The sequence below is a fragment of the Pseudoalteromonas sp. SG41-2 genome, from assembly GCF_014164535.1.
Taxonomy (GTDB): domain Bacteria; phylum Pseudomonadota; class Gammaproteobacteria; order Enterobacterales; family Alteromonadaceae; genus Pseudoalteromonas; species Pseudoalteromonas rhizosphaerae.
In genome coordinates this window covers 1-48,826 of record NZ_JACJFK010000033.1, presented here as the reverse complement: position 1 = coordinate 48,826, position 48,826 = coordinate 1, and the positions used below count along the sequence as shown (strand labels likewise).

Genomic DNA, 48,826 nt, shown 5'->3' with positions numbered 1-48,826 from the left:
ATGCCGAACTCAGTAGTGAAACGAAACAGCGCCGATGATAGTGTAGCATTTGCTATGTGAAAGTAGGACATTGCCAGGCTCCAAATTGAGAAAGCCGCTTCAGAAATGAAGCGGCTTTTTTACGTCTGCAGGAAAGCTATTGGCTTCGAGCCGTCAGCGTTAACCTTTGACATGCGTGTACTGCCACTTTTTAATCTTAAAAAACTCGCGCTCCCCATAAGAAAATATAAACTCGTAAACCTAACTATTGACTGCCTTTATAGTTACTGTAACTATAAACATTGCTAATTTGCTGTAGTAAAGGAATTAATTGCATGACAACTGCGCAGGTTGTGATCATTGAAGATGAGAAAGCGATCGCTGATACACTGATCCATACTCTAGAAATAGATGGCTTTGCTGTGCAGTGGTTTGCTACAGCGGGTGAGGGGCTTGAATATATTAAAAACAATATGCCTGCCTTGGTGATTTTGGATGTTGGTTTGCCTGATGCCAATGGTTTTGAGTTGTGCAAACAGATAAGAAAGTTCTCAGCGGTTCCAATTATTTTTCTTACCGCCCGAAATGATGAAATTGATCGTGTTGTGGGATTAGAAATAGGCGCCGATGATTATGTTACTAAGCCATTTAGCCCGCGAGAAGTGCTTGCAAGGGTTAAACTTAGAATTAGACATAGCGAAGCTGCGAGTAAAGTATCCATCTCTTCAGAACAAGCCTCAGGCCTTTATGCCGAAAATTTTGATTATCATTTCCAAAACCAAGCATTGGCTCTCACAGCATTGGAATTTAAATTGCTGGATAAGTTAATTAGCCATCCTCGCCAAGTATTCTCCCGTGAGCAATTATTGTTGTCGGCGCAAAATCACCAAGATGCTATCTATGCTCGTAATGTAGATAGTCACATCAAGGCTATTCGCAATAAATTACGCGCAGTATCGGCTCCGGAATGTATTCATACTAAACGTGGTTTTGGTTATTACTATGAATCTACCTAAGCCAACAAATACGGTATTTGCTCGTCTTAAAAGATGGCCTAAGATCCCGCTTGGACTGAGGCTGTTTTTACTCTACTTTGTATTAGTGATTTTAACCGCTTACTTGGTTAGCTCAACAGTTATGAGAGAGATCAAGCCAACGGTACGCCAAGCGAGTGAAGAAACACTGGTCGATATGGCAAACATGCTGGCTGTAATAGCAAGCAACCCAATGGCGAACGGCGATATTGCACAGAGCGCTTTTGCTAAGCAAATCAACTTTTATGGTTTGCGTGATCCCGGTGCTGCTATTTGGGGTGTTGAAAAAAAATCAGTTAATCATCGAGTTTATATAACCGATCAACAAGGGATTGTAGTGCTGGATTCATGGCAGCAGGATGTTGGTAATGATTTCTCTAAATGGAATGACGTTTACCTCACCTTACGTGGTGAGTACGGGGCACGTTCAACTGCATTAGACCCTAATGATCCGCTATCAACAGTAATGCATTTTGCTGCACCAATCATGTATAACGATGAGATAATTGGCAGTGTCACAGTTGCTAAAGCGAACCGTTCTGTACAGCCATTTATTGATATTTCTAGGTATCGGGTATTAACTTGGTTAGCGTTAATGAGTGTACTCGCACTTATCATTGGTGCGTTAATCGCGTGGCGTATAAATACTGCGTTATATAAGCTTGCAGACTATGCTGATAAAATGGGGCGCGGTGAAAAAACCAGTAAACCCACCTTTAGAGTTTTTTATGAATATAGCTTACTCAGTGATGCCCTTGAAAATATGCGTCGTCAGCTTGATGGTAAGCGTTACGTAGAAAATTATGTGCAAACTCTAACGCATGAGTTAAAAAGCCCATTGTCAGCGATCAAAGGAGCCAGTGAAATATTACAAACCCCTACCACGGTAGATAAACAACAGTTGTTTGCTCAGAATATTGAAACCGAAGCTACGCGCATGCAGCAATTGATTGATAAGTTGTTAGCTCTAACAAAGCTTGAGCAACTCCCAGAACTTGAACAGCGGCAATTAATTGATTTACCTGCTTTATTAGCGCAGATAAAAGCCTCTTGTATCAGCAGGCTAATGACCAAACAAGTAGAGTTAAGTGTTGTATGCGATAACAAAGTTGCCTTTGTAGGGGATCAATTTTTAATACAGCAAGGCTTGTATAATTTGTTTGAAAACGCGTTGGATTTTGTATGTGAGCAGGGGAAAATCAATATTACGGTCACACAAACCGCAGGAGAGCTTTGTATTAATGTCGAAAATACTGGCCCGAAGATACCTGATTATGCGTTAAAGAGAGTAACCGAACGTTTTTATTCGCTTGCCAGAAGTAATGGACAAAAAAGTACCGGCCTTGGGCTTAACTTTGTAGAACAAGTGGTTAAGTTGCATAAAGGAAAATTAGACATCCATAATACCCCGCAGGGCGTATCCGTTAAGCTGTTTTTACCAACTCCATAAAGACTCCATATAAGCACCATTTAAAATCCACTTTTGTCGATTACTCTAGTTCCTATATTAAATAGGGAGTAAAGATAATAATGAAACAAAAAATTGAAACGAAGTTGGTGATCATCATAGGCCTAATTGTACTGTTATTAGTGCCTATCTTTATGATCCAAAACCTAATTGATGAACGTGCAGAACTTCAGCAACAAGTGCAAGCTGATATTGCTAAAAGCAGCAGCGGCGAGCAACAAGTCATTGGGCCGTTTATTCAAGTGCAATTTATAGAAACTCACACCGTGGAAGGCAACACCACTGAACAGTTAAAAACGCAGTTGTTGCTACCTGAAACATTAACAATAAACAGTGAATTATCCTCTTTTGAGAAATATCGAGGTATTTATAAGGCGTTGCTATATCGCTCCGCGAATCACTTTGCAGGCCAATTTAATACCAAGGCTTTAAATGAATTAGCCGGTAAAAAGATAAAACAGGTGCATATGGTGATGGCGATTAAAGATATTCGCGGTATTGGTCAGGGTAGTACTATGCGCATAAATAACCAAGAATATGCGTTGCAGCCTGGCACTAAACTGGCGCAATTGCCCGAAGGCGTTAATATTGAACTCGATTTTAGTGCTTTACTAGAGCAACAGATGTTGGATTATCAAATTGATTTAAATCTACAAGGAATGCGTAAACTAGCTATTGCTCCTATCGGCAAAGAAACCAGTCTTAGCATGCAAGCCGATTGGCCACATCCAAGTTTCGTTGGCGATTACTTACCTATCGACTCAAGTATTTCAGAGCAAGGCTTTACTGCCAACTGGCAAACAAATTACTTTGCTACCAACTTAAAAGAGCTGTTTCAGCATTGCGTTTTTCAAAATCAGTGCGAGCAATTTAAGCAACGTAGCATGGGAGTTAATCTTGTTGATGGTGTTGATCATTATTTAAAAAGCTATCGTGCCAGTAACTACGCAATTTTAGTGCTGATATTGGTATTTGCCAGCTTCTTTTTACTCGAAGTGCTTCGCAGCGAACCTGTTCATCCGGTGCAATATGGCTTTGTCGGTTTAGCATTGGCCGTTTTTTACTTATTGTTAATATCACTTGGTGAACACCTAGGATTTAACCTTGCTTACTTATTATCAGCATTAGCTTCTTCATTATTACTAAGTATTTATGTGGCCGGAATGTTGAAAAATACTAAGCATGGTGGGTTGTTTCTGATTGCTATTCTGTTTTTATACAGCTTACTTTACGGACTATTAAGCGCAGAAGATTACGCATTGTTGATGGGTAGTTTACTGGTGTTTGTAGTGCTAAGTTTGATTATGATGCTGACCCGCACAGTAAATTGGTACCACACTAAATCACAAGCTGATGATTAATCACTGTTTACAAAGGGCTGCATGATTGCAGCCCTTTAATTATTCAGGCCTAACACAGTTAGCATTGCATATAGCCGCTGAAGATAGGCTTATTATCCAGCGTTCATGTTATTAACTTGCTGATAAAAATACGGTTAGCTTATCGCCTATTTTTAAGCGATCGCTTGAAAGGCTGTTCCATTGTTTTAGCTTAGTGATGCTGACTTTGTAATGGTTGGCTATTTTCCACAAGCTTTCGCCAGATTTAACCTTATGCTCTATTTGCGTATCGGCTAACTGCGGTAGCACTAATTTTTGACCAATACGTATGGTACTATTTTTCAAATTATTAAATGCTTTTAGTTGGCTTACAGTTACTTTGTAGCGCTTAGCGATCACGCTCAAACTATCGCCACGCTTAACTGTATAATGTTGCCATTGGCTGTAGTCGTTAGAATCTTGATCAGCAATCATAGTCTCAAATTGCTTTTGCTCACTAGCAGGAACGACGAGATGCGGTGCATCAATAATCGCCGGAAAGCGAATGACCCCGTAGTTTAAGGGCTCTAACTGTTGCCATTGGGCTTTATTATCTAAAATAACTGAGCCAGAAATGGCTATTTTGGCAATTGCATCTTTATTTGCTATTGCAGGGAACGCCATTTTTTGGCTTTTTAATAATTGTGCCGCAGCAAGTAGTTTAGGTACATACTGACTGGTTTGCTGAGGGAGTTTTAAACTGAAAAAGTCAGTTGGTTTACCTTGCTTTTTATTGTTGCTGATCGCTCTAAGTACACGGCCTTCACCTAAGTTATAGGCTGCTATAGCGTGATACCAATCACCATCAAAGCGTTTGTATAAGTACTCCATAAAATCCAGAGCAGCGCGGGTACTGTCGATCACATCTTGGCGGCCATCGAACCAAGGACTAATTTTTACCTTAAAGTACTTAGCAATGGCAGGCGTTAATTGCCAAAGTCCAGATGCATGCTTGTGCGAATAGGCACTGGCATCAAAGTCACTTTCAATTAGCGGCATTAACGCTAATTCTATGGGTAAGTTCCGCTTTTCAACCTCTGTGACTATATAATAAAGGTAAGGCTCAGCACGGCGACTAATTTCATCCATATAGTTTGGGTGAGATAAATACCATGCAATGCGTTGTTGCACATCTGGGTGGCTAGAATTGGAAAATGTAAGCTGCGCTCGGATGCGTTGCCACACATCATCGAGTTCCTGAGGACTTAAGGGAGCTATTTGCTCAATATTTTCGTTTTGTTCTTTAACAACAATATTTGGGTTAGCCTTAATATCAGGTTGTGAAGATGGTTGTTCGGGTGTGGTTTCACAACCGGATAAAATAACAATCAATGGCAGAATGCGGATAAATCGATTTAAAGACACGTACTAAACTACTCCGAAAATATAAATGCGGTTAACCTAAATCAGGCTAGCTTAACATAGCGTGAGTTAAGAATGACTTGTAGTTGAATTTAACTGTCCCTTAAATTGCTCTTTATAGCGACGCGATAAGTTAAGTACTTTGCCGGTTGTAAGTTTTACTTCACTGTCTCCGCTCGGTAGTGGCGTGATTGATTCAATCGCATCTAACCGAACGCCATGGGAGCGATGAATACGGCAAAACCCTTGCGGTTCTAACTGAGTTATAAGTTGGCTCATAGTTGCACGTAACGGGTAAATTCTTGCATCAATATGTAGATTTACATAATTACCGCTAGATTCAAGCCAGTCTATTTGTGCTACGCGGACAATAAATTCTTTTCCCAGTTTTTTTACCAGTAGTCTATCGAAATTTAAATTTTCAGGCGTATCTTCGCCTTGTCTGATCGGTGCTGCTTCACCACTTAATTGGCTCACTACATATTGATAGGTTTTAATAACAGCAATTAAAAATAAGAACCCCCACAAGTCTTTGCGGTATTCATAAAGTAATTCAAACCAGACCAAACCAAAGTCATAATACATGCCTTGTACGGTGTAAATGAGCTTGCGAATGGTGACCATAATGCCAATATGCAATAACGAAAAAGCAATGCTTGCCAGCAGATATAGCAGTAATGAGCGGGGGATTTTTTGCCAATTAAAAGGCTGGGTTTTTAATAGCCAAACTAAAGCGGGAAACAACAACAAGGTGCCAATAGCGCTGGAATATTCCCATACAAACGGCTCCCAGATCATAAATGGGAGTACGCCATCGCGCTGGGCTTCCATAATGTTTGAGCTGGCATTAATGGTGTTGTTTATAAAAATATAACTAGATAAAAATAATGCCGCATACCATCTCTGGTAGCGCTGAAAATGCGTTAAGGAGATCATTATTATTGTTACTCTTTAAAAGACCATCATTAGACTAGCAAGATAGTGATAGATCACCAAACTTATCATCCCTGATATCCACCGTTTATCCCTACTGACTGTTTTATCAGCCTTTTCTGATTGCTTAACGCAGATAGTTGTTCATATTTGTTATTAATTAGTCGTAAGCTAAATCTACCATGAAACTTAAAATAGTAATTAAAAACACAACACGTACGCTATTACAGCCATGGCTAAATGTGTTTAATCAAGCCGTTGAATTACCACCGCGCCGCTATGATTTAGATTGGCTACGGGTGATTGCGTTTGGTTTATTAATTTTTTATCACACCGGCATGTTATACAGCCAAAACTGGGGATTTCATTTTAAAAGCCAGTATTTGTCTAGCAGTGTTGAAAATGTCATGTTGTTACTGTCACCGTGGCGCATGGGACTAATCTGGTTTATTTCAGGAGTAGCGCTGCGCTTTATTATTGCGCGCTTTAGTTTAGGCATGTTTTTAACTACGCGCAGTGTAAAAATATTACTGCCTTTATTGTTTGGCATTTGGTTTATAGTGCCTATTCAGCTTTATGCGCAAATGAGCCAAGAGGTTGGTTTAGCTATGAGCTTTTGGCAGTTCTACCAGCAGTTCTTTAATTTAACTAACCCTTTATTTAATCACTATCAAGCAGGGATTTGGCCTCATGTCGATGTAAACCATCTTTGGTACTTGCGTTCGTTATGGCAATTTACTTTATTGCTAGTGCTAGCGATGCCGCTGCTTCATCACGCTACTGTGCATACAATAATCACGCGTTTATGTGGGCGCTCGTTATTTACTATTTTTATTGTATTGCTATTGCCGCTGTGTATTTTAAAGCTAAGCTGGCCGAGTGATACATTCCGATACCCCATGGGCGCGTTGTTTTTACTTTACGGTTACTTGCTTGCTTGGCAGCCTGCATTTTACAGCCAACTGCTACGTCACTGGCAGGCGTTATTAGTGGTATTCATTTTAGGTTATTTAGTTGTCGTGCTGGGTTATCACATGATTTGGCAAAATCCTGCCGCCAGCCAATGGCAAATTACCAGCATGGATATGCTGTATACCGCGCAACGATTAGTCGGTGTATTATTTATGTTGGCACTTGCACAACGTTTTTTGAATCACGATCACCCTAAACTGGCTTTACTAAACTGTGCAGTATTCCCTTTTTATTTATTACATCAAAGTGTGATTATTGGCTTAGCCTTTTATTTGTCTGAACTGCAATTAGGTGGTTTGGTGGAGCCATTATTTATACTCAGCCTCACTTTCATTATTTGTTGGTTGGTGTTTATTGGTGCGCGTCGTATCGATCTATTAAGCCCATTTATAGGGATTAAAGTCACAGGTAAATATAAAGCATGGCAAGTTAAAGCGGGCTTTTGCTACGGGCTTATATTGGTAAGCCCACTGATCTTTAAGTTAATTTAACCAAACACACATCTAAAGCATGCGCCTTGTGGTTTTGGTACATAAATTAAATCACCGCCGTGGTTGAGCATAATTTGCCTTGATAGGCTCAAGCCAATACCTGATCCTTGTTGTTTAGTGGTAAAAAATGGTACGAAGATCATATCCACCACATGTTCGCTGATGCCTGGGCCATTATCGCTCACTTCAACATAGAGTTGTTGGCTGGCGTTTTGTGCCAAGCTGAGCTTGATGTTTGGCTGAGCGGGGCTTTGCGCGTTATATTTTTTGTTGCTGCTTAGCACTTCAAATGCGTTCTTTATAAGATTTACTAATACTTGCTCTATTTGACTACTGTCTAGCATCACTAATTGCTGGCTTTTAATTGTAAGTTCTATATTGATTTGCAGCTCACGCGACTGTTGTTGATGCAAGGTGACAATACGCGCTAGCATATCGGCTAAATTTTCAGGCGCTAAATTAGGTTTAGGTAAGCTGCTAACTTGGCGAAAACGAGCAATAAAGTCGCCTAAATGTGCCGTTCTTGATGCTAAGGTGCTTAGTGCAAGCTGTAAGTCTTGTTTATCTTCAATATCAATAAAACACAGTTCTTGTGGCAGTAAATTGCTGCACGTATCAGCTAACGATGAAAGCGGGGTAATAGAGTTGGCAATTTCGTGCGTAAGTACTTTAGTTAGGCGTTTATACGCTTGTTGTTCTTTGAGTTGTAGTTGGTCATGAATTGATTGTAGGCTTACTACGCGACGCACTTTGCCTTGTATTTCGGCGATACTGAGTTGGATAGAAAGCGTGTCGTGCTGCTCGCCATTTTGCCAATAGGTGGTGCTGCGCATATTGTTCTTGGCGTTCAAAATTAGTTCACCAACAGCGCCTAATTCTCGTAGATGCTGGAAGCTTTTACCCAGTAGTTTGCTGACTGCTGGGTTTGATTCAATCACTTTGCCGTTGTCGTCACATACCATAACCGCTAAATCAACATGAATAAGCAGTGCTTGCAAAAACTGCGCTTGTTGTTCGGCATTAAAGCGTGCTGTTTGCATTTGCGTTTTTACTTGCTCAAATTGCTTAAGCATTGGATGTTGTTGGCCAAGACCTAAGGTGCTGTCGCCATTGGCTAAAGCGCGGATCACCATTTCAGCTTGTTTTTGTTGGCGCTTAAATAGCGTAAAAATATGCGCTATTAACGCCACGGCGACTAAAATTATTAATAATGTCGTCGCTGAAAAACCATGCTTTTGTAATGCATAACTAAGCAATGCACTTGCACTTATAAGTGCGATAATATTAAACGAAAGCAATAAATTAGCACGCATGATTATAGCCTATACTTTTCAAGGCGACGATACATCGCGCCGCGAGTTAAACCAAGCGCTTTGGCTGCATGACTAACATTACCTTGATGGTGCTTCAGTGCTGCGCGAACTGTGCGTTGCTCGAGAATATCTAAATCAAAGGTATCGTATTCAGTCTCACTTTTTAGCGCCTGACCACTATTGCCAGTGCTAAGTGCGGTTGTATTACCAACCACTGAGCTTATATCTAGTGTATCTCCTTCAGTTAAAATAACAGCACGTTCTATAGCATGAGCCAATTCACGTACATTACCTGGCCACGCGTATTGGCAAAGTGCATTCATATCATCATCGCTAATGGTTAAGTCGCGTTTATATTTTTGCGCAAAGTGTTTTAGATAGTAATTAGCTAATAATGGAATGTCATCACTGCGCTCTCTCAGTGCCGGTAGCCGAATTTCAACGGTGTTTATCCGGTATAGCAAATCTTGGCGAAAGCGCCCGTCAATAACTGCTTGCTCAAGGTTATCGTTAGTGGCACAAATAAGACGAATATCAATATCAATCGCTTTACTGCCGCCAACTGGTGTTATTTGCCTATTTTGTAGTGCAGCCAGTAATTTAGCTTGGTGTTCAAGTGGTAAATTACCCAGCTCATCTAAAAATAAGCTACCGTCTTGGGCAAGTTCAAATTTACCAATTCGATCGCTTTTGGCATCGGTAAATGCGCCTTTTTTATGGCCGAATAGCTCACTTTCAAATAGGTTTTGTGCCACAGCACCCATGTCTAAACTCATAAAGGTTTGATTATGGCGCATACTTGCTTGATGAATGGCATGCGCGGTGAGTTCTTTACCTGTGCCGCTTTCGCCGGTGATCAGTATATTGGCATCAGTTTGTGCGGCTTTTTCAATGGTGGTGAATACCTGCTGCATAGCGGCGCTTTGACCTAAAAACTCAAATGGCTGATTATTGAGTACTTGATTAAGGCCGTCCTTCTGAAGAGTTAGTTGACCTACTTGCTGTTTGTCTTTGGCATGTGAAAAAGCCGCCGCCACAGCGCCAAGTAATTGCTCGTTTTGCCAAGGCTTGGCAATAAAATCAGAGGCCCCCGCTTTAATTGCATCTACTGCAAGTTGAATATCGCCGTAGGCAGTCATTAGTAATACAACAATATTTGCATCTTGCTCGATGATTTTTTTCAGCCAATAAAAGCCTTCTTTGCCGCTGATGGAGTCTTGGGTAAAGTTCATATCGAGTAAGATCACATCGATTGGCTGATCAACTTTGCGTTGCTCGTTAATGATGTCTGCAATATCAAATGGGTTGTCAGTGGTTTTAACGCTTTGGTAATGCTGTTTTAGCAACAGCCGTGCGGCGATGAGAATATCGGGGTTGTCATCAACAATTAAAATTGAGCCTGTGTGTTTCATGATTTTTATTTTTATAGAGTTTTATTTAGCCTAAAACAAAAAAGGAACAGTGTCCATAAATGGACGTTTATAAAATAAAAAAGTGTTCTATTAACGGACACTACAAACATAATAATAATTTCATTTAATTATAAGGTATTGAATTTTAATATTAAATAAAGTTGGCACAGCGTTTGTAATAACTATCGGTAATTAGTTTATTAAACCTGTATCAAGGTGGCCAACATGGATAAGAAAATAGAACGCTCATTTACTCAAAAGTATTTAAAGAAATTCACCTTTGCAGCATTGGCATTGGGTGTTGCTGCCGCTGCGTATGGGTTTACACAAACAGGTAATACAGGTCGTAGCCAGAATATTGAGCGCAGTAGCTTAACCGTTAGCACGGTGAAACAAGGTGCATTTAAAGATGCCTTAAGCTTACGCGGTCAAGTGGTACCAAAAACCAGTATTTACCTTGATACCATCGCCGGTGGGCAAGTTGAGGAGCGTTTAGTTGAGCAAGGCGAATATGTTGAGAAAGGCCAACCCTTGGTGCGCTTAAGCAATACTAACTTGCAACTTGATGTAATGAGCCGCGAAGCACAAGTAACTGAACAGCTTAATTTTTTACGTAATACGCAAATGACCATGGAAACCAGCCGGTTAAACCTACGCCGTGACTTATTGGAAGTCGAACTAAAGATCACAAACCTTACCCGTCGTTTAAAGCAAACTAAACCTTTAGTTAAAAGTGGCGTATTAGCGCAGGATCAACTTGCAGAGCTAGAAGAAGATTTAGATTATTACCGAGCTCGTAAAGAGCTCTCTATTGAGCGCCAAAAGCAAGAAAACTCAATCCGTGAGGTGCAAGTCGCACAGTTATCAGACAGCGCTAAAATGCTTGAAAAAAACCTGCAGTTTGCGCGTCGAAATCTCGACAATTTATTAATCAAAGCACCTGTTTCAGGCTACCTAAGCGAGCTTGATGTGGAAATTGGTGAATCTAAAAACAGTGGCGCGCGATTAGGCCAAATTGATATTCCAAATGAATATAAATTAGTGATACGCCTTGATGAGTTTTATTTAAACCAAGTACAGCGTGATATGACCGTGATGATTGAACTTGAAAGCGGCACAGTGAACGCCAAGGTGAGCAAAATTGATAGCCGCGTACAGCAGTCGCAATTTCAAATTGAAGTGGATTTACCAAATAACACCAAAAGCATTAAGCGCGGGCAAAGCATTGATATTGAGTTAATGCTAGGGGACGACAAAAACAATGCCTTACTGCTTAAACGTGGCGCCTTTTTCACCAACTCGGGCGGTAACTGGGTTTATGTTATTGAGCAAGGCGGTGATAAAGCAGTGCGTCGTGATATTCGCTTAGGCAAAAAGAATCAAAACTATTTTGAAGTGCTTGAAGGGCTCAATGCTGGGGATCAAGTGATTACCTCAAGCTACAGTAACTTTGATAAAGCACAGCAACTACAATTTTAAGGAAAATAACAATGATCAAACTAACTAATTTAAGCCGCGTATTTCGTACTCAAGATGTTGAAACTACAGCGCTAAGTAATATTAACTTAACCGTAACCGAAGGTGATTTTTTAGCGATAATGGGGCCTTCTGGCTGTGGTAAATCAACTTTGCTGTCTATTTTAGGTATGTTGGATTCACCAAGTGCAGGTAGCTTTGATTTTGCTGGAACCGACATTGCAGGCTATAGCGAAAAGCAATTGTCAGAGCTTCGTAAAGCATCAATTGGCTTTGTATTTCAAAGTTTTAACTTAATTGATGAGCTTACCGTATTTGAGAACGTAGAGCTGCCATTACAGTATCAAAAAATAAGCAAAAGCGAGCGCAAAGATCGCGTTGAAGCCATTTTAAAACGCGTAGGTATTGATCACCGAGGCGAGCATTTACCACAGCAACTGTCAGGTGGTCAGCAGCAGCGGGTAGCCGTTGCGCGTGCATTAGTCATCAATCCAAAGCTTATATTAGCCGATGAGCCAACAGGTAACCTCGACTCTAAAAATGGTGATGAAGTCATGGCGATGTTGCGTGAATTAAATAAAGAAGGTACCACGGTTATTATGGTTACCCACTCAGAGAAAGAAGGTAATTACGCTGATCGCTTAGTGCGCTTACTTGATGGCCAAGTGATGGTTGATAAAGCGAATTTACAGCAACAATCATCAAGTGTTGCGGATGCTGTTGTTGCGTAATGCTCGTTTACTATCGTTACTTATTGCAGCATGTTGCTGTGCAATTGATAAGATCTAGTGCAGCAATCTTATTTATTACATTAAGTGCTTTTGCACTCAAACATGATCTGTCTTATGTGTACCTCAGTGATATGGTAAGTGATTTTGTGGCTTGCCAACTGTTTTTGTTCTAACCCCTTGGGGTAAGAAGGAATTTGATAATGTTTAAAAATTATATCATGACCGCAATGCGCTCATTTAAGCAGCAAAAACAACATTTTTTGCTCAATGTACTTGGTTTAAGTATTGGTTTAGCGGCGGCTATTTTAGTGGCTATGTTTGCCTTTTACGAAGCGTCTTATGATAAGCAGCAACCCAATGCGGAGCGTGTTTATCGTGTTAATCAGTATTTTACATCTTTAGGGGTTGGCGGGCCGATGACCAACAAAGATCTTATGAATACCTTTAAAGACATGGCTGAAATAGAAGACATACTATCACTAGAGCCTAGTCCGCCTGGTGCTGAATTTGTGCGTGATGATGTGGGTTATAAGTTAGAAAGTATTGCGTCGGCAAGCACCAATATAGCTGATTTTGTGAATATTGACTTAGTTGCAGGCGACTTAGCCAAAGTGCTTACTACACCAAATATGCTCGCATTGAGTGAGCAGTACGCTATACGTATTTTTGGCCGCACGGACATTATTGGTGAAACCTTAATACAAGGGAGTAAACGTTGGCAGGTTGGGGCGGTATTTGCTGATTTACCTGAAAATACGCACTTCTTTTTTCAAGGGTTAATTAAAGAGTTACCAGCCAATACTCAATATCAAAACATGAATAGTGCCTCTTATATTCGAGTAAAACCAGGTACTGATGTTGAAAAGTTGGCAGAGACTATTGAGCAACGCTACATGAAAATTGCTTACGAAAACCCAAATTTAGCAAAAATGACATTACATCCGCTAACGTCTATTCATTTAACTTCCAACTCTAACTATGAAATGAAAAAGAATGGCTCGCTTTCAACGCTGCGGATTTGTATTGGTTTGAGTATTTTATTGGTACTTTTAGCTGCGTTTAATTTTATTAATATGAGTATTGCTCAATCGGCAAAACGTGCCAAGGAAGTGGGTGTACGTAAAGCACTTGGCGCGAGTAAATTACAAATTATAAGCCAGTTTTTAACCGAGTCATTACTTATTACCATTATTGCAGCATTAATTGCCTGTATGTTGGTTGAATTGCTAACACCTGCTTTTAATCAATTAGTCGATAGGCAGTTATCGCTTAATTATAACTCTTTATTGGGCGTCGCTATTGCTGTTGTTGTAATATCAGTTGGTTTGCTTGCGGGGATCTATCCTGCCATGTTTATGTCAGCATTTAGTGCAAAAAGAGTGCTCAGTGGTGACATGCAACGTGGTCGCACAGCCATTGCGGTTAGAAAAGGTTTATTAGTTGTACAATCGGCATTATCTGTCGGTTTAATTATTGGCGCTTTATTGCTGCAACAACAGCTTGCTTATTTACAGTCTCTACCAGTGGGCTATACCAAAGAAAGTAAATTGGTTATCAGTGATATATCAGCTGAAGATATATTACACAACAATAATACAGCATTACTAAATCGTATTAACGGGATTGATGGCGTAAACAAAGTCAGCGTTATGGATGTTGATGTAACAGGCTCATATAAATCGTCTCTTACATTTACGGCCGATAATGGTCAATTTACCAAACAAAGTTTACCCATTATTGGCGCAGGTAACGACATAGCCCAAACATTGGGCCTAACATTGGTCGCTGGGCGAGATTTCAGTGAAAAAATGGCTGCTGATTGGTTTAGTGAAGTCAGTGATACTAAAGCAACGGCTTCAGCCATATTGACTGAGTCGCTAGTAAAACAAGCCGGTTATGCAACACCAAGTGATGCAATTGGCAGTACATGGCGCACAAGTCCGGGCAATGGCAAAGATTTAATCTTAACAGTTGTCGGTGTGGTTAAAAATATTAAAGTAGGCAGTGTTAAAGACGCGCAGCCCTCTACCATCTTAATTTGTGGCTACACAAATAGTTGGGACGGCCGCGTTATCGTAGACATGGACGCTGCTAAAATACAGCCTATTAAAGCGCAGCTTGCAAGTATTTTAGAAGAGAACCTCGCAATTCACGACCCACAAATAGATATGCTGAGCGAAAACTACCGTGCGCTTTATCGTAATGATGAACGAGCGACCGAGTTTGTCACTTTATTTTCTGGTTTAGCCGTATTTTTAGCGTGCGTGGGCACCTTTGGCTTAGCATCATTCTCGGTACTACGTCGCCAAAAAGAAGTCGCGGTACGCAAAGTCCTTGGCGCATCACGCATCAGCATTATGAACTTAATAGCAAAAGAGTTTTTGATTTTAGTTGCCGCAAGTATCGCAATCGCTTTTCCTCTAACTTATTGGCTGGTGGGCGATTGGTTAGCCAACTTTAATGAGCGTGTTGATCAAGCGCTGTGGGTTTATCTGGTTGCAGCTCTAAGTGTTGCTGCAATTACTTGGCTCACGGTTGCAAGCCTCGCCTTTAAAGCCGCCAGCACACGGCCATCGTTAACACTAAGATATGAGTAATAACGAGTAAAGAACCCTACTTAAGGTCTATCAGAACACCGATAGACCTTTTTCTTGTTTAGGCCTCTTAAATATCTTTAATCTTAACAGCGGGGTTTCCTGCAACAACTGTATTCGCTGCCACATTTTTTGTTACTATCGACCCTGCGCCAATAACAGCATTATCGCCAATGGTAATAGCTGCAAAAATAATAACCCCCGCGCCAATCCAAACGTTATTGCCAATAGTAATCGGTGCTGCAAAGTTCTCTTTATTGAGTCGCTCGGCTGGATTGACTGCATGAGATACGGCCAATAGTTGAACGTTCGGGCCAATTAAACAATCACTGCCAATCGTAATTGCCCCCTCACTAATGGGGGCATCTAACACCGTACAATTAATGTTTATAAAAGTACGATCACCAATTTGCATTTGCGAGCCATAGTCACAGTGGAAGCCAGCCTCAATGATCACTCCTTCACCACACACTGTAAACAAACTCTTAATACGTTTTAAATTTCCTTTGCTGGGACTTTTTGCAAACAAGCGACAAGTCTCATGGGCGACTTTGCGTTGCTCAATCAGTGGCTTTTCTAGGCTATTGAATCTAGTTAGATGAGTCATCGTTTTAGGGAGTTAATGAGTAGTATGTATTGATAATAAAACAAAATTGACTGCTAACCAAACGGGATTACCAGTTGTGATCCAATGAAACCCGACTTTAAGCAAAATAAATTAAAGTCGGGTGATGTTTATAAATACTCGGCGACTGAGTATCATTTTTTACTCATTTCGTAATGCCTTTATTGGATCTTGTCGTAACGTTTGGTTGATCGGAAAAAAGCTGGCAAGTACTGATATCGCTAATAAACCCAGCCAAATGATCGTTGTTAACCACCAGTCTATAGGCAGGTCAACCCCAGGTAATGACATACAATAGCCTATAATTAAAAATGCCAACGAAAAGGCTAACACTAAGCTCATTATTATGGGTTGCATGAGTTCTAATAAGCTTTCTTTTAGTAACCTATAATTGTCAGCCCCCATAGAAAGTTTTACGCCTAAGCTATATCTGCGCACTTTAACTAAATAGCTAACAATACCGTTTATGCCAATACACACCATAAGCAGCGATGTTGATGCCAAAACAATAGCCAGCCATGCTGCATTTAAGTGACGTTGCCTTTTTTCATCAAACATACTTGTTAAAGAGGCTATGTTATTAATGTCTAATCGTTGGTCTACTTCTAATACTGCTTGTTGAATATGGGCAATTGCATTATTTTCATCTGCAACAGTAATCAAATATGTAAATTGTTGCCAACCAGGGTAATCTTTAGGTGTAAAAACTTCAAAGTCTTCACTTTCAGGGCTGCCCGGTACATAGGTGTTGCTGACAATACCTATGATTGAGTAATATCTTTTATTATCAAAACTCACTTTACTGTTTAGTACTTCATTACTGTTTTTATTAAGTAAATCTGCAAGGCGTTGATTGATAATGATCGGTGGGTTTTCGAGTTGTTCATCCCCTTTGGCAAAGCCATTACCCGTTATCGTTAAGTTAAGTTCAGTAAAGTAATTGGCAGTTACTAAGCTATTACGTGCTTGGGCAATATACTGTCCAGCTTCGTTATATATTTGATTGACATTAACCGTTTTTGGCAGCCTCATTTCGGATGACACAGCTAAGCTGCTCACATTATTAAGCGCCAGCAACCTCTGGTTAATTGCTTTGTGTAAATTAATACGTTCGCCGGATTTATCGACATTACTATAGTTTATTGTTAATGAATATTTACCTTGTGTATCCAGTCCGTTATCTCTGAGTGCTTCCGAAAGAGTTACTAAAACTACGTGGCTAGCAGTGGTTAATACTAAAAACGAAAACAAAATTTGCAGACCAACAAGTAAATGGCTGGTGGCTGAACTCATTTGCTTACCCGTTCCTTTACCGCTGCTTTGTAGGCTGCTCATTAAGTTTTGCTCTTTCACTACACTAAGTTCTATAAATGAATAAAGTGAGGCAATACTAATAATCAGAAAAGCTGAAAATAACAAAGTATTAAAGCTAAGAGAAAGCGTGTCTAAACGTTGAATGGCGTCAGCTGCTAGGTTTTGAATAACGATAAAGCCGATTTGAGTAAGTGTTAAAGCAAGTAACACTGCAATACTAATAAGTAAAATATTGTGTTTTAACGTTTCAATAATTAGTTGTTTTTTGCTTGCCCCAAATGCAAAGCTGATTGCAAGGGGTTTGATGCGCGTAATGGCTTTAGCGAGCTGCATACTAGAAAGGTTGATAAGTGCAATGAGCATCAATAAGCACACACCCAATAATAGCATTAATACAATCTTCCCGCTGTCGCCCCTAAGTGCATCATTAAATGCAGTAACACGCGCATTGACAGTAAAATCTTTTAAAATATCAGCGGCATGTAACTGTGCACCTTTAAGTGATAAGTCAGCTAATTGTTCCGTGATCTCTTGCTCTGAGGCTGTGGGCTTAAATCTAACAACACTCTTATACGCGCCCATGAAACCGTTAGATGTTTTAGGGTTAAAAGCTTCGTCTGCATCAATAGGAAGCCATATTGCATCATTTATATTGCTATAAGTGGGTAATATAAGATCATCGGGGGCGACACCAACAACGGTAAAGCGACGTTGATTGAGCTGTATTTTTTTACCAACAATATTCGGGTCACCACTATAGTGGGTTTGCCAAGCGCGGTAGCCTAATACGACCGACATTTGCTGAGTACCGAGTGCTTCTGTTTTGTTAAATAACCGACCAAGTTTGGGTTGTACGCCGAGTAGATCAAATAAATTATGTGTGGCAAGTATTACGTCCACAGCAGGTCTTGTTGGTTTATCTAGTAGCTTGTAGTCAGTCCACCGATGGTAAGCAGCAACATCAGTAAAAACGGTATTTTCACTCTGTATGTAGCTCATTATTTTTGAGTTACTAGCGGGCCCTGAATAACCTTTAGAATTAATTGTGCCTTCAAGCAAATATAAGTTATCGCTCTGCTGATAAGGTAGTGGGGCGAAAAACACTAGATCAACCAAGCTAAATGAACTAAGCACCATCGACAGTGTAAGTGCCAGTGTAAAAACGGTGGTGAAATAGTATTGTTTGGCACGTTTAAAAGTATTGTAGGCAGTTTTTAACATGACTGAGCAACCTGTTCTACATTTGCAGGTGTGCTTGGCACGAGTTCATCGTTTTGGGCAACTACAGTACCGTCTCTTAACTGGATATTGCGCGTAGCCATATCGGCATAACGGGGATCATGGGTAACCAATACAATGGTGGTGCCTTGCTGATTAAGATCTTTTATTAACGCCATGATTGCATCGCCGTTTTTTGAGTCTAAGTTACCTGTGGGCTCATCGACCAGCATGATGCCAGAATCGCCAGCTAGTGCGCGTGCAATCGATACGCGTTGTTGTTGACCACCAGAAATTTGATTCGGATGTAAATCAGCTTTATCAGCCAAACCTACTTTTTCTAGGCAATCTAACGCTCTTGCGTTACGTGAAGATAGCGAGTCTCCCCGATATTTTAGCGGTAGCGCAACGTTTTCAAGTACGGTCATTTCATCAATTAAGTTAAACGATTGAAACACAAAGCCAATGCGATTACCGCGTACTTTCGCACGTTGGTTTGAGTCCATATCAGAGACGAGTAAACCGTCAATGTAATATTCACCACTTTGAGGGGTGTCGAGCAGCCCCATAATGTTAAGGAGTGTTGACTTGCCGCAACCAGAAGGCCCAGAAATAGAAATAAACTCGCCGTCGTACACGGTAAAGCTAATCCCTTTTAAAATTTGACTGACTTGTTCGCCATTAGAAAAAGACTTGCTTAGGTTATTAACTCTTAAAATTTCAGTGTTCATATTATTCTTCCTTAACCAGCAATTTTTATTGTTGTTGTTTCAGCGGGGATATCTAATGTAGAAATAATGACTTGTTCACCAGGCTCAAGCCCTGACAACACTTGGATGAGTTGGCCAGATGCTTTGCCGTATTGCACTTCAACTTTAACGGCTTTGTTATCCATTGTGAGTTTAAATAATGAGCCATAACTGCCTTCGCTTGCACCTGTTGGTTGTTTTATATAATTCACCTCTTTTTGTACATCGGCAAAAATAGTCGCATCTACTTGTTGCATGGGTTTCATGGTGTCTGATTCAGAAACCTCGAGCTCAATATCAATTTGTACAGCACCTTCGCTGATCACAGGATCTACACGCACTACTTGGCCGCGCACCTGGTCATTCAAGGTGCTAATTTGGGCTGTCATACCTATTTGAATTAAATGAGCTTGAATTTGCGGTACTTTTATTTCACCAACTAGAGGGGAGAGGCTCCCTATTAGTGCCAGTTCAGAGCCTGCACTGACACTTTGCCCTAAACTTAAAGGCAAGCGTTGAATAACACCATTCATTCCCGCTTTAACTGAAAGTTGCTCTACCATTAATTTGGCGACATCAAACTCGTCTTGCGCTTGGGCTATTAAGTCATCTTGAATTGAAAGCGACTCTTTTTGCATCTGTGCTAATTTATCAAGCTTAGATTCTTCAAGGTTAATACGCTTTGATAGCTGTTTGGCTTCGAGCTCATTTTTCTTCGCGCTGATCCCCGATACAATACCTGATTTAGCCAGTGTACGTTCTGCTTCAACTTGCAGCATGGCTATTTCAGATTGTGCTTTTAGCTCTGACACGGTTGACTCGTTATTTAACAACTCACGCTGTTGCAGTAATACGGTTTGCCGTTTTTGGGTTTTGGCATTTTTAAGCTTTGCTAACGCCAAGCGGAGCTTACTTTCTAGCTCGGGGTTATTTAAAGTGAGGATCACAGTGTCATGGTTAACCACAGCACCCGCTTTTAGTTTTATTTCGTCAACCACCGCATTACTTGTAGCTGTGAGAAGCCGTTTATTGATTGATTGCAATGAGCCATAGCCATCAACCTTAATTGAAAAATCACCGCGCTCAACCTTCGCAATGGTGACAGAGTCTTTTGATATAACTTCGGCATTATCTGCAAAGCCTAATTGCCAGCCAGAGATAAGCATAACGACAGATAAACCTATCAACCCTTGATAGATTAGTTTGGATGTAAATTTCATAGTTATTCCTTTTTTAAACGAAAATACGGCAACGTATCAATTAGGCAATAATGTATTAATAATTTTACTGTAACCAAACTGTGACTATGTTTAAAATCAAGTAGTTAAGCTGTTGTGGTAATGATAGGTTGCGTAGGTTATGATTGGACTAAGTAAAAGAAATTGGCCGTTAAGAGCTGTAATGGAAGTATGTTGATTCAATTAGGTGAATATTGCTTAGATACAGATGGAATGTCTTTGCAATTTGATAAGCAAGTGGTGACACTAGAGCCCCAAGTATTTGCAGTATTAATGTACTTAATTGAGCATCATGAGCGTTATATATCAATGGATGAGTTGCATGAAAACTTATGGAAAGACCGCTGTGTTTCAGATGCGGCTGTACGGCGGATTATTAGTAAAATACGCTTAGTGTTGAATGATGATCACAAAAATCCTAAATACCTACAATCACTTTCTAAGCGCGGCTATAAATTAATTTGTCCTGTCTCTAAATTTTCTACATTGTCGGTCTCAGAAGACAGTAAAAAACTGAGCTCCACAGAAAGTAACAACACAAAAAAAACGAAAACTTTTCTGCTTTTTGCAATTATAGCTTTATTGATTTCGTTAGCCTATTTTATATATGAAAATATTGATGACGAATCACATGTCGTTACAAAAGTTATAGACTCGATTATCTCTGAAAAAAAAGCGCTGGTAGTTTCAAATGATGGTCGGTTTATCGCATTTACAAGTAAATTAAGACGTGGAAATGACTATCAAATTTATTTAAAAGATCAAGATAGTCAAACAGTAAAAGTGCTAGTTGATGATACAAGGTTACCTGGGGGCTTAGCTTTCTCACGTGATGGAAATTACTTATTCTTCTCTGATAATGTCGGTGATGCAGCATCATTAAAGCGGGTAGCTCTTAAAAGTAAAGAATATGAAATAGATGTTTTAGTGACACATTTTTATTTTATCTCAGATGTGTTTATCGATGAAAATGAAAGTAAGGTTATTTATTTTTCAGCTCAAAAAAGTAGAGAAAGCGCAATGCTTATCTATAAATTCAATACTGACGCTGGTTTGGTAGAAGAAGTGACCTCTGTCTCTCAAAAAGGAGAACATGATAGCCGAGCTGATATTTCACCAGATTCAGGTAAGTTGGTTGTACTTCGAGTTTATATGGATAGTAAGCGTAATTTTATTCGAGTTTTAGATTTAAAGGCGGGCAGTGTACTTTTTCAGTATGATCAAAATGAGGTTATTTATGATGTTCATTGGCTTGATGATGAACACATTGTTTTATTAGATGATAAAAAGCTAGCTAAAATAAATGTTAAAACTGGGCGTTTAGATGAAATCGCCACTACAGGCCAAGGTATTATCTCACTTGATGTGGTGATCCCAAACATGCTGTTTGCTATTAGAGATACCTATGGAATCAGTACAATTACTGAGAAAAAATTGCCGTTAAGTAATTTTAAAGATATCGAATTGTTTCATGGTGAGCAATCAGGGCAACGTCGTATTGTAGATTATCAACCATTGGGAGATAAGGTTTGGGCGATCGAGAAACTAAAAGGTATAAGCGATTTAGCTTCTTATAAAAAACAAAAGCCTAAGGAAAAGGTGGTGTTTTTAAGTACGAAAAAGTCGCTTGAGCTGATAGCACCCTCTCTGTCAGGGCAATATGTATTAATTAAACTCCAAGGTCGTATAGCTATACTTAATACGCTTAATAATAATCTAACCGATATATCTAAAGTGGATGAATTAATTGGCGATATTGCTTTCTCAGAAGATGAAAAATCTATTTTGTACACCAGAAAAAGTAATGGTGAATGGTTGGTTTTTGAATACTCTATTAAGGAAGAAACAGAATCCATTCTTTTTGAGGGATATCGTTTCGTCAGAGAATTTAAAGGCGACTATATATTAGGTAATAATTCAGGCAAATTGTCTCGTTTTAATGTTAATTTAAAAACAATGACCCCACTGCAGATAACTGTTTCAAAAGAAAAAAATACTAACTGGGATGTTGTAAACGGTAAAATTTTATGGAGCAGCCACAACTTAATAAATACAACATTCAATGAAATCGATATAGATGATGTTGATGGCTCTAGCCTAAGCTCTAAAACGTTTGACTTTAGTGTGATCAGACCAAATTTTTATGTGGACAAAATAAATAATACGGTTGTAGTTGAACGTTTAGGTAGTAGAACTAGTGAAATAATTACAATTGAAATTCAGTGAGTGATTTTAATGCAATAGTTTTAAATGCGTTTGAAATCCATTGTTTTGGGGTTAATTAAAAGCGCATTTTGCGCTTTTTTTGATCTACACCTTGCCATTCTCATAGTTTCGTTTAAAATCTCGTAACTTTCGAAACGAAACTTAAATGGTTTGCTTAATGACTAAACGAAACACCCAGCAACGTCGTCACCTTATTCTTACTCAAGTTAATGAGTTAGGTGAAGTAGCCGTAGATATTTTAGCTGAGCAGTTTCAAACCTCTGAAGTAACCATTCGTAAAGACTTAACAGCGCTTGAAAAAAGCGGACTATTACTGCGCCGCTATGGTGGCGCGATAGCATTGCCGCAAGAAATTGTAAGCGATGATATTGATTCAAAACGTAAAGTGGCGATTGCAAAAGCCGCAGCAGCACTAATCAAAGATCATAACCGCATTATTATCGACAGTGGTCGTACTACAGCAGCAATGATCCCTGAACTGGGTAATAAGCGCGGTTTAGTGGTGATGACTAATGCAATTAAAGTGGCTAATCGCTTATTGGCGCTGGAAAACGAGCCAACACTTTTGATGACCGGTGGTACGTGGGACCCGCATTCTGAGTCGTTTCAGGGGCAGGTTGCAGAGAATGTTTTACGTTCTTATGATTTTGATCAGCTATTTATTGGTGCAGATGGCATTGATGTTGAGCGTGGTACTACTACCTTTAATGAACTAGTAGGCCTAAGTCAAGTTATGGCAGGCGCTGCTCGTGAAGTTATAGTGCTGGTGGAGTCAGAAAAAATCGGCCGAAAAATCCCTAATTTAGAATTACCTTGGCAGCAAGTGACTACGCTTATCACCGACAGCAACTTAGCACTCGATACTCGCCAAGCAATACAAGCGTGTGGTGTGCAGTTGATCTGCGCTGAGCTATAAAATTCGTGTTTATTACAGGCCGACAACACCTGTGATGTTCATTTAAATATTAAACAACACATACAAACCCAAAGTTGACGCTTTGGCATGTACAAAAGGAGAAATTATGTGTGGAATAGTTGGGGCAGTTGCAGAACGCCCAGTAAATAAAATTTTAGTTGAAGGCCTTAAGCGCCTTGAATACCGTGGTTACGACTCAGCTGGTGTGGCACTTTTAGATGGTAATACACTTAATACTGTAAAAGCAGTGGGTAAAGTAGTAAACCTTGAAAACGCGCTTGATGAAGCTGGCGTAAAAGGGACTACCGGTATTGCACACACTCGCTGGGCAACTCACGGCGGCGTGACGAAAGCAAACGCGCACCCGCATATTTCAAACAGCGAAATTGCCTTAGTGCACAATGGTATTATTGAAAACCACGCCAGCTTACGTGAAGCGCTGAAAGGCGATGGTTACGAGTTTTTATCAGACACAGATACCGAAGTAATGGTGCATTTAATTCATCAACTTCGCCAGCAGCACACCACTTTATTAGCCTCAGTTCAAGCAGCTGTTAAGCAGTTTGATGGCGCATTTGGTACAGTAGTATTTGATAAAGCCAACGATAACGAAATTATTGTAGCGCGCTCAGGCAGCCCGTTAGTTATTGGTTTAGGCCTTGGTGAAAACTTTATTGCTTCTGATCAACTTGCATTATTACCAGTAACTCGTACCTTTATCTACCTTGAAGAAGGTGATGTAGCGCGTATCACCCGTAACAGTGTGGAAATTTTTGATGTAGACGGCAATGCCGTTGAACGTGAAGTCATTGAATCAAACATCACACAAGATGCATCAGGTAAAGGTGAATACCGTCACTACATGCTTAAAGAGATTTACGAGCAGCCGCTTGCTGTACGTAACACCCTTGAAGGACGTTTAAACGACGACCGCGTAGCGATTGATGCCTTTGGTGAAAGCGCTCAGCAAATATTTAAAGACGTAAAACACGTACAAATTATTGCCTGTGGTACGTCTTACCACTCAGGTATGGTTGCCCGCTACTGGCTTGAGCAATTTGCAGGTGTTAGCTGTAACGTAGAAATTGCCTCTGAGTTCCGTTACCGTCAGTCGTTTGTACACGAAAATAGCCTGCTAGTAACGATTTCACAATCTGGTGAAACGGCTGATACTTTAGCTGCGCTTCGTTTAGCTAAAGAGCAAGGCTACATGGGGTCAATGACTATTTGTAACGTACCAGGCTCATCGCTAGTGCGCGAATCAGACCTTGCCTTTATGACCAAAGCCGGTGCTGAAATTGGTGTAGCCTCGACTAAAGCATTTACCACGCAATTAGTTGGTTTGTTAATGCTTACTGCGTCTATCGCGCAAGAAAAAGGCCTAGATCAAGGCACTATTGTTAACGCTATAAAATTGCTTCCAGCTAAGTTAGAAGAAACTTTATTACTTGCTGATGGCATTGCTGACCTTGCAGAAGAGTTTGCCGACAAGCACCACTCACTGTTTTTAGGTCGCGGTTCGCAATACCCAATTGCAATGGAAGGCGCGCTTAAGCTTAAAGAAATTTCGTATATTCACGCTGAAGCATACGCCGCAGGTGAACTCAAACATGGTCCGCTTGCGTTAATTGATGCCGACATGCCTATTATTGTTGTAGCACCAAACAACGAACTGCTTGAAAAGCTTAAATCAAACGTAGAAGAAGTCCGTGCGCGCGGCGGCATCATCTATGTATTCGCTGATAAAGACTCACACTTTGAGTCAGACGAAACCATGCGTGTGATCAACGTAAACCACGTAGATGACGTAATTGCTCCAGTTGTATATACAATCCCACTACAGTTACTTTCGTACTACGTAGCGGTAATTAAAGGCACTGACGTTGACCAACCTCGTAACTTAGCAAAATCGGTTACAGTTGAATAAAATCAACAGGTTGAGAGTTACCTGTTAAAGATAAAAAAGGCGCTTGATGCGCCTTTTTTTGTGCCTCTATTCAGGTTTCGTTCTGCTGCGTTAGAGGGAGATGTTTTAAAAGTATGGCAAGCAGTAAGCTGTCAGTTTTTATACAAGTTTAATTAAGAAACAAATCTTGCTTTAATTTTTTCAAATTTTTTAATTCTGTCGCAACGTATTTGTTATTTGGTTCTACTTTCAAAATATAACTAGCCAAACCAATAATTTCATCTATGTATAAAGGGTTGATAGGTTTATTTTTACCATTTAATTCATTCACTCCATTCTTAAGAAGAAAGAAACTTTTTTTTCTAAAATCTCGTCTCATAGATTTGGACACTCGAACTTCAGAATCGGTAACAATTAACCCTGTAACTACTTTTTTGGCTTTGCCTTGCGCGAAATAAGTTTTTTTATGATTTACAGGATAACCATTATTTTCTACTACCTCGATTATTTCATTCCTAATCTTAGGTGAGATCTCTATACCTGAAACACTGATATCATCAGCATAACGTGTATATGTTAAAGATGAAGCTTTACAAACGTTAAAAAGTTCATCGTCTAATTTTTTTAATACAATATTACTGAGGCTTGGGCTTGTTGGAGCCCCTTGGGGTAATTTCCCCCAAAAAGTACAAAGTTGCGTTAAATCAAAGCTGACCTTGTGTGAGTATCCACAGGCTATAAATGCATTATAAATTTTTTCGAACTTAATCTGATCAAAAAAATCTATAATATCTATTTTAAACAAATCTTTAGAGCCAATATGCTTTTTTGCATTATCAATGTGGCTTCGTCCTTTGACGTAAGCAAATGCTGATTTAGATATAGGTATTTCTTCTAGAATTTCTTTTTTAATCCATTTTTGAACATAAGCTAGTTTGGGGTAAGGAGAGCGAATGGCTCTAATCCCTCCCTTTTTTTTCTTAAATTCAAAGGATCTATAAAAATTGCTTGAAGCACCAGTCATTCTACTTAATAGGTTAAGTTCAAGCCCTAGAAGTTTTGAAAAGTGCTTTTGTTCAAATATAACTGGGAAATTTGAATTTTCGAGTCTGCTCGCATATTTAGCTAAAGCTTCTGACTGTTGCAGGCTAAGGTTTGAAGCTTTTAAAAAATTAAACCACTTGTCGTAAATAGGTTTCAAAGTAAATTCCATTAAGTAAGGCGGCTATTCAGTATCACGATATCTTTATTTTTTGAACTATAGAATGTAATGAGGCTAAAAAGAACCTCAACATCACGGGCGAATCACCCGTGGGAGCAGCGCTCCAACACTAATACTGAATAGCCAAGGAATATCCTAATTCATTTTAATTTTTCGTCAATACTTAAGTTTTGGATCAATTCTTTCTAAATCTGGAACATATAAGCTATTCACTGAAATAGCATTATTTTTGTAAACTTCTATTATCTCTTCTTCAAGCTCTAAATGGCGATATTTTAATATATTGAATAAATTTCTTATTTGAGTTTTATCTAAAGAATCATTTATTTCAAAGGTTGTGTCATTTCTGTGAAATACACCTAGCTCAGAGATGAATTGCACAACCTCTTCTGCTTGCGAGTAAGTCATTCTAAATTTCGTATTTAGTTCGTGAAGTTCGTGTTTTTTTCTATCTGAAGCAAGGCGTAGGGTTGAGGCTACAAGTGAGTTAGTCATAAGTTAAAGCCTATAAAAAAGCGTGTTTCTAAACTTACCCTTTTTTCTAGGTTGCATCCAGAAAATCGGAAAAACATTATTAGGACAATTAGTAAATTGAACCTGAAATAATGCCTCTGAACCTTCATAGCCTAAACTGTACTGACCTGTAAAAGCATTGTGGCTATACTTACTTTTGAGCATAGACTCCATTGATACCATTAATGCTTTTTTATTTTTCACCTCATTTGGGCAGGTATACTTATCTGAAATACCTTTTTCAATTTGAGTAGGGCATGTGATATTTAAGTCTAGTTTTTTTTCTGCATGGCTAACTCCAAACTTCATACCAGCCAATGAAAAAATATGAATGTTGGGCAGTTTAAGGTTTTTTTCTTTTAGTTTATCTTCAAATTCACGCACCTTTGTTGTTATTGTTTTTCCAGTACCAATGAAGTCGTCAAAAATTATAATGTTTTTATAATTTTTAGGGGATTTTGTTAAAGTCTCAATGCTTGATTCAATCGTAGGTTGTAGTGATCTTTCATTCCATTCTCTATGCTGAGCCAAATAAAACTTAAAGAAATATAGCCAAGCATTGGAACCATCAGACTCTGATTTTTTCGCTGTGGCGACAATTAGTGTATCTGAAGCTGTTAATTTTAAAGACTCCAGCGTATCCACTAAAAAAGAAATATTTTGGATTTTTTCAGCAATTGTTTGGTGTTTCATTTCCTTTAATAACTCTGAAAGTAACTCTCTCTGAGCTTTACCCTTAAACTCATTCAGCAGGTTCATTAGTCCGGGTTCGTAACAGGGATTTTTCAACCAATCAATTTCTTCTTGATATTTTTTAATAACGTATAAGTCTTCAGGGTTATCTAATTTAGGCTGATGCAATGGCATATAGGTAAACTATAGAGGAAGCAGGTTTTCACAGTATTACTCCACTCGGTTAGAATGTAAATAATATGAACGCAGAGCAATATGTAAAATCATTATTATTTTCAATAAACTATTAAGTAAACAACTACTTTCTGATTGCTATTTGAGTTAAAGCATCAAACTAAAGCGTTTTAATTTTGATACAAAGCTTGGTAGTTTTTGCCTTTGTAAACAGGCTAAAAACTCTTCTTGCGTCATAGCTGGCTTTTTCAATGAACTTCGCTGTTGTTGGGCGGCTTTTACGCATGCGCTACTGTCTAGTTCGAACATATCACATAAAAATTCATCGGGGTGGATCGCTGTTAAACCGAGCTGCTCAAGTTCTTGTGTTGGGAAATCTTTTAAATTAAAAGTAATAATCGATTCTGCTTGGCCTTTAATGGCTGCTGCAACTACATGTCTATCATCTTGGTCGGGTAAGCATAGTCCGTTAATTAAAGGCTCATAGCCTTCAACTAAACAATCAGGAACGTTAGCATTCATGAGCGTTTTGATTATTTCAAGTGCTTTATGCTCAATACTTGGGTTGTTCTTAAGCAGGTTTCGAGTCCATTCATCATGTATTTGCTCTGTCCATCGAGCTCGGAATAAACCTGTATTGGCTAAATACATCAAATAGCTACGAAGTGGTGCAGGGTACATAACACATGCATCTAAGATTACCGTATATGATGACATTAATAGCCCATATCCATTTCTTGATCTAAAGCTGATAATTCAGCAAGTGATGCTAAACGCTGTTCTTCTAAGCGTTGTTTATATTGCATAAGATCGGCAAAAGCGACTTTCCTACGATTTCCCGTGCGAGTAAATGGGATTTCTTGTGAATCAAGGAGTTTTATAAATGTTGGGCGTGACATATTTAGCATATCAGCACCTTCCTGTGTTGTTAGTTCTGCATGAATAGGGGTAATGCTAACGGAGTTGCCTTGCCCTAATTGAGTAAGTACTTCGATCATCATATTTAATGCGCTTGCAGGGATCGTTACTTCATGAGATTTACCTAGTTGATCAACCACATTAATTCTTTGCGCCTCACCATTGGCTTGTATAACAGCTGATAGCTCTTGGCTACCAAGCTTAGCGAGTGCTATTTCTTCAGCACTGGGTAATTTTGTAGCTGTGTTCATTTTTCTCTCTTACTATTGACGAGTACAAATTGTACAATGACGTAAGTATCCGAAATATTCGCAACAATGTCAACATTCGAAATATTCGAAAATAAAACTAAAGACGATAAATAGCGCTTTATGCGCTTTTTTTGTGCCTGAAACTCTGTTAGCTTAAGTAACTCATTATTCTCTAAGGGATTAGTTATGCGCTTAATCACCGCTCTGTGTTTTTTTAGCTTTAGTATTTTTAGTTCTCAAAGTGCCTTGGCACAACCGAACACCAAACAACAAACCGTAGATTATTCTCAGCACACACATACATTTAAATCGGCTGTTCTAAATGAAGAACGCACAGTTGTTGTACAGTTACCAAAGAGCTACCAAGCTGAGCCAAAGAAGGTATATCCTGTTGTTTATCGCTTAGATGGAGCGGGTAATATACCGCTTGCCAGTGCTGTTATTGAGCGTTTACAAAATGATAATCGTGCGCCTGAGGTTATTATTGTCGCTATTGAAAACACTAATCGACTTAGAGATATGTATCCTACCGTGAACAAGGAGCCACAGGGCCCAGTTGGTGAAGGGGGCGGTGCTGATAAGTTTTTAGCGTTCTTTGAACAAGAGCTCATTCCTTTAGTTAATAAGAATTATCGTACGCATAATTATAAAGTGATTTCTGGCGCATCTGCGGGTGGTGTATTTGCGTTATATGCGTTGCAGGCCAAATCTGAGTTATTCCAAGCGCATATTGCTTATAGCCCTGCAGTTTGGTGGAACTATGGCGCATCGGTAAAAAGCACAAAGTCGTTTATAGCTAAAACGAAAGAGCTTAACAGTTACGTTTACATCAATATTGGCGAAGAAGCCGGCATCATGCGCGAAAGGTACGATGAATTGCAGCAAGCTATACAATCGCATAAAGTGCGAGGGCTACGCTTCTTTAGTGATGCGTTTGATGGTGTGTCGCATAACCTGACTTCCGTTGCTGGGGCATTTAATGCCTATCACAACTTATTTTTACCTAAACAAATGCCAATCAGTGCTTTAACTGACGATGTAGCGTCTATTGATGCTTATTATCAAAACTTATCTCAACAATGGGGTGAGCAGATATCGCCCCCAGATCGCGCTGTTAGATCACTCGGTTATAACTTAACGGGCAGCAAGCAGTTTACCCGTGCTATTGAGGTGTTTAAGTACAATATAAAAAACCACCCCAAATCAGTCGATGCGCTTTCAGCTTTATCTTATGGCTATGAAATACAAGGTGATACTCGCCAAGCTCTTGAAAAGGTGGAATCTGCTTTAGCGATTGCAGACGGCTCATACCCTTATGTAGATTACTTACAAGATACACGCATTCGGCTAGAAGCTCAGCTTAATAAAAACCTGTAATACAAGCAGGTACTTAATTTTTCGATATTTTATCGATAAAAAGTCCTATTATGCATCCAGTAGTTCTAAATGATTTTTTAAATTTTCAACGTTAAGTTATGAGCTAAGCTATCGCGACGATATTTACTCGGGGTCTGATTAAATAATTTTTTAAATGCGTAAATGTAAGCTGAATCAGAGGTATAGCCTAACTCTAATGCAATATCTTGAATCGAGCCCTTTGAATCCAAAAGTTGTAAAGATAAAACGAGTCTTATATTTTGCCGCCACAATGAGAAAGATTGATTAAATTCTTTTGCGCAAACTCTCGATAAAGTGCGTTCTGATGCCCCTACTTTTTTAGCCCATTCTTTTAGCGTGAATGACAAATCAGGTTGTTGCTTGAGTTGTTTGAAAATTGCTAGCAGGCGTTTATCGGTTGGCAGTAATAAGGGGATGTCATAACTATTAGCCATGACAGTTTGATCTCTGAGCACTAGTAATAAATGAGTAGTATTGGATTCTGATTGTTGGCTCATTTCATTTTCAAACAAGAGCAATATGAGCTGTTTAATGAATGGAGTTACAAGGCAAGATTTAGCTTCACTTGCATACTCTACCCATACATCAGGATTAAGATAAATGGCTAAAAACTCAGTATTTGTAACTGCTACAGATTTATGAGACGTGTTTGCGGGTATGTATAGCATTGCATTATGAGGCACTATTATGCTTTTACCACCAATGCTTGATTGTAGTAAACCTTTAAATGGGAACACTATTTGATGCCATGGGTGTGAGTGAAAATCATCAACGTAACCAGCAGGCATATGAATTGTTTTTGTTATTAGCTGTTTATGAGTATAACTTTGGATTAGCTCGTTAGCTTGCATGGTGGCGGTTTATCGATGTTTTGTGTCTGTTAGTATAAAACGCATAGCTCTGATTTGGTATATCATCGTGAGCCTCTGTTATTTAAAAGGCAAAAAAATGCATATTCACTTTATTATCCATGAGTATTTTGAAGCGCCAGGTGCATACGAAACTTGGGCTAGAATGCAGGGTTATACTATTAGTTATTCTAAGGTGTATGAAGGTAGCCCTCTGTTAGATGCGATTAAAGATATTGATATTTTAATTGTAATGGGTGGCCCTCAAAGTCCTAATACAACAATTGAACAATGCCCTTATTTTGATGCAAAAGGTGAGCAAGCCCTAATCTTAAAAGCGATTGCTGCTGGGAAAATTGTACTTGGCGTTTGTTTAGGGGCTCAGTTGATTGGTGAAGCATTAGGTGCTCATTATGAACATAGTCCTGAGCGTGAGATTGGTAAATTTCCAATTACTTTAACACCAGCAGGTTTAGTGCACCCCTTGTTTGAGCACTTCGATAAAGTGTTAGAAGTCGGTCATTGGCACAATGATATGCCGGGGCTGACACCTGATGCAAAGATCATCGCATATAGCGAGGGCTGCCCAAGGCAAATCGTTGCTTATAATGAGCGAGTATTTGGTTTTCAATGTCATATGGAGCTAACTAAAGAGGTTGTAGCCTTGCTAATTGAGCATGATGATCTTAGTGAAACTGCAAAATACCGCTTTGTTGAGGAGCCAGAAGTATTACTTGCTCATGACTATGATGCTATGAACCAAAAGATCTATTTATTTTTAGATAAATTAGTAAATACCTATTAGCTCAAAAGTATGTGCTGCGCTGCCTGTTTCTATCGTTTTTCTCTAACCTGAAGTCAGATAGAGTTACTTTAGCCGTCGTGCTATGGTTTTTATCTAGCTAAATCAATGAACAACGTCGCTTCGTTCTAACTAGTGGGTCGAATATTTTCATCAAAGCCATTTTTAAAACCACTAACCCCTACAGAGTAGCTAATAAACGTGCCAGAAATACAGGCTTTTTTCGTCATGGCTACAATGTATATATGGCGATATCTGTCTAGCAAAATGATTTAGGTGAAGTACCCAAAATAAGTCCTAAACTAATAAGTAAGTCAGCCGATACAGAAATACTTGAATGCAGAACAACTAAAAAGGAACTTTTATGACTATTAACTTTAATATCCATCAAGCGGTAAGTCTTACTACTATAAATCAGCCCAAAACGCAGATAGCCCCTCAGCAGCAAGTGACAGATACTGATGCTAAAATAGAGGCTGAGGCTGAGGCAGAGCCAGAAGCGATTGCTGCATTTACTGGCGAAGCACAAAAAAGCTCACCCTATAGTGCGCTGCTTAATCCTGAAGGCTTTGATTTTAGTAATATGTCGATCAATGAATTCAAAGGGATAGTTGATGCGGTGAGAAAACTTGAGTCGGATACACAAAGAGCAAGCGGTAACACAGAAAGCCTCAGAGGAACATTTTGGGGGGATGTTATGGATGTAAAGGGCTCTCTTGAAGGGATCAACTTCCAGAACAGAGGTTTTTCTTCAAGTGATAAAATCGATATAACAGCATTTTTTGAACTTGGTGTTAAGGAAGCACAACAAATGCGAAAAGAGCACCCTCGCTCTTTTAGTAAAGTTGTTGGATATGCGCGGTCTTCTTTGTCAACGGTAGAAAAATTAACCTCAGAATCTTTTATTAAAGAATATCAAGCAAAGGCCGTTGAGTTCTTAAAAAGCCAAGATACCCCATTGATAAAAACGCAGGCCTAGCATTGGTGTGAGCTTGTATGTCTTATTTTAAAGTAAATTAGCAAAAATGAACCGGGATCAACCAAAGCCGGCAGTTGTAAAAGAGGCATACTTTGGATACGTCGCAGCTCAACTATTGACCGAAAAAAGATATTTAGCTAGAATCCGCACTATTCAATTTTATAGTTATCTGTAATGTTTTACATCTTATTCAAGAACTTTGTCAGGAGGCTTTGCTCCGCGCACTATCACGATGAAGTGTTGCTCGGAGCTTGATGTTTTCTGAATCTTCATCAGGTATAACGTGATCCCTCTAAAATAAGGGAGGGGTAGTTGTATCTGATCATTACAGAAAAAGGCCGACGATGAACTTCATCGTCGGCCTTTTTTGTTTTTGATGGTTAGAAAAAATCATAAACAAAGTTTCGATGATTCTTGAAACGAGGGGCCGGTATGTCATATACCGCCCCTCGTTTTTTTGGTGTAAAAACAATGAGTTTATTAAATTTAAAAAGTGTTACTTACCACATTGGTGATAAAGCTTTATATCAAAATGCTGAGTTTACTCTTTTAGCTGGTGAGCATGTTGGTGTAACCGGTGCAAATGGTGTAGGTAAAAGCACCCTACTTAAACTGCTTCAAGCAGAGTTATTACCTGATGAGGGCGATATTATTTGGCAACCTGCAATTAAAATTGGCTATCTTGATCAGCATGCTCAAATGAATGATTTGCTCTCGGTATATGATTATTTGCGAACAGCATTTTCTGAGCTGTATTTACTCGAAGCGCAAATGTTAGATATTTATGCTTGCTCAAAAAAAAGTACTCAGCAAAGCCAGCTTAATCGAGCTGCAATGATCCAGACAAAGTTAGAAAGTCAGTCATTTTATGTGATCGATAATAAAATTAATGCTATGGCTGAAGGGCTCGGGATCACGGCATTTGGAATGCAGACTCAACTTGCTAAATTAAGTGGTGGACAGCGTCATAAGGTGATGTTGGCGAGGATATTATTACTTTTACCTGATGTGCTTTTGTTGGATGAGCCTACTAACTATTTAGATGTTATACATATTAAGTGGCTAACAGAGTACTTAAATGAGTTTGAAGGTGCGTTTATGGTGGTTTCACACGATCAAGCCTTCTTGAATAGTATCGCAACTAATATATGCGATATAGATAGACAAACTATCCGAAAATACAAAGGTAATGTGGCAAAGTCTATGGCTCAGAAAGCCAATGATGATGCGGCTTATATTAAGCAATACCAAGCTCAAAAAAAGCATATCGATAAGTTGGAGCTGTTCATTGCAAAAAATGGAGCTGGAGTGAATGCCAGCATTGCTAATGGGCGCAAAAAACAACTAACACGTATCGAACGGCTGGTGCCTCCTAAGCAAAATAAGCCAATAACGTTTATGTTTAGAAGCTCAACCTCTAATGCGCAAGAGATGCTTAAAACATTGGATCTGGTAATTGGTTACTCTAGGCCATTATTGCCAGCGATTTCTCTTACTATTATGCGTGGCGAAAAAGTGGTGATTACAGGTTTTAATGGTATTGGTAAATCAACGTTATTAAAAACCTTAGTCGGAGAATTAGCACCATTATCGGGAGTGATTGCATTATCACCTGTTTTGCAGTTGGGTTATTTTGAGCAAGAGTTGTATTGGTCTTATCCTGAAGCGACACCGGTAAATTTGCTCAAATCGGTGTGCGATGGGTTGGATGATAAGACCGCAAGAGAGCAGCTTGCGCGTTTTGGTGTGGCGGGGAAATTAGCAATACAGCCCATTGAATCGCTAAGTGGTGGTGAGCAAACTAAAGTAAAGCTATGTTGTTTAGCATTAAAACCGACTAATTTATTAGTGCTTGATGAACCGACAACACATTTAGATATGGAAGTAAAAGCTGCACTTAAACAAGCCTTGATGGAATACACTGGAACAGTGATTATCGTTTCACACGAGCAGAGCTTTGTTGCTGATTGGCCAGACCGAATAGTGGACATTCAATCTATTATTAATACCCAATATGCAGAAGTAGTGAAAGGTTAAATGCTATGTTATTAAAAATATTATTATTCTTTATTGCTTTTTTAGTGGGCGCGGATGAACTGATGCTAGGGCCAATCTTGATTCCAATCGGTAACGATTTAGGAGTTGAGCCAGAGCGGGTCACTTTATTTATTACAGCTTACAGTGTGGCTTTGGCAATGGTTGCACCTGTATTGGGAGCATTATCTGATCGCCATGGTCGTTTGTGGGTGCTATTACCTGCGGCATTGCTATTTGGTGCTGCGTCGATTGCGACCGGATTAGTAGATACATTTGAATGGGGATTAACGACCCGAGTACTTACAGGGCTTGCCAGTGCAGGTATGCTACCTATTGCCTTTGCAATTGCCGCTGATTCTTCAGGTGCAGATGCTGTAAAACGGATTGCTTGGGTTCAAGCTGGCCTTACTCTGGGTATGATAGCGAGCCCTGCAGTGGGAGCTATTTTAGCTGAATGGCTTTCTTGGCGCGCTGCATTTATCGTTCTTGGAGTTTGTGCTTGGTGTGTAGCTGCTTTACTTGGAATACTAGCTGCTAACAAATTACCAGTTGAAAAGGTGAGTCCACAAAACATAAGTAAAGAGCAACCTGTTAAAATATGGGCGATTCCAGGTGCGGCAGGCGCCTTGCTTGCTATGTGCTTTGGTCTCGGTGGCGGTATTGGTTTGTTTAATCTTATTGGCCAGCACTTACGTGACAGCTTAAATGTATCAATGTGGTTAGTGGGGAGCTTATATGCCATTTTGGGGGTAATAAGTGTGATTGGCAATATGTTGATGCCCCGTTTGATGCAGCGTTTTGGCAATGGACGTCAAATAATGAGAGTTGCTTTGATTGTATGTTTGCTTGTTAGTGTCGGGTTTTATTCTTATCCCACAGAGCATTGGGCTATTCTGCTTTTGTTGTTAGCGTTTTGGTCGATGGCAGGTGGGATCGGATCGCCGGCCTTACAAAGCTATATCGCTGAATTATCGGTAACTCATCGTGGCGTATTAATGTCTATGGGAATCACCATGATGCATATTGGTGTCGCTATTTGGTCTGGAATCGCAGGGTTTGCTTACAGTTTTGGAGCAATAGGAATGGTAATTCTTGCTACCTTATTATTCGGAATGGCCATTGTCGTGTTGCGCCCTATTAGCAAAGCCCAAAAGTAAGCATGATATTCGCTGGAGTTAACATAAATAAAGATCAATAAACTTAATCCAGCTCCGCTCTAAAGGGGCTGGAATTTCAAATTACTGGCTTACAGATTTTATTTTGCAGCAAAGCTTGGGAACATAGCCAAATACTTTGTTTAAAAAGATTATTCTAAACATAATAATAAAAGCGCGGGATAAATCCGAGTTTACAAAAATCACAAACCTGCTCGTAATTTGTAGCTCGAAGCGCTCAGCTGTTACCTAAACTACATTTAAATCACTAATCTCTACTTAACGGGCAATAAATACGCTAAAATTGCAGGCTATTTTTAGTAATGAGCCCGCACCTTTTATGACCTCAGCCGCAAATCCTAGTAATTTCAACGAACTTGGCCTTATCCCAGAGCTAATTGCTCGATTGTCTGATCTTGAATACACCCAGCCTACGCCGATTCAGGCAAAAGCAATTCCAAGTATTTTGGCGGGCAGTGACTTAATTGCAGGGGCGAATACCGGCTCTGGTAAAACAGCGACCTTTGCTTTGCCTATGCTACAAACCCTATTTTTAGAGCAAGGCGCTAAAAAAGCAGCGAGTAAAGGTAATTTTGTAACAGGGCTGATTTTAGTGCCAACGCGAGAGCTGGCAACGCAGGTGGCTGATAGTGTTAAGTCGTATTCTGCAAATTTTAATGGCGCAATAAAAACCGTTGCGGTGTTTGGTGGGGTGTCGGTTAATACGCAAATGCAGGCATTACGTGGCGGCGCCGATATTATCGTGGCAACCCCTGGGCGGTTACTTGATTTGATTTCAAGTAATGCGATTAAGCTCGATAGAGTCAGCACCTTAGTGCTTGATGAAGCCGATCGCTTATTAAGCCTTGGCTTTACCGAAGAATTGGCTAACTTATTAGCGCTTATGCCCGCTAAAAAACAAACCATGTTGTTTTCAGCGACGTTCCCAGAGCAAGTAACGCTTTTAACGCAAGAGCTGTTAAATAATCCGGTTGAAATACAAGTTCAAAACAAAGACGAAAGCACCTTAGTACAGCGCGTATTTACGGTTAATAAAGGCGAGAAAACTACGGTTTTAGCGCATTTAATTAAACAGCAGCAATGGCGCCAAGCACTGATTTTTGTAAACGCTAAAAAAGATTGTGAGCACTTAGCCAGTAAGCTCGAAAAACGTGGCGTTAATGCGCAAGTATTCCATGGCGATAAAGGCCAAAGTGAACGTACTCGGGTAATCGAAAAGTTTAAAAATGGCGAAATAGAAGTACTAATAGCCACGGATATTGCGGCCCGTGGTTTAGATATTGCCAAACTGCCAGTAGTGATTAACTTTAACTTACCGCGTAGCCCTGCTGATTACATGCACCGCATTGGCCGAAGTGGCCGTGCTGGTGAAGTAGGTTTAGCGTTATCACTGATTGATTATGAAGACTTTCATCACTTTAAAATTATCGAAAAGAAAAACAAACTACGCCTAGAGCGTGAAGAAGTAACAGGCTTTGCCGTAAACCAAGCCAACCTTGATGCCGCCGAGGCGCTTAAAAATGACAAGCCAATGGCCAAGCCTGAAGGTACTGGTAAGAAAAAGAACAGAAATAAAGCCGATGATATAGATGATGTATGGAGCGGCTGGCGAGGCAAAGGTAAGTAATGCCAAAATAGTTAAATACATAAGCATAAGTGGGTAAGCTACTGTTGCTTATGTATGGCCTTTAATTGCTGGAGTTCTTTACATTTGCTAATGCAAAAAGTTATTATTAGCGTTTATTGACGAAACATTGCATTTAAGGTGAGTAGTAGACCTTGGCTTCATTTCCTTTTCAAACCTTAGCACAAGCCGTTGAGACTTATTATGGTGAGCTTGTAAAACACATTCGCTTGCGTGCGGGTTCTGTTGACGTTGCAGAGGAAGTCGTTCAGGAAACATGGCTACGTGCTGTTAATACGCATATTGAGTTACCCAGTAACCCAAAAGCTTACTTATATCGCATGGCTAGTAATCTGTTGGTAGATCAATTTCGTCAACAACAAACAGCCCAGCAGTGGCAAGCGCAAATAGTGTCGCCTCAAGAGCAAAGGCAATGTGAGCAAGTCGCTTGCCCTTCCCCTACACATACTGATGTATTAATTTCTAAACAACAACTGGCTGTATTAGAGCAGGCCATAGCCGAATTACCAGACAAATGCCGAGAAGTATTTATACTGTATCGCAGGCAAGGACTAACAATGCGAGAAATATCGCAGATATTGGGTATCAGTATTAAAACGGTTGAAAAGCACATTGCAAAAGCTATGGTTCATTGTCGTCAATGCTTGCGAGAGGCGGGGCGACAGGTTTGAGTTTTTTTATTTATTCACCCATTTTAACGATTTTTAACTACGCATTTATCAAGTTGGTCAACCAAGTAAAAGTTATTTTTATAATAAACTTTCTGATTGGTATTTGCTTTTTGTTAAGTTGTATTTTTGTAAGGCTTAATCAGTATGGTTGAGATGGCAAGTAAGTATACAGCTGAGATACCGGAGGCTATCTTAGAGCAAGCTTCAGTATGGCATGCCCGCATGCACGACAGTGATCTTCAAGAATCACAAGGCTGTCAGTTAAAAGCACAGTTCAATACTTGGCTACTTGCAGACCCTTTACATCGGGTAGCATACGATGATATGAGTTCGTTATGGGATGTACTGACGCACTCGGAACTATCTGAAAACGATTTAATATTAGAGCCAACCGTTCAAAAAACCTTCATTAAGCGTGTATCACGGCCATTTTATGCAGCCGTTGCAAGTGTTGCGCTTTTTGTTGCTATAGCAGGTGTTGGTTGGCAACAAAACTGGCCGCTGCGCTTACAAAGTGACTATTACAGTAACGTTGGTGAGCAAAAAGTTGTGCAACTGGATGATAATAGCGAAATTATCCTTAATACTAATAGCGCAATTAAAGTTAATTATACCAAACAGTTACGGGAAGTGGTATTGCTTCAAGGCGAGGCTAGATTTAATGTTGCTAAAAATAGTGAACGCCCTTTTGTGGTAAATACAACACAAGGGACGGTCACTGTTACTGGCACTCAATTTAATGTTAGTTTGTATAGCGACTCAGCCACTGTCAGTCTGTTTGAAGGAAGCGTTGCACTGACGTCGAATCAAGCTAGAAAACTTAGGAAAAACTTATCTGCAAATCAACAAGCTAAGCTTTTTTCAACGGGCATTGGCGCCGTTAGTGAATTTGATGCAGCAGTGGTTAATGCTTGGCAGCGTGGGCAGCTTGTTTTTTATAGCGCTGCGCTTAGTGAGGTTGTTGCTAAACTGAATCGTTATCGTAAAGGGAAAATAATTATTACTGATGATTCAGTTAATAATTTGCAGATTAGTGGTGTGTTTTCTATTAATGACCCCGATGCTGCGTTGGAAATGATCACTGAAACCTTAGCGTTAAAACAAACTCGCCTAACTGATTATTTAGTCATGTTGCACTAAAGAACCTGAACTTCGAATAATAAATTTATCTCCGGCTTGAGAGTAAAACGAATATTAATACAATAAATTAATGTGTGAGTGAATAACTTGACTAAAGATCAGGTTAAATAAGCGTTAGTTTTTCTCCTCTTTCTTACCTTTCAAATAGCGCACACCCTAGTTAAATTCTTTCTGGCTGTAATAGCTGCATAATTTTTTTTAACCGCACTGGGGGAAAGTGTGAGTGAGATACGTCTTAATTGTAGGTGTAAATTATTCGTATTACTTTTACTAAAGGGCGCTTAATGGATTTTCGTGTTAATAAACGTATTGGGTTGTTTTCAATACTAACCTTGGCGTTCATAGCCAGTCATTCACTGCAGGCTAATACTGCAGTTAAACCGCAAGTTGAAAATACTGCTCACCAGCACGCAGCACGCTATCAATTTGATCTTGAAGCTAAAGTATTGTCAAAGGCTATTACTGATTTTTCTGCTATTACTAACGTTCAGGTTTTATACACGGGGATACCGACAGCACAGTATATGTCTGCTGAAGTTAAAGGTGATTTGACCCCAGCTCAAGCGCTTAATGTTTTATTGTCTGGCACTAATATACGTTACCGGTTTGTCACTACAAATGCGGTAACGTTAGAGAAAGTAAAGGCCAAAACTAACAGTCAGCCGTTGTCTTTAGGGCCAATAACGGTAACGACTGCTGCAGGATATTCTCAAGAAATCAAAAATTCACCGGCAAGTATTAGCGTGCTTTCAAATGATACTCTGGAAAAGCGCCCGTTTAGTTCTTTACAAGATATTACTAATGAAGTGCCAGGTGTTAACGTTGTTGGCTCAGGTGCTAATAGTGGTATATCAATTAGGGGCATGCCTAAAGGGTACACATTGGTATTGGTTGACGGAAAACGCGTTCGCTCAGAAACAGCTAACCCAAGAGAATTAAATAATGAAGATCTAGATAGCAGTTTCATACCACCGGTATCAGTTATTGACCGTGTTGAGGTTGTTCGCGGGCCCATGAGCTCGCTATATGGTAGTGATGCTATGGGTGGGGTAATTAATATTATTACCAAAAAAACGCCTGAAAAATGGGGCGGCAGCGTAGGGTATGGCTTTCAAGCGCCTGATAGTGGTGTGATGTCGAATAAACGCCAAGCGGATTTTTACTTATCTGGGCCGATTATTAAAAACACTATGGGTGTTTCTTTATGGGGTAGTGAAATACTGCAAGATGAGGATAAATATTTAGGCGGTTACCAAGAATCTCAAAAGCGTACTTTAGGCGGTAAGTTAAACCTTATAGCCAATCAAGATACCGATTTAACATTTGATTTTTCAACCTCAAAGCAGCGTTATACCAGCAATCCTGGTGGCGTGTTAAAACAAACAAGTCGGTCCGCTGTTGATCGAGAGTGGACACGAGACTCTTGGGGTATAACCTACAATAAGCGTTTTGAGCTGGGTGATTTAGAAGTCAAATATTACCAAGAAAGTTATGAAAGATATCGTTATCCAAAAACTTACGAATTTACCACAAGTTCGGAAAATAAAGTTGCCGATGCGCGCTTTTTAACCGGTTTTGGTCGTCACCTTATAACTACGGGTTTGCAGTGGACTAACGATGAACAAGCCAATAGTGATTTGGGCGGAGGTCATTCAGGTAGTTTTGGCACAAGAAAGGTCACTGATTGGGCTATTTTTACTGAAGATGAGTGGGAGCTTATTAGCCAAAAGTTATATTTAACGTTAGGCGCTCGATTAACTGACAATGAATTTTTTGGCAAACATACTTCCCCACGTGCTTATTTTGTTTTTAATTATAGTGAAAACTTAACTTTTAAAGGCGGTATTGCAACGGGCTATAAAAGTCCAAAAATCACTCAAATTGATGAAACTACGGGCTCATCACGCGGCGGCGGTAATGATCAATTTGTGATCATGGGTAATCCAAACTTAAAACCAGAAAAAAGCACCAACTATGAGGTTAGTGCTATGTATAACAACAATAAAAACCTGAGTTTTGGCACAACTTTTTTCTACAACGATTTCACCAATAAAATACTCAGCACGCAATCTTACTACTTTAGTGATGGCAATGACGGCGTTATTGCAGCGTATTGCGACTCTGGGAGTGTCGGTTCGCAGGAATGTCCAGCTTGGGCTACGTGGCTTAATGCTGATGGAGCAACAATTCAAGGTATTGAGTTAGAGGGAAATTGGGATATAGCTGAAAAGTTGGCGCTGAAAATTAACTATACCTATACCGATTCTTCCATAGATGCCAGTAATGTTGTTATTAATACACCTGCAGGCGCGCGCCCTTTTGGCGATACTCTGGCGCAATTAGATGGTAATTCGTTAGTTGGTGTTCCTGATCACACCGGTTCCGTTGTCCTTAATTATTATCCAACCGATAAGTTATCTAGTTACATAAGAGCGAATTATGAAGGGCAAATTACCCGAGTTGATTTTGATCGTAACTCGGTTGATAAAAGTGAAAAAGATTTAGCGACTTTAGATATTGGATTGAGTTATGACGTTAATAAGTGGCTTAGTCTAAATTTCACAATTGATAATTTTACAGATGCAAAGCGTTTTAAAGTACGTGAAGACACTGGCGCTTTTAGGTTTTCAGAGCGTGGACGTAGTTACTTCATGAACATGAAAGTGTTGTTTTGATTACGGCTTATAGCGAGTTGGAAAAATGATTATGGCTGTAAGCTTTTTAAACACTCCATCTTTTTTATTGAATATGCCATGTGACGTTACTTGCACATTAACAACGACATGGTTTAGAGACTGGTTGATTAATTGGTCTTGCGCATGAGTAGAAAAGCAGTAAACGCAAAGCTTAACATACGAGTAAGAATGGGTCCTGTTCATACATGGGTGGGGCTGATTTTAAGTGGGCTTATTTTTGCAATATTTTGGACTGGCACTTTGTCTGTATTTGACAAAGAAATAGACCGCTGGATGATGCCAGATACTCGCATTAACTTAATGAAAGTGACATCTTCGTTATCGGTAGATAAAGATATTATTCAGCCATTGAGTGAGCAGCAAAATGGAGCTGCTTACTGGACAATTGTGTTACCGCGTGAGCGTATACCATATGTAATCAAAGCGGCTTCATATAAAAAGCCTCGTCGCCATGTTCGGGAGTATTTTCATCCAGTTACGCTTGCACCATTAACAAAAGCGAATAGACCTAATGCTAGTAGTTTTATTTACCCTTTTCATCATAACTTGACGCTGCGTAAAGATGATTTAGGTGCATGGCTGGTAGGGGTTGCAAGTATTGCAATGCTCTGTCTGTTAGTTTCAGGCATTGTTATTCATCGGCGAATATTTACCGATTTTTTTTCTTTACGTTTATTTCGTAAGTTCAGCAGAGCTAATTTAGATCTGCACAATTTAACTGGTGTTGTGTTACTACCATTTACTCTTGTTATAACTTTGTCAGGGTTGATTATTGTACAACAAGTCTATTTTCCTCAATTAATTAGTCGCGTTTATCAGCAAGCTATTAGTGTTGAGAATAGTAATAAGGTCGCGAATGAAAAAGATGCTCAGCGTTTATTTTCAGCAAAGGTGCTAGGTCATATTCGTGAGTCTGCCAGCGGAGAAAAAGGCCATTTTGCCTCCATTGAACAGATGATTTCAGAGGCTGAATCAGATTGGGGTAAAGGAGGTGTTTATTTAGTACGAGTAAATCATCCTGGTGATACTAATAGCTCTGTTGTGTTTAGAAGACATAGCGATGATTCGGTTACAAAAAGTAATGATCATAAGCGTTTTAATACTATGACAGGAGAGCCAAAAGGGTCATTTACTGGCTCGCAAGCTGTTGGCATTTGGAACTTTATAAGTGGCATGCACTATATCCAATTTGATCATTGGCCACTTCGTTGGTTGTATTTTTTTGCTGGTTTAGGTAGCTGTTTATTAATTGCTACGGGCTTAGTGCATTGGACCACCGCGAGTAATAAAAATAACCTAAACCCTCCTCTCAATGTCGCTCTAATGAATGCACATAATATTGCGGTTATAACCGGCATTATTGCTGCAACAGGTGTGTTTTTACTTACTAACAGAGTAAGGGATATATCCCCATATTTGGATGCTGTTATGGGAGATAAAGCTGAAATATATGCATTTTTCAGCGTTTGGTTACTTAGCTTGTTGCATGCTTTGCTAAGTGTTTTACAAGATAGATCATATGGATACTTAAGGGCTTGGACACAGCAATGTGGATTTATTGCTGTTGTTGCTGTTTTTGCCGTTATTTTAAACTGGGTGGGAACAGGGGATGGCCTTATTAAAACAGTGTTTACAGATACTTACTGGCCTGTAGCGGCTACAGACTTGGTGCTACTAATCTCGGCTGCCAGTGCTTTTTGGACTAGCGTAAAGTTACGAGCTCATTATCAAGAGAGGTTTTGAAGAATTTTATGATGCACATCGGATTAATCGCGTCGTTTGTCTGTGCCTATGTTGGTTTTAGTTGTTGGGCTATTAGTCAAACTCAGCATTGGCGTACTGTTATTGGTGGACCCTTTCCAAATCAAGGTACGGTCAGAGCACAGCGTTTTATTGGAATTTTTATGGTGGCATTGTCATTAATTTTAGCGGTGTTTAATGATGGCTTTAGTTTTGGCGCGTTGGTATGGGTTTTAATATTAAGTTTGGCGGCGACTTTAGTCGCATTTTCTTTGGTGTGGTGCCCACGTTTATTGGGCTATATCAACAAAGTTATATCGTACTTTTATTTTGATAACACAGTGGAAAAAACCAATAAACCGTAATGTTATTTTTATTTTTAGGTGAAAAAAATGGTCGTAAAAGGCTCAGTGTTAACTGATCTAAATAATCGCGTTAATCACACTATGGCTGTTTATAAATGGCTTTATAGTATCAGTATGGTGGTGCATTCAATTGTTATTTGCTTGCTTTGTTATATTAGCAGCTCGCAGCTTGTCAATATTACGGGGGCAGTACTTTTTCATTTAGGTATGGTGTGGACTGATGCTGTTGTTGTTGCAAGTATGACAGGCTTTATCTACTTACCGGTTATTTTAATGTGGGCTTTTTCTCGCGGAAATACGTTATTAACCTGGGTAAATGTGATCGGCTTTACGGGTATAACCTTTGTTGCAGCTTGGTTAGCTGGGGCGTTGGTATGAAAACCGGGTTTAGATTTAACATGAGTGTCTTGCATACTTGGGCTGGGTTGCTGTTAAGTGGTTTACTGTTTGCTATTTTTTGGACCGGCACGCTATCAGTATTCGATAAAGAAATAGATCGCTGGATGATGCCGCAAACGCGAATTAATATGGATACAGCACCTAAATTATCCGTTGATCGCGATATTGTTCCTCTACTCAATACTCTCTCTGAGGGAGCTACGGCATGGAGTATCGTACTACCTTCTGAGCGCAAGCCCTTTTTAGCGTTGGGTTATGATACCAAAGAGTCACATATAGCTAAGCGAAATAGTTTTCACCCTGTGACGTTAGAGCAGCTTCCTGCATCGAATACGCGAGGTGCAAGTCGCTTTATTTATCCATTTCACCATAATCTTACGTTACGCAAAGGCAATATTGGTGCTTGGCTGGTGGGTATTGCAAGCATTGGCATGTTGTGCCTTTTAGTCTCAGGAATAGTGATACATCGTAGATTATTTACTGATTTCTTTTCCTTTAGAGTGTGGCGTAGTTTTAGCCGAGGTAACCTTGATGCGCATAACCTAACCGGCGTTGTACTATTACCTTTCACCTTAGTTATTACTTTGTCAGGATTAATGATTGCGCACTTAATTTATTTTCCTAAAGCGCCCGATGCCGTATATGAGCAAATGCACCCTCAAGCAGTACATACTCAGAAAACTCCAGCTAAGGAAATTACGCGCTCACGCCAAAAAATCGATAGTAAAAGTAAAGCTCCTAAAGCCAAAGAAGGCGCAGGTAATTCGCCTGCAAGGCGGCGTTTTATTGGTGAGTCACAAGGGCGAGTTACCCCTAAAGCGTCCGGCGAATTTGCAACGATAACATCTATAGACCCTTTAATTACTGCCACTGAGGAAGAGCTGGGGCATGGTGCTGTTTATATGGTGCGGGTAAGTAATCCTGCGGATGCAGAAGGTGTGATTGCGCTTCGCTTAAGTGGTGACAAAAGTGTGGCACAAAATATGGATAACCGACGGTTCTCTGTTGCAACAGGTGCAGAGCTAGAGCACTTCGAGTCGTCTTCCGTTACTAATGTGTTTAATTTTGTAGCGGGTATGCATTATGTGCAGTTTGATCATTGGCCATTACGCTGGTTTTACTTTGTTGCAGGGCTTGGGGGATGTGTTTTGATAGCCACTGGACTATTACATTGGACACAGGCACGCAATCAAAAACATGACGGCACACGTTTTAGCATCTTTTTTATGAATGTACATAACCTGAGCGCAGTTATGGGCATTATTATCGCAACGGGGGCTTTTTTAGTAGCTAATCGACTATTTAATAACTCAGTGCAATTTGCAGGTGTTTTAGTCCGTGACCTTGAAGTATATGTGTTTTTTAGTGTGTGGATGTGTTGTTTATTTCATGGCGTGATCAGAGTGCTCATAAATAAGCGCAGTGGTTATATCAAGGCATGGACTGAGCAATGTTGGGCAGTAGCTTTTATTGCCATTGCAGCGGTTTTATTGAACTGGCTCACCACTGGAGATCACCTAATTAAAACTTTATTTACAGATGCTTACTGGCCAGTTGCAACAATTGACTTGTTGCTAATTAGTAGTGCTGCACTCGGAATTTTTGCAGCGCGAAAGTTATCAGCCAATCTCGAATTAAATATCGGTAGTTAAGTAGTTGTAATCATTCTTGCTTGCCTAGCGGTAGGTAAATAAAAAATTGATAAAATTAAAAGTTGAGGCAGTTGGTGAAATTAAAATTCTTTTTGATCATATTTGTACTATTTATATTTCCATTTACCTGTTCATCTCAGGAGTCAGCCAGTGTAGATAATAGCCAAGTTATTTCCGCAATTAATAATGAAACTAGTGTCAGTGAGGCTGCACCTTTAGAGTTTGATTCAGCTTTAGCTGATATAACAAAAGATGTGGGAGAAAATAAAATAGCTGATGCTGAAGTTATGAGCGCACCCTCTTGGTACAAAACGACTATAGAGCTTTTAAACACAGGGGGAGCAGTCGTATACATACTGTTGTTGATGTCGGTAATCGCATTAACCATTGTTTTAATAAAGCTTATACAGTTTCAAAAAGCACATATTTGGCAACGGCAATTCGCAAAGCGTGTACTTGTTTTATGGCAGCAAGGAAAATGTGAAGATGCACTTAATTTAGCTAATAGACATCCAAACCCAATAACGCTTGCAATGGCGCGTGCGTTTAGGGGGATTACACACAATGTTGCCGAGCCTGCGGTACGTGAAGACGTTCTTAGGTTTGGTAGTGATACGCTGTTTCGCTTAAGACGTGGCTTTCGTCCATTAGAAGTGATTGCTTCTTTGTCGCCATTGCTTGGTCTATTAGGTACTGTGTTGGGTATGATTTCTGCGTTTCAGCAACTAGAAGATGCAGGTAATAAAGTGAACCCAGCTATTTTATCCGGTGGTATTTGGGAGGCGCTACTAACTACGGCTGTGGGGTTATGTGTGGCTATACCTGTGGTGGCATTATTAAATTATTTAGAGCGCCAAGTAGACCACTTAGCCCACGAAATGGACAACTTATTAACACAAGTATTTATTACTGACTTGTCGCAGCAGGGATGTGAAGCTTTATATCAGGGCAACGCACAGCAAAAGAGTGTAGTGTTTTCGCAGGTCAACACGATGCAGGCTGAGCATGCAAAAAGCGTATAATCAATTTCCAACACTATCAGCTAAACAAGCAAAACGAAAAACGTTGGTGAGCCTGACGCCGCTAATTGACGTGGTATTTATTTTGCTCATATTTTTTATGTTAGCTTCGAGCTTTACAAAATGGCATAGCGTTGAAGTAAATAGTAGCAGTAATACAGGGGGGTCTTTAAAAACAGATTTACCCCCGTTTTTAGTGCAAGTTGCCACCGATAAATTGTTACTTAACAACAACGAAATTGCGCTAAGTAGTTTGTTAAAGAAAGCCAAAGTAAAGCCGAGTGAACAAGCAATAATTCTACAACCTTTAGGTGACACTCCGGTGCAGGCATTGATCGACATTTTAGATGTATTAAGTGAGCAAAGAATAGCGCCTCTACAGCTAGTTCAAGACCCAACATGGCAGGTAAATAATCAAACTGAGATAAGCGCCAATATGCCTTTGGAGTTACATTAATGCATTTCCCTGAGCGACGACCTGATCAAACAGAAGAACGTATTTTACCGCTAATTAATTTAGTCTTTTTATTACTTATTTTTTTTATGATCGCAGGCAGTTTAAGCGCAACAGAGCCATTTGATATTACTCCTCCCACTTCGAGTAGTGAAACAGCAAAAGATGCAGAGACAATTGTTGTGTTAATGAATAAGAAAGGTCATTTTGCTCTAGATAATCAGCCGTTATCAGAGCCGGATTTACTTGCCAAGATTACAGATATTATTAAGCGTAGTCCTAACACTGTGATCACTATAAAAGCTGATGCAGATCTTGTTGGAAATCATCTAGTAAGCTTTACACATGGCTTATATAGTATAGGTGTCAAAAAATTACAATTATTGACTGAGCAGGCGCAGCAATGAAAGATACAGCTTTAAAGTTAGGTGTATGGGCTTGGTCTGGTGCAATTTTACTTGCAGCTTTAGTACATTTAATTATATTTTTTTTAATTTTTTATTCGCCATCCATTGCCTTGCAAAATAGTACGCAAGCTAGTGCTAAATTAGGAATAGAGATTTCGTTAGGGCCATATTCGGGGCTATTCCGGTTATTGGTGATGACTTAACACTTTGGATCCGTGGTGATTATGTAATATCAGGTGCAACGCTTAACCGCTTCTTTGCATTACATGTTATTGCTTTACCATTGGTTATC

At 39.7% G+C, this 48,826-nt stretch carries 41 protein-coding genes and 1 pseudogene; 28 read left to right on the top strand and 14 right to left on the bottom strand.

From position 1 onward, the window contains the following. Window positions 1-314: 314 nt before the first annotated feature. The 3 genes from creB (at window position 315) to creD (ending at window position 3,842) form a co-directional block, all read left to right on the top strand. The gene (gene creB / locus H5186_RS20150; RefSeq protein ID WP_182794875.1) at window positions 315-995 is read left to right on the top strand and encodes a two-component system response regulator CreB; all 681 of its coding nucleotides are present in this window, start codon (window positions 315-317) and stop codon (window positions 993-995) included. Beyond that, window positions 982-2,463 (top strand): two-component system sensor histidine kinase CreC, encoded by a 1,482-nt coding sequence (gene creC, locus H5186_RS20145; protein ID WP_182794874.1) that lies wholly within the window; start codon window positions 982-984, stop codon window positions 2,461-2,463. Before creB ends, creC begins: the two co-directional genes overlap by 14 nt. A gap of 80 nt (window positions 2,464-2,543) precedes the next feature. Beyond that, on the top strand, window positions 2,544-3,842 hold the full coding sequence (gene creD, locus H5186_RS20140) for a cell envelope integrity protein CreD (RefSeq protein ID WP_182794873.1): 1,299 nt from the start codon (window positions 2,544-2,546) through the stop codon (window positions 3,840-3,842). Between the two features lie 111 nt (window positions 3,843-3,953). Here the strand turns inward: creD and H5186_RS20135 are convergent, their stop codons facing one another. Together H5186_RS20135 and H5186_RS20130 are read right to left on the bottom strand one after the other, a co-directional pair. After that, window positions 3,954-5,225: a LysM peptidoglycan-binding domain-containing protein gene (locus H5186_RS20135; RefSeq protein ID WP_182794872.1), complete on the bottom strand. Its 1,272-nt coding sequence runs from the start codon at window positions 5,223-5,225 to the stop codon at window positions 3,954-3,956. Between the two features lie 66 nt (window positions 5,226-5,291). Beyond that, window positions 5,292-6,155 (bottom strand): LytTR family DNA-binding domain-containing protein, encoded by an 864-nt coding sequence (locus H5186_RS20130; protein ID WP_182784926.1) that lies wholly within the window; start codon window positions 6,153-6,155, stop codon window positions 5,292-5,294. Between the two features lie 182 nt (window positions 6,156-6,337). On the opposite strand from H5186_RS20130, the gene H5186_RS20125 reads away from it, so the two are divergent. Further along, on the top strand, window positions 6,338-7,618 hold the full coding sequence (locus H5186_RS20125) for an acyltransferase (RefSeq protein WP_182784890.1): 1,281 nt from the start codon (window positions 6,338-6,340) through the stop codon (window positions 7,616-7,618). On the opposite strand, the gene H5186_RS20120 is transcribed toward H5186_RS20125, so the two are convergent. Then, window positions 7,615-8,931 carry a PAS domain-containing sensor histidine kinase gene (locus tag H5186_RS20120; RefSeq protein WP_182784891.1) on the bottom strand — a complete coding sequence of 439 codons (1,317 nt, stop codon included), beginning with the start codon at window positions 8,929-8,931 and terminating at the stop codon, window positions 7,615-7,617. The genes H5186_RS20125 and H5186_RS20120 overlap by 4 nt on opposite strands. Window positions 8,932-8,933: 2 nt before the next feature. Next, window positions 8,934-10,343, bottom strand: coding sequence for a sigma-54 dependent transcriptional regulator (locus tag H5186_RS20115; protein ID WP_182740169.1), 1,410 nt, complete (start codon window positions 10,341-10,343; stop codon window positions 8,934-8,936). 225 nt (window positions 10,344-10,568) lie between these two features. On the opposite strand from H5186_RS20115, the gene H5186_RS20110 reads away from it, so the two are divergent. From H5186_RS20110 to H5186_RS20100, 3 genes are all read left to right on the top strand, one after another. Continuing rightward, window positions 10,569-11,822 carry an efflux RND transporter periplasmic adaptor subunit gene (locus H5186_RS20110; protein ID WP_182740168.1) on the top strand — a complete coding sequence of 418 codons (1,254 nt, stop codon included), beginning with the start codon at window positions 10,569-10,571 and terminating at the stop codon, window positions 11,820-11,822. Window positions 11,823-11,833: 11 nt separating this feature from the next. Continuing rightward, window positions 11,834-12,550, top strand: coding sequence for an ABC transporter ATP-binding protein (locus H5186_RS20105; RefSeq protein WP_182794871.1), 717 nt, complete (start codon window positions 11,834-11,836; stop codon window positions 12,548-12,550). A 200-nt stretch (window positions 12,551-12,750) separates the two neighbouring features. After that, entirely contained in the window at window positions 12,751-15,147 is a 2,397-nt protein-coding gene (locus tag H5186_RS20100; RefSeq protein ID WP_182794870.1) for an ABC transporter permease, read from the top strand. 67 nt (window positions 15,148-15,214) lie between these two features. Here H5186_RS20100 and H5186_RS20095 read toward each other — a convergent pair whose 3' ends face one another. The 4 genes from H5186_RS20095 to H5186_RS20080 all read right to left on the bottom strand — a co-directional run bounded on the left by H5186_RS20095 (window position 15,215) and on the right by H5186_RS20080 (window position 20,270). Beyond that, window positions 15,215-15,751 carry a sugar O-acetyltransferase gene (locus H5186_RS20095; RefSeq protein WP_182794869.1) on the bottom strand — a complete coding sequence of 179 codons (537 nt, stop codon included), beginning with the start codon at window positions 15,749-15,751 and terminating at the stop codon, window positions 15,215-15,217. Between the two features lie 159 nt (window positions 15,752-15,910). Then, window positions 15,911-18,304 (bottom strand): ABC transporter permease, encoded by a 2,394-nt coding sequence (locus H5186_RS20090; RefSeq protein ID WP_182794868.1) that lies wholly within the window; start codon window positions 18,302-18,304, stop codon window positions 15,911-15,913. Continuing rightward, window positions 18,298-19,032, bottom strand: coding sequence for an ABC transporter ATP-binding protein (locus H5186_RS20085; protein ID WP_182794867.1), 735 nt, complete (start codon window positions 19,030-19,032; stop codon window positions 18,298-18,300). The genes H5186_RS20090 and H5186_RS20085 overlap by 7 nt, the downstream gene beginning before the upstream one ends. Before the next feature lie 11 nt (window positions 19,033-19,043). Further along, entirely contained in the window at window positions 19,044-20,270 is a 1,227-nt protein-coding gene (locus H5186_RS20080; RefSeq protein ID WP_182718811.1) for an efflux RND transporter periplasmic adaptor subunit, read from the bottom strand. 189 nt (window positions 20,271-20,459) lie between these two features. Here H5186_RS20080 and H5186_RS20075 point away from each other — a divergent pair, with 189 nt between their 5' ends. From H5186_RS20075 to glmS, 3 genes are all read left to right on the top strand, one after another. After that, window positions 20,460-22,514 carry a winged helix-turn-helix domain-containing protein gene (locus tag H5186_RS20075; protein WP_182794866.1) on the top strand — a complete coding sequence of 685 codons (2,055 nt, stop codon included), beginning with the start codon at window positions 20,460-20,462 and terminating at the stop codon, window positions 22,512-22,514. Window positions 22,515-22,671: 157 nt separating this feature from the next. Continuing rightward, complete coding sequence (locus H5186_RS20070) at window positions 22,672-23,430, top strand: DeoR/GlpR family DNA-binding transcription regulator (protein WP_182794865.1); 759 nt, start codon at window positions 22,672-22,674, stop codon at window positions 23,428-23,430. Between the two features lie 106 nt (window positions 23,431-23,536). After that, entirely contained in the window at window positions 23,537-25,357 is a 1,821-nt protein-coding gene (glmS, locus tag H5186_RS20065; protein WP_182794864.1) for a glutamine--fructose-6-phosphate transaminase (isomerizing), read from the top strand. Window positions 25,358-25,505: 148 nt separating this feature from the next. On the opposite strand, the gene H5186_RS20060 is transcribed toward glmS, so the two are convergent. The 5 genes from H5186_RS20060 to H5186_RS20040 all read right to left on the bottom strand — a co-directional run bounded on the left by H5186_RS20060 (window position 25,506) and on the right by H5186_RS20040 (window position 29,107). Continuing rightward, complete coding sequence (locus H5186_RS20060; protein ID WP_220496402.1) at window positions 25,506-26,537, bottom strand: reverse transcriptase family protein; 1,032 nt, start codon at window positions 26,535-26,537, stop codon at window positions 25,506-25,508. A 177-nt stretch (window positions 26,538-26,714) separates the two neighbouring features. After that, window positions 26,715-27,053 (bottom strand): hypothetical protein, encoded by a 339-nt coding sequence (locus tag H5186_RS20055; protein WP_182794863.1) that lies wholly within the window; start codon window positions 27,051-27,053, stop codon window positions 26,715-26,717. Between the two features lie 3 nt (window positions 27,054-27,056). Beyond that, on the bottom strand, window positions 27,057-27,938 hold the full coding sequence (locus tag H5186_RS20050) for a hypothetical protein (protein ID WP_182794862.1): 882 nt from the start codon (window positions 27,936-27,938) through the stop codon (window positions 27,057-27,059). Window positions 27,939-28,085: 147 nt separating this feature from the next. After that, window positions 28,086-28,655, bottom strand: coding sequence for a PIN domain-containing protein (locus tag H5186_RS20045; protein WP_182794861.1), 570 nt, complete (start codon window positions 28,653-28,655; stop codon window positions 28,086-28,088). Continuing rightward, complete coding sequence (locus H5186_RS20040; protein WP_182718833.1) at window positions 28,655-29,107, bottom strand: excisionase family DNA-binding protein; 453 nt, start codon at window positions 29,105-29,107, stop codon at window positions 28,655-28,657. Before H5186_RS20040 ends, H5186_RS20045 begins: the two co-directional genes overlap by 1 nt. Window positions 29,108-29,293: 186 nt before the next feature. On the opposite strand from H5186_RS20040, the gene H5186_RS20035 reads away from it, so the two are divergent. Further along, window positions 29,294-30,484, top strand: a complete 1,191-nt coding sequence (locus H5186_RS20035; RefSeq protein ID WP_182794860.1) for an alpha/beta hydrolase-fold protein — start codon at window positions 29,294-29,296, stop codon at window positions 30,482-30,484. Window positions 30,485-30,561: 77 nt separating this feature from the next. Here H5186_RS20035 and H5186_RS20030 read toward each other — a convergent pair whose 3' ends face one another. Beyond that, a complete protein-coding gene (locus H5186_RS20030) occupies window positions 30,562-31,242 on the bottom strand; it encodes an AraC family transcriptional regulator (RefSeq protein WP_310737095.1) in 681 nt (226 codons plus the stop codon). Window positions 31,243-31,453: 211 nt separating this feature from the next. Between H5186_RS20030 and H5186_RS20025 the strand changes: the two genes are divergently transcribed. The 17 genes and pseudogenes from H5186_RS20025 to H5186_RS19945 form a co-directional block, all read left to right on the top strand. Next, window positions 31,454-32,158, top strand: coding sequence for a type 1 glutamine amidotransferase (locus tag H5186_RS20025; protein WP_064435637.1), 705 nt, complete (start codon window positions 31,454-31,456; stop codon window positions 32,156-32,158). A 361-nt stretch (window positions 32,159-32,519) separates the two neighbouring features. After that, window positions 32,520-33,134, top strand: coding sequence for a hypothetical protein (locus H5186_RS20020; RefSeq protein ID WP_182718826.1), 615 nt, complete (start codon window positions 32,520-32,522; stop codon window positions 33,132-33,134). Window positions 33,135-33,566: 432 nt separating this feature from the next. Further along, window positions 33,567-35,171, top strand: a complete 1,605-nt coding sequence (locus tag H5186_RS20015; RefSeq protein ID WP_259398521.1) for an ABC-F family ATP-binding cassette domain-containing protein — start codon at window positions 33,567-33,569, stop codon at window positions 35,169-35,171. Window positions 35,172-35,176: 5 nt separating this feature from the next. Next, complete coding sequence (locus tag H5186_RS20010; protein ID WP_182718827.1) at window positions 35,177-36,328, top strand: MFS transporter; 1,152 nt, start codon at window positions 35,177-35,179, stop codon at window positions 36,326-36,328. A 337-nt stretch (window positions 36,329-36,665) separates the two neighbouring features. After that, window positions 36,666-37,973: a DEAD/DEAH box helicase gene (locus H5186_RS20005; protein WP_182794859.1), complete on the top strand. Its 1,308-nt coding sequence runs from the start codon at window positions 36,666-36,668 to the stop codon at window positions 37,971-37,973. 152 nt (window positions 37,974-38,125) lie between these two features. Further along, window positions 38,126-38,662: an RNA polymerase sigma factor gene (locus H5186_RS20000; protein WP_182718829.1), complete on the top strand. Its 537-nt coding sequence runs from the start codon at window positions 38,126-38,128 to the stop codon at window positions 38,660-38,662. A 144-nt stretch (window positions 38,663-38,806) separates the two neighbouring features. Continuing rightward, entirely contained in the window at window positions 38,807-39,802 is a 996-nt protein-coding gene (locus tag H5186_RS19995) for a FecR family protein (protein ID WP_182718830.1), read from the top strand. Between the two features lie 284 nt (window positions 39,803-40,086). Further along, window positions 40,087-42,477 carry a TonB-dependent receptor gene (locus tag H5186_RS19990; protein ID WP_182718831.1) on the top strand — a complete coding sequence of 797 codons (2,391 nt, stop codon included), beginning with the start codon at window positions 40,087-40,089 and terminating at the stop codon, window positions 42,475-42,477. A gap of 144 nt (window positions 42,478-42,621) precedes the next feature. Further along, window positions 42,622-44,241: a PepSY domain-containing protein gene (locus H5186_RS19985; RefSeq protein WP_182740150.1), complete on the top strand. Its 1,620-nt coding sequence runs from the start codon at window positions 42,622-42,624 to the stop codon at window positions 44,239-44,241. An 8-nt stretch (window positions 44,242-44,249) separates the two neighbouring features. Next, window positions 44,250-44,603: a DUF3325 family protein gene (locus H5186_RS19980; RefSeq protein ID WP_182719659.1), complete on the top strand. Its 354-nt coding sequence runs from the start codon at window positions 44,250-44,252 to the stop codon at window positions 44,601-44,603. A gap of 27 nt (window positions 44,604-44,630) precedes the next feature. Then, entirely contained in the window at window positions 44,631-44,981 is a 351-nt protein-coding gene (locus H5186_RS19975; RefSeq protein ID WP_182719658.1) for a hypothetical protein, read from the top strand. Continuing rightward, a complete protein-coding gene (locus H5186_RS19970) occupies window positions 44,978-46,654 on the top strand; it encodes a PepSY domain-containing protein (RefSeq protein WP_182794858.1) in 1,677 nt (558 codons plus the stop codon). Before H5186_RS19975 ends, H5186_RS19970 begins: the two co-directional genes overlap by 4 nt. 74 nt (window positions 46,655-46,728) lie before the next feature. Beyond that, entirely contained in the window at window positions 46,729-47,676 is a 948-nt protein-coding gene (locus tag H5186_RS19965) for a MotA/TolQ/ExbB proton channel family protein (RefSeq protein ID WP_182740148.1), read from the top strand. Beyond that, window positions 47,660-48,130 carry a biopolymer transporter ExbD gene (locus H5186_RS19960; RefSeq protein WP_182719655.1) on the top strand — a complete coding sequence of 157 codons (471 nt, stop codon included), beginning with the start codon at window positions 47,660-47,662 and terminating at the stop codon, window positions 48,128-48,130. The genes H5186_RS19965 and H5186_RS19960 overlap by 17 nt, the downstream gene beginning before the upstream one ends. After that, entirely contained in the window at window positions 48,130-48,534 is a 405-nt protein-coding gene (locus tag H5186_RS19955) for a biopolymer transporter ExbD (RefSeq protein WP_182719654.1), read from the top strand. Before H5186_RS19960 ends, H5186_RS19955 begins: the two co-directional genes overlap by 1 nt. Further along, window positions 48,531-48,737, top strand: coding sequence for a hypothetical protein (locus tag H5186_RS19950; protein ID WP_182794857.1), 207 nt, complete (start codon window positions 48,531-48,533; stop codon window positions 48,735-48,737). Before H5186_RS19955 ends, H5186_RS19950 begins: the two co-directional genes overlap by 4 nt. Next, window positions 48,698-48,826 (top strand): annotated as a pseudogene (locus H5186_RS19945) (cytochrome b N-terminal domain-containing protein); the annotation flags it as partial. The gene H5186_RS19950 and the pseudogene H5186_RS19945, both read left to right, overlap by 40 nt.

What these genes read in the sequence shown, in the direction of transcription:
- glmS (WP_182794864.1), top strand. Translation starts at nt 23,537, where the DNA reads ATGTGTGGAATAGTTGGGGCAGTTGCAGAACGCCCAGTAAATAAAATT.
- H5186_RS20100 (WP_182794870.1), top strand. Translation starts at nt 12,751, where the DNA reads ATGTTTAAAAATTATATCATGACCGCAATGCGCTCATTTAAGCAGCAA.
- creD (WP_182794873.1), top strand. Translation starts at nt 2,544, where the DNA reads ATGAAACAAAAAATTGAAACGAAGTTGGTGATCATCATAGGCCTAATT.
- H5186_RS20050 (WP_182794862.1), bottom strand. Translation starts at nt 27,938, where the DNA reads ATGCCATTGCATCAGCCTAAATTAGATAACCCTGAAGACTTATACGTT.
- H5186_RS19980 (WP_182719659.1), top strand. Translation starts at nt 44,250, where the DNA reads ATGATGCACATCGGATTAATCGCGTCGTTTGTCTGTGCCTATGTTGGT.
- creB (WP_182794875.1), top strand. Translation starts at nt 315, where the DNA reads ATGACAACTGCGCAGGTTGTGATCATTGAAGATGAGAAAGCGATCGCT.
- H5186_RS20035 (WP_182794860.1), top strand. Translation starts at nt 29,294, where the DNA reads ATGCGCTTAATCACCGCTCTGTGTTTTTTTAGCTTTAGTATTTTTAGT.
- H5186_RS20020 (WP_182718826.1), top strand. Translation starts at nt 32,520, where the DNA reads ATGACTATTAACTTTAATATCCATCAAGCGGTAAGTCTTACTACTATA.
- H5186_RS19970 (WP_182794858.1), top strand. Translation starts at nt 44,978, where the DNA reads ATGAAAACCGGGTTTAGATTTAACATGAGTGTCTTGCATACTTGGGCT.
- creC (WP_182794874.1), top strand. Translation starts at nt 982, where the DNA reads ATGAATCTACCTAAGCCAACAAATACGGTATTTGCTCGTCTTAAAAGA.
- H5186_RS20015 (WP_259398521.1), top strand. Translation starts at nt 33,567, where the DNA reads ATGTCATATACCGCCCCTCGTTTTTTTGGTGTAAAAACAATGAGTTTA.
- H5186_RS20095 (WP_182794869.1), bottom strand. Translation starts at nt 15,751, where the DNA reads ATGACTCATCTAACTAGATTCAATAGCCTAGAAAAGCCACTGATTGAG.
- H5186_RS20075 (WP_182794866.1), top strand. Translation starts at nt 20,460, where the DNA reads ATGTTGATTCAATTAGGTGAATATTGCTTAGATACAGATGGAATGTCT.
- H5186_RS20055 (WP_182794863.1), bottom strand. Translation starts at nt 27,053, where the DNA reads ATGACTAACTCACTTGTAGCCTCAACCCTACGCCTTGCTTCAGATAGA.
- H5186_RS20025 (WP_064435637.1), top strand. Translation starts at nt 31,454, where the DNA reads ATGCATATTCACTTTATTATCCATGAGTATTTTGAAGCGCCAGGTGCA.
- H5186_RS20070 (WP_182794865.1), top strand. Translation starts at nt 22,672, where the DNA reads ATGACTAAACGAAACACCCAGCAACGTCGTCACCTTATTCTTACTCAA.
- H5186_RS19990 (WP_182718831.1), top strand. Translation starts at nt 40,087, where the DNA reads ATGGATTTTCGTGTTAATAAACGTATTGGGTTGTTTTCAATACTAACC.
- H5186_RS20005 (WP_182794859.1), top strand. Translation starts at nt 36,666, where the DNA reads ATGACCTCAGCCGCAAATCCTAGTAATTTCAACGAACTTGGCCTTATC.
- H5186_RS20040 (WP_182718833.1), bottom strand. Translation starts at nt 29,107, where the DNA reads ATGAACACAGCTACAAAATTACCCAGTGCTGAAGAAATAGCACTCGCT.
- H5186_RS20090 (WP_182794868.1), bottom strand. Translation starts at nt 18,304, where the DNA reads ATGTTAAAAACTGCCTACAATACTTTTAAACGTGCCAAACAATACTAT.
- H5186_RS19995 (WP_182718830.1), top strand. Translation starts at nt 38,807, where the DNA reads ATGGTTGAGATGGCAAGTAAGTATACAGCTGAGATACCGGAGGCTATC.
- H5186_RS20010 (WP_182718827.1), top strand. Translation starts at nt 35,177, where the DNA reads ATGTTATTAAAAATATTATTATTCTTTATTGCTTTTTTAGTGGGCGCG.
- H5186_RS20085 (WP_182794867.1), bottom strand. Translation starts at nt 19,032, where the DNA reads ATGAACACTGAAATTTTAAGAGTTAATAACCTAAGCAAGTCTTTTTCT.
- H5186_RS19985 (WP_182740150.1), top strand. Translation starts at nt 42,622, where the DNA reads ATGAGTAGAAAAGCAGTAAACGCAAAGCTTAACATACGAGTAAGAATG.
- H5186_RS19950 (WP_182794857.1), top strand. Translation starts at nt 48,531, where the DNA reads ATGAAAGATACAGCTTTAAAGTTAGGTGTATGGGCTTGGTCTGGTGCA.
- H5186_RS20080 (WP_182718811.1), bottom strand. Translation starts at nt 20,270, where the DNA reads ATGAAATTTACATCCAAACTAATCTATCAAGGGTTGATAGGTTTATCT.
- H5186_RS20105 (WP_182794871.1), top strand. Translation starts at nt 11,834, where the DNA reads ATGATCAAACTAACTAATTTAAGCCGCGTATTTCGTACTCAAGATGTT.
- H5186_RS19955 (WP_182719654.1), top strand. Translation starts at nt 48,130, where the DNA reads ATGCATTTCCCTGAGCGACGACCTGATCAAACAGAAGAACGTATTTTA.
- H5186_RS20045 (WP_182794861.1), bottom strand. Translation starts at nt 28,655, where the DNA reads ATGTCATCATATACGGTAATCTTAGATGCATGTGTTATGTACCCTGCA.
- H5186_RS19960 (WP_182719655.1), top strand. Translation starts at nt 47,660, where the DNA reads ATGCAAAAAGCGTATAATCAATTTCCAACACTATCAGCTAAACAAGCA.
- H5186_RS20120 (WP_182784891.1), bottom strand. Translation starts at nt 8,931, where the DNA reads ATGCGTGCTAATTTATTGCTTTCGTTTAATATTATCGCACTTATAAGT.
- H5186_RS19975 (WP_182719658.1), top strand. Translation starts at nt 44,631, where the DNA reads ATGGTCGTAAAAGGCTCAGTGTTAACTGATCTAAATAATCGCGTTAAT.
- H5186_RS20110 (WP_182740168.1), top strand. Translation starts at nt 10,569, where the DNA reads ATGGATAAGAAAATAGAACGCTCATTTACTCAAAAGTATTTAAAGAAA.
- H5186_RS20115 (WP_182740169.1), bottom strand. Translation starts at nt 10,343, where the DNA reads ATGAAACACACAGGCTCAATTTTAATTGTTGATGACAACCCCGATATT.
- H5186_RS20125 (WP_182784890.1), top strand. Translation starts at nt 6,338, where the DNA reads ATGAAACTTAAAATAGTAATTAAAAACACAACACGTACGCTATTACAG.